Source organism: Microbacterium alkaliflavum (assembly GCF_044325405.1).
Classification (GTDB): Bacteria; Actinomycetota; Actinomycetes; order Actinomycetales; family Microbacteriaceae; genus Microbacterium; species Microbacterium alkaliflavum.
Genome location: NZ_JBIQWL010000001.1, coordinates 149,572 through 207,242, shown reverse-complemented (window position 1 = coordinate 207,242; position 57,671 = coordinate 149,572). Strand labels below are relative to the sequence as shown.

At 70.6% G+C, this 57,671-nt stretch carries 39 protein-coding genes (1 of these 39 running past the window's edge); 16 read left to right on the top strand and 23 right to left on the bottom strand.

Annotated features, from left to right (window positions below; translation table 11 throughout):
• From ACH3VR_RS00910 to ACH3VR_RS00880, 7 genes are all read right to left on the bottom strand, one after another.
• Positions 1–19,048, bottom strand: the 5' portion of a protein-coding gene (locus ACH3VR_RS00910; protein WP_396638867.1) for a Calx-beta domain-containing protein. The gene continues 13,022 nt to the left of window position 1, outside the view; the window shows 19,048 of its 32,070 coding nt (coding positions 1–19,048); it begins with the start codon at positions 19,046–19,048; its stop codon lies off the left edge, out of view.
• Between the two features lie 308 nt (positions 19,049–19,356).
• The gene (gene ccsB, locus ACH3VR_RS00905; protein WP_396638866.1) at positions 19,357–20,403 is read right to left on the bottom strand and encodes a c-type cytochrome biogenesis protein CcsB; all 1,047 of its coding nucleotides are present in this window, start codon (positions 20,401–20,403) and stop codon (positions 19,357–19,359) included.
• A gap of 45 nt (positions 20,404–20,448) precedes the next feature.
• Positions 20,449–22,173: a cytochrome c biogenesis protein ResB gene (gene resB, locus ACH3VR_RS00900; RefSeq protein WP_396638865.1), complete on the bottom strand. Its 1,725-nt coding sequence runs from the start codon at positions 22,171–22,173 to the stop codon at positions 20,449–20,451.
• Positions 22,154–22,963, bottom strand: a complete 810-nt coding sequence (locus tag ACH3VR_RS00895; RefSeq protein WP_396639633.1) for a cytochrome c biogenesis CcdA family protein — start codon at positions 22,961–22,963, stop codon at positions 22,154–22,156. The genes resB and ACH3VR_RS00895 overlap by 20 nt, the downstream gene beginning before the upstream one ends.
• 14 nt (positions 22,964–22,977) lie before the next feature.
• Complete coding sequence (locus tag ACH3VR_RS00890; protein ID WP_396638864.1) at positions 22,978–23,583, bottom strand: TlpA family protein disulfide reductase; 606 nt, start codon at positions 23,581–23,583, stop codon at positions 22,978–22,980.
• On the bottom strand, positions 23,580–24,209 hold the full coding sequence (locus ACH3VR_RS00885) for a histidine phosphatase family protein (RefSeq protein ID WP_396638863.1): 630 nt from the start codon (positions 24,207–24,209) through the stop codon (positions 23,580–23,582). The genes ACH3VR_RS00890 and ACH3VR_RS00885 overlap by 4 nt, the downstream gene beginning before the upstream one ends.
• Before the next feature lie 46 nt (positions 24,210–24,255).
• Positions 24,256–24,669: a DUF6264 family protein gene (locus ACH3VR_RS00880; protein ID WP_396638862.1), complete on the bottom strand. Its 414-nt coding sequence runs from the start codon at positions 24,667–24,669 to the stop codon at positions 24,256–24,258.
• 149 nt (positions 24,670–24,818) lie between these two features.
• Here ACH3VR_RS00880 and aspS point away from each other — a divergent pair, with 149 nt between their 5' ends.
• Positions 24,819–26,174, top strand: a complete 1,356-nt coding sequence (gene aspS / locus ACH3VR_RS00875; RefSeq protein ID WP_396638861.1) for an aspartate--tRNA(Asn) ligase — start codon at positions 24,819–24,821, stop codon at positions 26,172–26,174.
• Between the two features lie 37 nt (positions 26,175–26,211).
• Here the strand turns inward: aspS and ACH3VR_RS00870 are convergent, their stop codons facing one another.
• Positions 26,212–26,763 (bottom strand): helix-turn-helix domain-containing protein, encoded by a 552-nt coding sequence (locus ACH3VR_RS00870; RefSeq protein WP_396638860.1) that lies wholly within the window; start codon positions 26,761–26,763, stop codon positions 26,212–26,214.
• Between the two features lie 65 nt (positions 26,764–26,828).
• Between ACH3VR_RS00870 and ACH3VR_RS00865 the strand changes: the two genes are divergently transcribed.
• Both ACH3VR_RS00865 and ACH3VR_RS00860 read left to right on the top strand, forming a co-directional pair.
• Positions 26,829–28,361, top strand: coding sequence for an FAD-dependent oxidoreductase (locus ACH3VR_RS00865; protein WP_396638859.1), 1,533 nt, complete (start codon positions 26,829–26,831; stop codon positions 28,359–28,361).
• Between the two features lie 133 nt (positions 28,362–28,494).
• The gene (locus ACH3VR_RS00860; RefSeq protein ID WP_396638858.1) at positions 28,495–29,280 is read left to right on the top strand and encodes a tyrosine-protein phosphatase; all 786 of its coding nucleotides are present in this window, start codon (positions 28,495–28,497) and stop codon (positions 29,278–29,280) included.
• 132 nt (positions 29,281–29,412) lie between these two features.
• Here ACH3VR_RS00860 and ACH3VR_RS00855 read toward each other — a convergent pair whose 3' ends face one another.
• From ACH3VR_RS00855 to ACH3VR_RS00835, 5 genes are all read right to left on the bottom strand, one after another.
• Positions 29,413–29,667 carry a glutaredoxin family protein gene (locus tag ACH3VR_RS00855; RefSeq protein WP_396638857.1) on the bottom strand — a complete coding sequence of 85 codons (255 nt, stop codon included), beginning with the start codon at positions 29,665–29,667 and terminating at the stop codon, positions 29,413–29,415.
• Between the two features lie 28 nt (positions 29,668–29,695).
• On the bottom strand, positions 29,696–29,989 hold the full coding sequence (locus ACH3VR_RS00850) for a rhodanese-like domain-containing protein (protein ID WP_396638856.1): 294 nt from the start codon (positions 29,987–29,989) through the stop codon (positions 29,696–29,698).
• Positions 29,990–30,053: 64 nt separating this feature from the next.
• Positions 30,054–30,152, bottom strand: a complete 99-nt coding sequence (locus ACH3VR_RS00845; protein ID WP_003792170.1) for a 30S ribosomal protein bS22 — start codon at positions 30,150–30,152, stop codon at positions 30,054–30,056.
• A gap of 83 nt (positions 30,153–30,235) precedes the next feature.
• On the bottom strand, positions 30,236–30,427 hold the full coding sequence (locus ACH3VR_RS00840; RefSeq protein WP_165128062.1) for a helix-turn-helix domain-containing protein: 192 nt from the start codon (positions 30,425–30,427) through the stop codon (positions 30,236–30,238).
• Between the two features lie 109 nt (positions 30,428–30,536).
• Complete coding sequence (locus ACH3VR_RS00835; RefSeq protein ID WP_396638855.1) at positions 30,537–31,469, bottom strand: TetR/AcrR family transcriptional regulator; 933 nt, start codon at positions 31,467–31,469, stop codon at positions 30,537–30,539.
• Positions 31,470–31,554: 85 nt separating this feature from the next.
• On the opposite strand from ACH3VR_RS00835, the gene ACH3VR_RS00830 reads away from it, so the two are divergent.
• From ACH3VR_RS00830 to ACH3VR_RS00820, 3 genes are all read left to right on the top strand, one after another.
• On the top strand, positions 31,555–32,454 hold the full coding sequence (locus tag ACH3VR_RS00830) for an ATP-binding cassette domain-containing protein (RefSeq protein ID WP_396638854.1): 900 nt from the start codon (positions 31,555–31,557) through the stop codon (positions 32,452–32,454).
• Positions 32,451–33,251, top strand: coding sequence for an ABC transporter permease (locus ACH3VR_RS00825; protein ID WP_396638853.1), 801 nt, complete (start codon positions 32,451–32,453; stop codon positions 33,249–33,251). Before ACH3VR_RS00830 ends, ACH3VR_RS00825 begins: the two co-directional genes overlap by 4 nt.
• Positions 33,252–33,324: 73 nt before the next feature.
• A complete protein-coding gene (locus ACH3VR_RS00820; protein ID WP_396638852.1) occupies positions 33,325–33,912 on the top strand; it encodes a hypothetical protein in 588 nt (195 codons plus the stop codon).
• Positions 33,913–33,931: 19 nt separating this feature from the next.
• On the opposite strand, the gene ACH3VR_RS00815 is transcribed toward ACH3VR_RS00820, so the two are convergent.
• On the bottom strand, positions 33,932–34,348 hold the full coding sequence (locus ACH3VR_RS00815; RefSeq protein ID WP_396638851.1) for an ArsR/SmtB family transcription factor: 417 nt from the start codon (positions 34,346–34,348) through the stop codon (positions 33,932–33,934).
• A 142-nt stretch (positions 34,349–34,490) separates the two neighbouring features.
• On the opposite strand from ACH3VR_RS00815, the gene ACH3VR_RS00810 reads away from it, so the two are divergent.
• Together ACH3VR_RS00810 and ACH3VR_RS00805 are read left to right on the top strand one after the other, a co-directional pair.
• Positions 34,491–35,861 carry a TrkH family potassium uptake protein gene (locus tag ACH3VR_RS00810; RefSeq protein WP_396639632.1) on the top strand — a complete coding sequence of 457 codons (1,371 nt, stop codon included), beginning with the start codon at positions 34,491–34,493 and terminating at the stop codon, positions 35,859–35,861.
• 89 nt (positions 35,862–35,950) lie between these two features.
• Positions 35,951–36,622: a potassium channel family protein gene (locus ACH3VR_RS00805; protein WP_396638850.1), complete on the top strand. Its 672-nt coding sequence runs from the start codon at positions 35,951–35,953 to the stop codon at positions 36,620–36,622.
• 9 nt (positions 36,623–36,631) lie between these two features.
• Here ACH3VR_RS00805 and ACH3VR_RS00800 read toward each other — a convergent pair whose 3' ends face one another.
• From ACH3VR_RS00800 to proC, 3 genes are all read right to left on the bottom strand, one after another.
• Positions 36,632–37,333, bottom strand: a complete 702-nt coding sequence (locus ACH3VR_RS00800) for a potassium channel family protein (RefSeq protein WP_396638849.1) — start codon at positions 37,331–37,333, stop codon at positions 36,632–36,634.
• Positions 37,326–38,687, bottom strand: a complete 1,362-nt coding sequence (locus ACH3VR_RS00795) for a TrkH family potassium uptake protein (RefSeq protein ID WP_396638848.1) — start codon at positions 38,685–38,687, stop codon at positions 37,326–37,328. Before ACH3VR_RS00795 ends, ACH3VR_RS00800 begins: the two co-directional genes overlap by 8 nt.
• Before the next feature lie 65 nt (positions 38,688–38,752).
• A complete protein-coding gene (gene proC, locus ACH3VR_RS00790) occupies positions 38,753–39,589 on the bottom strand; it encodes a pyrroline-5-carboxylate reductase (RefSeq protein WP_396638847.1) in 837 nt (278 codons plus the stop codon).
• Between the two features lie 179 nt (positions 39,590–39,768).
• Here proC and ACH3VR_RS00785 point away from each other — a divergent pair, with 179 nt between their 5' ends.
• The 4 genes from ACH3VR_RS00785 to ACH3VR_RS00770 all read left to right on the top strand — a co-directional run bounded on the left by ACH3VR_RS00785 (position 39,769) and on the right by ACH3VR_RS00770 (position 43,125).
• A complete protein-coding gene (locus ACH3VR_RS00785; RefSeq protein WP_396638846.1) occupies positions 39,769–40,185 on the top strand; it encodes an ArsR/SmtB family transcription factor in 417 nt (138 codons plus the stop codon).
• Position 40,186: 1 nt separating this feature from the next.
• Positions 40,187–40,876 (top strand): SRPBCC domain-containing protein, encoded by a 690-nt coding sequence (locus ACH3VR_RS00780; RefSeq protein WP_396638845.1) that lies wholly within the window; start codon positions 40,187–40,189, stop codon positions 40,874–40,876.
• Positions 40,877–40,989: 113 nt separating this feature from the next.
• Positions 40,990–42,102 carry an alpha/beta fold hydrolase gene (locus tag ACH3VR_RS00775; RefSeq protein ID WP_396638844.1) on the top strand — a complete coding sequence of 371 codons (1,113 nt, stop codon included), beginning with the start codon at positions 40,990–40,992 and terminating at the stop codon, positions 42,100–42,102.
• 60 nt (positions 42,103–42,162) lie between these two features.
• On the top strand, positions 42,163–43,125 hold the full coding sequence (locus ACH3VR_RS00770; protein ID WP_396638843.1) for a cation diffusion facilitator family transporter: 963 nt from the start codon (positions 42,163–42,165) through the stop codon (positions 43,123–43,125).
• On the opposite strand, the gene ACH3VR_RS00765 is transcribed toward ACH3VR_RS00770, so the two are convergent.
• The 3 genes from ACH3VR_RS00765 to ACH3VR_RS00755 form a co-directional block, all read right to left on the bottom strand.
• Positions 43,109–43,834, bottom strand: a complete 726-nt coding sequence (locus ACH3VR_RS00765) for a DUF2306 domain-containing protein (RefSeq protein WP_396638842.1) — start codon at positions 43,832–43,834, stop codon at positions 43,109–43,111. The genes ACH3VR_RS00770 and ACH3VR_RS00765 overlap by 17 nt on opposite strands.
• Before the next feature lie 220 nt (positions 43,835–44,054).
• Positions 44,055–45,137: a WD40/YVTN/BNR-like repeat-containing protein gene (locus ACH3VR_RS00760; protein WP_396638841.1), complete on the bottom strand. Its 1,083-nt coding sequence runs from the start codon at positions 45,135–45,137 to the stop codon at positions 44,055–44,057.
• Between the two features lie 92 nt (positions 45,138–45,229).
• Positions 45,230–45,661: a nucleoside deaminase gene (locus tag ACH3VR_RS00755; protein ID WP_396639631.1), complete on the bottom strand. Its 432-nt coding sequence runs from the start codon at positions 45,659–45,661 to the stop codon at positions 45,230–45,232.
• 112 nt (positions 45,662–45,773) lie between these two features.
• On the opposite strand from ACH3VR_RS00755, the gene upp reads away from it, so the two are divergent.
• Complete coding sequence (gene upp, locus ACH3VR_RS00750) at positions 45,774–46,406, top strand: uracil phosphoribosyltransferase (protein WP_396638840.1); 633 nt, start codon at positions 45,774–45,776, stop codon at positions 46,404–46,406.
• Positions 46,407–46,664: 258 nt separating this feature from the next.
• Here upp and ACH3VR_RS00745 read toward each other — a convergent pair whose 3' ends face one another.
• Positions 46,665–50,297 carry a TM0106 family RecB-like putative nuclease gene (locus ACH3VR_RS00745; protein WP_396638839.1) on the bottom strand — a complete coding sequence of 1,211 codons (3,633 nt, stop codon included), beginning with the start codon at positions 50,295–50,297 and terminating at the stop codon, positions 46,665–46,667.
• Positions 50,298–50,392: 95 nt separating this feature from the next.
• Between ACH3VR_RS00745 and ACH3VR_RS00740 the strand changes: the two genes are divergently transcribed.
• The gene (locus ACH3VR_RS00740) at positions 50,393–52,465 is read left to right on the top strand and encodes an NAD(+) synthase (protein ID WP_396638838.1); all 2,073 of its coding nucleotides are present in this window, start codon (positions 50,393–50,395) and stop codon (positions 52,463–52,465) included.
• A 362-nt stretch (positions 52,466–52,827) separates the two neighbouring features.
• On the opposite strand, the gene ACH3VR_RS00735 is transcribed toward ACH3VR_RS00740, so the two are convergent.
• Together ACH3VR_RS00735 and ACH3VR_RS00730 are read right to left on the bottom strand one after the other, a co-directional pair.
• Positions 52,828–53,820 (bottom strand): NAD-dependent epimerase/dehydratase family protein, encoded by a 993-nt coding sequence (locus ACH3VR_RS00735; protein ID WP_396638837.1) that lies wholly within the window; start codon positions 53,818–53,820, stop codon positions 52,828–52,830.
• A 30-nt stretch (positions 53,821–53,850) separates the two neighbouring features.
• Positions 53,851–54,426, bottom strand: a complete 576-nt coding sequence (locus tag ACH3VR_RS00730; RefSeq protein WP_396638836.1) for a hypothetical protein — start codon at positions 54,424–54,426, stop codon at positions 53,851–53,853.
• Between the two features lie 214 nt (positions 54,427–54,640).
• Between ACH3VR_RS00730 and ACH3VR_RS00725 the strand changes: the two genes are divergently transcribed.
• Positions 54,641–56,116 (top strand): phytoene desaturase family protein, encoded by a 1,476-nt coding sequence (locus ACH3VR_RS00725; RefSeq protein ID WP_396638835.1) that lies wholly within the window; start codon positions 54,641–54,643, stop codon positions 56,114–56,116.
• A gap of 6 nt (positions 56,117–56,122) precedes the next feature.
• Positions 56,123–57,607, top strand: a complete 1,485-nt coding sequence (locus ACH3VR_RS00720) for a lipase maturation factor family protein (protein ID WP_396638834.1) — start codon at positions 56,123–56,125, stop codon at positions 57,605–57,607.
• Positions 57,608–57,671: the final 64 nt, after the last annotated feature.

Here is a 57,671-nt window from a genome sequence, read left to right as displayed (position 1 = left end):
TGAGCCCGGGCGAGTTCGCGCTCGACGCGTCGTTCGGCACGCTGTCGACGCGGATGTCGATGAGCGGCGAGTTGGTGGAGTTCACGACGTCGATGATGTTCGTCACCATGTTGAGGTTCGACGCGTTCAGGAGCTTCACGTCGTCCCACGTCTGCTGGAACTCGAAGATGCCGCCGCGGCCCCAGATGAGACCCGGGTCGCCGAGGCTGCCGACCTCGTTGGTCAGGAAGCGCGCCCGTGCGCCGTGATCGTAGATGATGTCGTCGACCGTGAACGTCGTGCCGGTGAGCTGGCCCGAGGTGTGCATGTTGGTGAACGGGTTGTCCTCGTAGCAGTGGCCCTGGTCGTCGCACACCTTGACGTTGACGATGTCGGTGATGTTGCCGGACGAGTCGACGGTGAGCTTCGGGTTCGGCTCGCCCAGCATGATGACGCGGACTTCCCAGAACGTCTGGCGCGTGAGTGACGTCGGGCCGCCGGTGTCGCCGCCGTTGCCGAAGTCGAGGAAGCCCTCGTCGGTGTCGGCGTCGCGGTTGAAGTCGGAGCCTGTGGCCTTCTGGTTGACGGCGACGGTGAGGTCGGCGGTGCGGATGAGCGATCCGGCGCGGCCCGTCACCTTGGCGGTCGTCTGCGCGTCGATGTTCGCGTCGGCGTCGGTGTCGCCGCCGAAGCAGTCGCAGTTGGCGAACGCGTGCGAGGTCACGTCCCACGTCTTGTACTCGGCGTTGAGCTCGGTCGCGAGCTGGCCCTCGAGCACGGCGCCGGTGTCGAGCACGACCTCCGTCATGCCGCGCACCGTCACGTAGGTGTTGGCGTCCGAGTCGGCGCCGAAGGCACCCGTGCTGGTGTCGGAGCGCGCCTCGATCGAGACGGGGTCGACGATCGCGTGGATCAGCACCGAGCGCCCGGCCACGGTGCCGGAGATCGTCGTGCGCGTGGCCGCTTGCGCCGACCACAGGTTGTAGGTCGTGCCGTTCCACTCCTTGCTCGCGCCCTCGCCGACGTGCATGTCGGTGTACGTCTCGGCGCTGCCGGCGAACGTGCCGAGGTCGGCCGTGCCCTGCGCGTAGCCGTAGACGCTGGTACGGGCCTCGGCCGTCGCCAGGCCGTTGAGCGAGCGCAGCGTGCCGGCCACGCTGGTCGTCGTCGTGTAGTCCGTGCGCGCCGTCTCGCCGCCCGATCCGCCGGCGAACAGGCCGCCCGAGTCGGAGGAGGCGAGCACGGTCGGGTCGAGCGAGCCGGTCGCCACCACCGTGAGCGCGTTCGTCGCGGTGAGCGTCGCGCCCGAGGCGATCGTCACGGTGCTGGTGAGGTGCACATCGGCCTCGGCCTTGGCGTCGTTGACCGAGATGAGGCCGCCACTGTCGTTGGACGACACCGCCTTGGCGTCGGAGTGCCCGTCGGTCTTGACCAGGATGCTGAGGGCCGTGACGTTCGCGTTGGCGCCGACGGATGCCGAGACCGTCGCGTCGGAGACGGCCCACGAGTCGGCCGTGCTGACGCTGATCGCACCGCCGCCGCCGCCGGTCGCGGAGGCCGAGACCACCTGGTCGCCGCCGATCGCGCTGAACGGGATCGCAGTGCCGATGCCGGCGAGCTTCTCGTTCTTGGGTCCGGGCCCTGCCACCGGCGAGATCGCGAAGATCAGCTGCTGGACCGTCGCGCCGGTGCTGGTGAAGTTGATGCCCTCCGTGCGGAACACGTGCGAGCCGCCGTTGAAGGTGAACCCGACGCCGTCGATCGTGGTGCCGGTGTGTGTGATCGCGATCGCCGACCCACCCGAGGTCGCCGAGAGCTGGTAGCCCGTCGCGTCGCAGCCGCCGACGGGGCATCCGACGATGTAGTAGCCGTGGCCGTCGACCAGGTTCGTGATGGGAGCCTTGTCGGCCGCCGTCAGCGAGTGGAGGTCGCTCCCGATGCCGGTCGTCGAGATCGCGATCGGGGTGACCGGGCCGGCGCTGCCGCCGCAGTCGGCTGCGAGGCCCGTGGCGTGGCACTTGGAGTCGGCGAGCTGGTAGCTCTGGCCGCTCTTGCGGATGATCCAGTAGTAGGCGCCGTTGGTGAGGCCGTTCAGCGGCGTGCCGGTCGTGAAGTAGCGCACGATCTGGCCGCTCGAGAAGCCCATGTCGTCGAAGGACTGGTTGTTGTCGTCGTCGCGGGCGAAGAAGATGTTGTCGGCGTTGCTGCCGGTCGTGGCGACCCACGAGTTCGAGCCCGAGTCCCACTGCGTGTCGACCTGGCCGGTGTTGAACGTCGCGTTCGTCGTCGGCGCGTGGTAGGTGACGTAGTCGCCGTTGTGGAAGGTGCTCGAGCTCACGACCTTGTGTGTGCCGTTGTCGACGACGCTCGCGTTGACGGAGTCGGTCAGCGTCGCCGCCCCGACCGGCCGCAGCTTGATCTTGTAGTCGTCGACCTTGTAGACCTCGTACAGCGTGTTGGCCGTGAGGCCGCCGATCGCGGTCAGCGGAGCGGTGCCGCTCACGAGCTGGTAGAGCAGCACGTCGCCGGTGCTGAGGCCGTGCTTGCGCGTGCCGAAGTCGATCGTGTCGTACGTCGTGTTGACGTTCTCGCTCGAGAACACGACGCCGAGCTGCACCGTGTCGGCGTCGACGACGATGATCGCGTACTGGCGGCCCGGCACGAGGCCCGAGACCGTCGGCTGGCCCTGCGTGTTGTACGTGACCGTGTCGCCCGTCGTCGCGTTGTGGACGGCCGGGAAGGTGATCGTGTGAGCCGTGCCGTCGACTCCGCCCACGGCGTCGAAGGTGCCGTCGGAGGTCGGGCCGAGCGGCTGGTTCGCCGCGGCCGTGAGCTCCAGGGCACCGCCGGCGATGATCGAGGCGCCGCCGGTGATGATCGCCGACGAGCTCGGGTTCATCGAGCTGCGCGCGTCGAAAGTCGAGACGTTGAGTGCGCCGCCGGTGGCGCTGTAGGTGCTCGCGTCGGCGTCGTACGAGCTGATCGACTTGGCGGAGATGCCGTTCTCGACCCGGATGATCGAGGAGGCACCGCCGAGCGTTGCCTGCACCGACGGGTGGCCCTCGGCGGTCGACGACGAGCTGCCGATCTGGATGAGGCCGCCGCCGATGTTGCGGATGCCGGCCTCGGCGCGGTCATTGCCCTGCGCGAGGATCGTCACGCTCTTGGCGCCGTTGGTGCTGTTGACGCCGTCGAAGAGGCGCACGTGCCCGAGCAGGTTCGCCTGCGTCGTGCCCGAGGCCGTCGAGGTCGGGTTGGAGTTGGGCTGGATGTTGGCCAGGAGCGCACCGCCGGTCCGCTTGTAGAACGAGTCGGCGTAGTTGCCCGACAGGGCCCGGAGCACGACGTTGCCGTTCGGGGCGGCGACGGTCGCACCCGATTCGACCTCGGCCTTGACGATCGCCTGCGCCGTCGCGTGGAGGTTCGCATTGCCGATCGCGACGGCGAGCGAGAAGGTGTCCTGCACGACCGAGGCGTCGGCCTTGTTGTCGTCGAGGAACGATGTTCCGTCGAAGTTGTGCCACGCCTCGACCGTGACGTTCTGCGCCGTGCTGCGGGCGGTGCCCGTGCCGACGATCGCCGTGCGGACGTCGGTCGAGTCGGTGGCCGTGACCGTCGCGGTGCCGGCGGCGACGAATCCGGCGAGCGAGAGCGCGCGGTACACGGCCGTCGCGACCGTGCGGGCGTCGGTGCGCACCACGATGCCGCTCGAGGCGACGAGCGTGCCTCCGACGAGGGTGCGGATGGTCGGGCCGACGACGGCACTCTGGCTGCCGACCGTGACGGCGCCGAGCGCGGCGCCGCTGAATGCGCGGCCCTCGGTGAGCGCGGTGGCCGAGACGATGCTCAGCACGTTCGCGGAGCCGATCGTGCCGGTCACGCCGTTGAACTCGGCGTTGACCGTGCCCTGGCTCTTCGCGTCGCCGCTCACGAGGCCGATGCCGATGCCGATCGAGGCGGCGAGCGAGAAGCCGTCGACCTGCGAGTCGCCGAGGGAGCGGGCGACGACATTGAGAACGCCGGTCGCGGACACCGAGGTGCCCGAGCCCACGGCCGCCTTGACGATCGGCGAGTTGATGGAGGTCGCCGTGGCACCCGAGGCGCTCGCGATGAGGGAGGCGCCGCCGAGCGAGGCACGGGCGAAGGCCGGTGCGACGACCGTCGGCTGGGCGTTCCCGACGATGGTGTTGTACGTGTACGTGGGCTTGATCGCCACACCCGCGGCATCCGTGTTGATGCGGGCGAGGACCGTGACGCCGGTGCCGCTCAGGACCCCGCCGCCGACCGTGTAGGCGCGAACGGTCGGGCGCAGGTCGGCCTTGGTCGTGATCTGGCCGGCCGAGATGGCGCCGGCGCTGAAGCCGGTCGCGTCGGCGATGGCGGTCACGACCGCCGCGGCGTCGAGGAGCACGCTGCCGCCGCCGTTCGCGTGCAGCTCGGCGCGGTCGCCGAGGTAGACGAGCACGGTCGGAGTCGCCGTCGCCGTGCCGTGGACGAGGGCGCCCGAGAACAGGAGGCCGAAGCCCGCCGCGATCGCGTTGGCGAGGACATGGGCCGTGTAGTCGGTCTTGACCGAGATGCCGCCCGCCTGCGAGGTCGTGACGCTCGCGGGGTCGGAGGAGTCCGCCGCGGAGGCTCCGTCGACGGGGCCGACCCAGCTCGCGACCGTGGTCGTGTCGGTCGTCGACATCGAGACGCCGGTGAGGCCGATGATCGAGACGCCGACGCTCGTGCTCGAGGCGACGGGAGTGCTCGACCCGCCCGCCGTCATCGAGACGGAGCCGGCAGTGACGTCGGCGCGGTCGTCGATGTGGGTCGCGATGGTGCCGCCGGTCGAGGCCTGGAGGTCGATCGCCGAGATCTGGATGGGCGAAATGGCGACGCTGGTCGCCGTCGCGTTCGCATTGGCGGTGCGGGTCGCCGTGAGCGTCGCGGCGCCGGAGCCGAGCGTGACGGTCTCGTCGAACCCGATGTACGACTCGGTCGTGCCGCCGACCGACGCGAGCGGGCCCGTCACGAGCACGTTCGCGAGCGCCGAGATGCCGATCATCTTCGCCTCGGCGTAGGCGTCGGGCGTCGCGACCGACGAGATCGAGAGCGAGCCCGCCGTGACGGTCTTGCTGCCTCCGACGTACGCCTTCGTGATGCCGAGCACCCGCGCTTCGGGCTGCAGGAGCGAGACCGACAGGCCGCCTACGGAGAGACCGCCCGCGTAGGCGTTGGCGTCGTCGTCGGAGTTCGCCGACACGGTGACCGCGCCGCTGCCGACGATCGCGCCGCCGATGGCCGCCTCGGTCGTCGCGGTGACCTCGGCGAGCGCGTAGGCCACGACCACGCCGATGATGCTGATGGCGATGATCTCGGAGGCGTCGGCCGTCGCGGTGTTGTGCGAGTTGGCGGTCGCCGAGGCGGACGTGCCGCCCGTCACCTGACCGAGGTAGCTCGCCTTCGTCGCCCCGCTGACGCGGGCGACGGGCAGCCGCACCGTGACGGTTCCGAGACCCACGGTGGGCCCGTCGGAATCGGAGGTGGCGGTGTACGTCGAGTCGCTCGTGACGGTGAACGCGCCGCTCGTGAACGCCGTGCCGCTGTCGCCGCCGGCGATCGTGTCGGCCGACACGATGCCGAGCGTCTCTGTGCCCGAGATCGTGAGGGCCCCGATGCCGACGAACGAACTCTCGGCCGCGGCATCCATCGTCGCGTCGGCGTTGATCGTGATCGAGCTGGAACCGGTGACGGCGCCGTTGAGCTTGGCGCGCACCGAGCCGCTGACCGTCGCGTTGGCCGTGACGAGACCGGCGCTGATGCCGCCGAGCGAGCCGCCGTGGACGTTCGCGTGCGCGTAGTTCTGGTGGCCGGCGGCGGTTGTGAGCTGGGCGTCGATCGAGACGGCGCCCGACAGGTTGACGCTCGCGTTCGCGCCGATCTCGGCGTCGGCGGCGCCGCCAGCCGTCGCGTCGGCCTTGACGCCCGTGCCGGCGAACCCGGCCGAGATCGTCACGACGTTCACGTCGGTCGTGGCCTGGTTGCGCGCGCGCACCTGCACCGTGAGGCTCGCGGTCTTCGTGACCGTGGACGGGATGTCGCCGTCGAACGACGCCTTCGTGTCGCCGTTGGCGGTGGCCTTGCTGATCTGCACGCTGAGGCTCACGCCGATGCCCGCACCGATGGCGGTCGTCGTGGCGCTCGACGTGTTCGCCGACGTCGCCGTCACGAGCACGGCACCGCCGGGTGCGCTGACGCTCGCGTTCGACAGGACCAGTGCGTCGGTGTCGGCGGCCGACGTGATGAGCGCTTCGGCCCAGTTGAAGGCGGCGGAGCCGATGCCGCCGATCGAGACGATGATGACGCTCGTCGTCGCGTTGTTGGCGCTCGTCGCCGAGACCGTGACGCCCGCTGCCCCCGCAGTGAGGTTGCCCTCCACGCTCGCGGTCGTGGCGCCGGCGACGAGCGCCGTGGGAACCGAGACCGCCGCACCGAAGATGGCGCCGCCGGCGCCCATCCCGGTGTTCGTGATCGCGGTGTTGGTCGAGTTCGCGGTGAACGAGATCGCGCCGCTCGAGGAGATCTGCTGGTTGTCGTTCGCGTCGGACGACGTTGCCTCGACGACGGCGGCGGCCGTGACTTGCGCGTCGGCGACGCTGACGGCGATGCCGCCGAGGCCCGCCCCCGCGACCACGACGAGGTCGGACTTGGCGTAGTTCTTGCCGATCGCGCTGACCGTCACGGACGACGAGCCGGTGACGTCACCGTCGAGGTGGGCGCGCAGCCCGCCGCCGACGTGCGCCTGGGCCGCGAAGACGGCGGCGGAGGCGAACAGCGCCGCGGCGACGTTCGCGCCGTTCGCGATGGCCTCGTTGCGCTGGTTCGCGCCCTTCATCTCCGACGTCACGTTCACGGCGCCGGAGGACGTCAGCGATGCGCCCGAGGTGACGGCGGCCGTGATGTCGGCACCGTCGGCGATCGTGGCCTGGGCGAAGGCGACGTTGACGCCGACGCCGGAGATGCCGATCACGAGCACGTGCGCGTTGGCGCGGTTCTCCGCGATCGCGTGGACGGTGACGCTCGTGGAGCCCGACACGGTGCCGCTGATGGTCGACGTCGTGTGACCGGAGACCGTGGCGATCGGGATCATGGCGGAGATCGCGGCGACGCCGATCGCGATGCCCGGCGTGTCGGCCACGACGACGTTGGTCGCCTCCGCCTCGACGAGAACGGCGCCGGACGAGCTCAGCGAGCCGCCGAGCTGGGCCTCGGTGTGGCGGGAGATGGTCGCGATGTTGACCGTGAAGCCGATCGCGGCAGCCCCCGTTGCCACGTTGACCGTCTGCGCCGCGAGCGTGGCGCGGTCGCCCAGCGCCCGGACCGTCACGGCGCCCACCGTGCCGGAGAAGGTCGCGAGGGAGGCGGCCCGCGTGAGGCCGGAGTACTCGATCACGGCGACGACGCCGCTGATGCCCACGACGATGCCGCCGACGACGCCGATCGCCCACGCCGTCGGGGTGAAGTGGTCGGTCGCCGTGACGGTCACGGCACCCATGGCAGATCCGTCGCCGATCGCCACGGCGCCGATCGTGGCCAGCGTGTCGCCCGAGATCTCGATGACCGAGATCGCCGCGCCCGCGCCGCCGGCGGCGATGGTGATGCCGACGGCGTAGCCCGCCACGGTCTTGTCGGAGTCGGCCGAGACGGTCACGCCGCCTGTCGCCCGCGGCAGTGCGGCGCCGGTGTCGATGTGGGCCTTCGCCGCGCTCGAGTCGGTGAGCACGAGGATCTGGCCCGCGACGGCGACGATGCCGACCGCACCGGTGACCGCGATGATCAGGATGTCCTCGTCGAGGTCCGCGACGACGCTCACGCCGCCCGCACCGGCCGAGACCTTCGCGCCGCTGAAGATGCCGGCATCCACGTTGCCTGCGACCGTCAGGATCGCGATGCCGGCACCGATTGCGCCCGCGCCGCCGGCGACGGCGCCCGCGAGCACGAAGACGTCCACGTCTTCGCGTGCCGCGACGGACACTCCGCCGAGTTGCGCGTGGACGGTGCCGTAGATGGCCGAGCTGACGCCCGCCTGCGGGGCCGGCTGCGTGAACTGGTTGCGCGTCGGGGTCGTGCCCGAGTACGAGCCGTTGACCGAGGTGTCGGATGCCGCGGCCCCGCTCGAGACGCGGAAGCGGTAGTCGTTGTCGGCGTTCGCCCACCGCAGGGTGTCGACGTTCGGGTTCGATCCGGCGGAGCCGATCGCGACCTTGGCCCGGTAGTGGTGGCCCGCGAAGGTGACGTAGTCGCCCTGCGCGTACGCGCCGCCGAGGACGAAGGCATCGGACTGGTCCTGCGGGGCGCCGTCGAGCGCCGACTTCCAGCCGTCCTTGACCGCGTACCAGTCGCTGTTGTTCTCCGGGTTCGCCTGGCCCGACGTGATGTCATCGGTCGCCTGGTACTTCACGCCGTTGAACGTGACGTAGTCGCCCTTGCTGTACGCGGCGCCCGAGTTCCAGGCCGGGGCCGGCGCGTCGCTGCCGTTGCCCGAGGCGACCTGGTCGGCCTGGTGCTGGCCGTCGGTCCCGCCGTCGCCGTCGGTCGCCGTCTGCGGCTGGTCCTGCTCCCACTTCGTGGCGTCGGTGCCGGGCTGCACGCCGGTGCTGCTGACCTGAGCGATCCAGGTCTGGCCGCCGAAGGTCACGACATCGCCCGCCGCGTAGGACTGCGTGTTGTTCCATGCGCCGCGGTTCGGCCCGTGCGAGTCGGTCGAGTACGAGGCCGTCGGAGCGGTGCCGATCGACCAGACCGAGACGGCGCCGGCCGCGCCGACGAACCCGCCGCCGATCGAGACGGCGTACGACTGCACGTTCTTGATGCCGAGCGCGTTCACGTCGACGTCGCCCATGGCCCAGATGTCGGTGCCGACAGCGAGGTAGGCGTTGACCGTGATCGACGCGACGCCGATGTCGATGCCTCCCGAGGCTCCGACGAAGCCGCCGGCGACGCCGCCCGCGAACGTGATGGAGTCGAACTTGTCGGTCGCCGTGACCGAGACGCCCTGCGCGTTGTTCACGCCCGCCACGATCGTGTCGTCGGCGGTCGTGAGCGTGCCCTTGTCGTCGCGGTTCACCGTCGTGCCGAGGTCGATGTAGGCCCTCGTCGTCACGGTGAAGATGTTCACCCCGACGTTCGCCGTGACGCCGACGAAGCCGGCGCCGACGCCCGCGACGAGGCCGAAGAGCTTCTCGGACGACTGCGCCTGGACGACGAGTCCGCGCAGCACCGCGGTCGGGAAGCCGCCGTTCGCGATGGTGCCGGCCGAGACGCCGGACAGCCCGCCGCCCTGCGCCTTGACGATGACGGTGTTGGTCTGGCCGAGGTACGCCTTCGTCGTCTTGTCGATGATCGCGACGCCGACGCCGACGCCGACGCCGACGTAACCGGCCGCGATCGAGGCGGTGACGAGGATGAGCTTCGAGGTCGAGTTCGCGAAGACGCCGATGTTGTTGTCGGCCCGGAGCGTCACGTCGTTGCCCGTGAAGGCGTTGGTGAACTCCTTGATGACCGAGACGCCCACCGTGCCCGCGACGCCCACGGTGCCGCCGCCGGCGGCGGCGTTGACCGAGATGACGGAGTCGGTCGAGTCGGCGTGGATCTCGATGTTGTTGCGGGCGTTGACGACGGCGTTGTCCGAGATCGACGCGTCGGTGTGGAGCTCGACGACCCGGACGGCGACGGAGGCGCCGACGCCTGCCGTGCCGCCGATGGCGATGGATGCCGCGATCCCGAGGGTGCGGAAGCTGTTCAGGGCCGAGACGAGCACCGACTGGCTGCCGTCGGCCGAGCCGCTGTTCGCGGCGCAGGCCGTGTCGCCGTCGGCGCAGTTGATCTTCGCACCGTCGCCGATCGTGGCAGTCGTGTGCACCGTCACCACGGCGATCGAGCCGGAGAGGCTCACGGCCGCCGTGCCCGCGCCGCCCGCGGCGATGCCGATCGAGCCGAGGTAGTCGCTGTTGGACGCGGCGACGGCGACGCCGCCGAATCCGGCGCGCACCGGCGGAGTGATCGCCTGAGGACCGACCTCCGACGCCGGGCTCGCGGGGAGCATGCCCGAGGGGACGAGGCTTTGCGAGCGTCCGCTGCCGGTCGACGTGAAGTTGATCGGGGTGCCACGCGCGATGTCGGCCGGGGTGTTGCAGTCTTCCTTCTTGCCCGTCGCCTCGCACTTCGTGCGCACGAGCTGCACGTGGCTCAGGTCGACGTTCGCGAGGGGGTTCGTCGTGAAGAAGTAGTAGGTGGCGCCGTCGACGAGGCCGCCGATCGGGGTGCCGCCGCCTGCGCTGTAGATGACGGGGTCTCCGTTGTGGAGCGTCATCGGGGTGGTGCCGTCGTCTTCGAACAGCACGTAGGGAAGGACGAGGTAGTCTCCGGCGACGCTCACGGCGCGCTCTGCCGTGAACCGCGGGGAGACGTCGGACGAGACGCCGGGCTCGGTCGTCGGGACGAACCGCTGGTTCTCGCCCATGATCGCGCCGCCGGGCAGCGTCAGGCCCGTCACGAGGAAGCCGGGGGCGCACGAGAACTCGTCGGATCCCGGCGTGAGCGGGGGCCCGCGCTTGAGGCAGAGCTGGATCGCCGTGGCCGACACGGGGATGACGAAGTAGGTGGCACCGTCGGTGAGGCCGCCGATCGGCGCGCCGCCGCCGGCGTCGTAGACGACCTGCTGCCCCGACTTGAAGCCGTGGTTGTAGCCGAGGTTGATCGTCGCGCCGTCGGCCTGGAGGCCCTTGCCGTCGAACGGGCTCTGCGGGCCCGGGAACGGCACGGGCCAGCCGCCCTGCGTGCCGCGCGGGTCGAAGCGCGTGTCGGTGCCGCTCGTGGCGTAGCTGCCGGCGTTGACCGTCGAGTGCGAGATGTGGGTCGGCAGCGCGAGGGCCGTCACCCGGGCATTCGCGCCGATGGTCGCGCTGGTCGTCTTGGTGACGACGGGCACGGCGACGCCGGCCCCCACGGCAGCCGTGCCCGCGACCGAGATGTTGCCCGCGATCGTGAAGAGCGTGAGCGCCGAGTCCGCCGAGACGATGACGTTGCCGCCGGCGCGCAGGTCCGCGGAGGAGCCGACCGTCGCGGTCGTCGTGATCGTGATGACGGGCACCGTGACGTTGACGTTCACAGCGGCCGTGCCGCCGCCGCCACCGCCGACGGAGATGGACTTGAGGTCGTCGGTCGAGCTCGCCTGCACGACGATGTCGCCGTTGGCGCGCACCTGCGACGAGGAGCCGATCGAGGCGGCCGTCGTCGTGTTGACGACGGGGACGTCGACGCCGACGCCGACGCCGGCCGTGCCGCCGACGGCGAGCACGCCCGCGAGCGACAGCGAGGTGAGCTTGTCGGATGCCTGCACGACGACGTCCTGCGTGAGGGTCGGACCGGAGTTCGTGCACGAGACGCCGACGCAGTTGACCCGCACGGAGTCGCCGATCTCGGCCGTGGTGTTGTCGGTGAGCACCGTGACGGTGACCGAGCCGCCGACACCGGCCGACTGACCGCCCGCGCCGCCGACGGCGAGCAGGATGTAGTCGCCGGTCTGCTCGGCGTGCACCGTGAGGTCGTCGCGCGCCCGGATGTCGGCGCTGTCCTCGATGCGGGCCGTGACGGTGTTCGTGCGGACGACGACGGTGACGGATGCCCCGACCCCGGCGCCGCTCGTCGACACCGCGAGGTTGCCGCTCGACAGGGCCGCTTCGGTCGTCTTGGTCGCGTGCACCGTGATGTCGTCGAGCGCGTCGACGAGCGAGGCGCCGATCTCGGCGAGGGTCTGCGGCGTCGATCCGCCCTGGTTGGCGACGACGACGAGCACGGCGCCGCTCGCGGCGACCGACCCGGTGCTCGCAGCGCCCGCGACGGCGAGGACGAACCAGTCCTCCGCGGAGATCGCCTCGACGTCGACCGATCCGCCCGCGCGCACCGAGGCGCTGTCGCCGATCCAGGCGCGGACGTCGGAGTTGGACACCTCGACGACGACCGTGATGCCGACACCTGCCGAGCTCTTGCTGAGGGCGAGCGTGCCGCCCACGTCGACGACCTCGATGCTGTCCTCGGCCCTGACCGTGACGTCCTGGCCCGAGCCGCCGACGCCGCCGACCTGGTTCACCAGCGCGCCGTCGCCGATCCACGAGCGGGTCGAGAAGTTCAGGATGTTGACGCTGAACGCACCCGTCACGGCTGCTCCGCCGTTGCTCGCGGCACCCGCGATCGCGACGTTGGTCAGCGAGAGCCAGTCGATCTTGCCGTCGAGGGGCTTGGGCACCTTGGGCACGAGCGGGACGAGCGTGCTCTTCGAGGTGACCTCGACCGCGCCCGTGGCGTCCACCGAGGTGGGGCTGCCGACGGACGAGTCGATCCAGGCCTTCGTGTTCACCTCGAGGTAGTTGACGAGGAACGCGCCGCCGATGGCGGAGCCGGAGTCGGTCGACAGGGCGCCCGAGATGGCGAGGTTCTGCAGTCCGATCGACTGGCCGGCCGTGACGGCGACGCCGCCCGCCCGTGCCTCGAGGTCGGCACCGGCTCCGACGCTCGCCTCGGTCGTCAGCAGCAGGATCTGCACCGCGGCACTGCCCGCGACCGACGTGCTCTTGCCACCGCCGGCCGCGAACGACCAGACGATGAAGTCGTTGCGCGCGCCGTCGGGGAGCGTGGCCGCGACCGTGACCCCCGTCTGGCCCGTCACGTGGGCGCCCGCGCCGATCGTCGCGGTGTTGTGGGCGTCCTGCACGTTGAGGCCGATCGTGGCGCCCACCTTCGTGCCGCTCGAGTCGAGGTCGATGGCCGACCCGACGCCGAACGCGTACGCCTCGAGGAGGAGCGTCGAGCGCACCGTCACGGCTCCCGTCGTCGCGGTGACGTGCACGCCCGTGATGCGTGCCGTCGAGGTGGCGACGAGCCAGTTCACGGCGACCGCGGCGGCGACGGCGGTCGTGCTGCTGCCCTGAGAGCCCGACGTGCCCGACTGGCCGGACTGCGCGTCGTTCGCGCCGTTGGCGCCGTTCGAGCCGTTCGTGCCGCCGTTCGAGGTCGGCATGCCGGAGGTCGAGCCCTTCGTGCCCTGCGTGTTCGGGTTGTTCGACCCGTTGACCTGCTCCGTCGACTTCGAGTCGCCGCTCGAGTCGGACTCCTCGGCGCCCTTCGCGCTCGCGACGGAGCGGGCCTCCGTGCGGCCCTCCGACGTGGCGAGCACATCGACCGACGTGCCCTGCGTGTCGCGGGCGATCTCGGCGAGCGTGTCCCAGCCGACGACGACGTTGATCGCGAGGTCGATGCCCACCGCGGTGCTCTTGCCGGCGGCATCCGCCTTGCCCTCGGTCTTGGCCCAGAGGATGTGGGTCGCGGCGACCGAGACGGCCCCGGTGCCGACGTAGGCGGAGCCGGTGCCCAGGCGCGCCGTGACGTCGTCGTCGACGCTGACGACGAGTGCGACGACGGGAGTGACGGCCGTGCCGCCCTCCGTGCCGCCTTCGGCCTTCGTGCTGAGGTCGCGGAAGCCGATCGCGGTGATCGCGAGGCCCGTGCCGCCGGTGAGGGAGGCGCCGTTGTCGACCTCGGCGCGCACGTCGCTGCCGTCGATGACCTGGAGGGAGAAGGATGCTCCGACCCCGGTCGCCGAGCCGACCTCGGCGCGGCTCGTGGCGTTCGCGGCGTCGCGCTCGTTGCTGTGCGCCGTGACCGTCGCTGCCGCGGAAGTGAGGGTGACGACCGCACCCGCCGTGACGACGGCCTCGGTCGTGTTGTCCAGGATGTTGATCGCGAGGGCGCCCGCGACGCCGACGCTCGTGGCCTTGCTCGCACCGGCGCGAGCGGTCGAGGTGACCTCGTGCTCGAAGAGCCGGAAGAGGTCGTCGGTCGCGGGCGACGCCGGGAACTGGTCGCCGGCAGGCAGCGGGTCCGCCACGACCTGCAGGATCCACTGGTGCTGGTCGTTGCGCTTGTAGAACCCGACGACGTTGGAGCCGTCCGCCTCGGTCAGCTGGAACCAGCTGTCCTCTTCGATCTCGTCCTTCGGAAGCTCCGACTTCTCGTTCACCGTGAACTTCGTGACGAAGACCCAGTTGCCGCTGTCGCGCTTCCAGACGCTGCCGGCCGGGTGCCCGTCCTTCTCGGCGTTGAGCACGTAGTACTGGCCGTCCGTCGCGCTGCCGGGCAGCTCGTCGACGGTGCCCGTGAGGCTCACGTTGGTGTCGACGTTCCAGTTCGACCCGTCGAACTTGTAGAGGCCGTCGTCGCCGCCCGTGCCGCCGTTCGTCTTGACGAAGTACAGGTCGTTCTTCGAGGGTCCCGGAAGCTGCTTGCCCGACTCGACGATCTGCCACGTCGTGCCGTCCCAACGGCGCACGACGTCGTTCTCGTCGCCCTGCAGCATGCCCGCGATGACGATGAGCCCGGTCGCCGTGATCGTCGTCACGCCGGTCTTGGCGCGCACCACGACGTCGATCTTCTGAACCACGACGCCGGCTCCGACCCCCACGGAGCCGTCCGTCGCGGAATCCCCTGCGGCGTCGGCCGAGGCATCCGTGTCGCCCCGGGCCTCGAGTGTCACGACCCCGCCCGCGTGCACCGTGATGCCGTCGGCGAAGAACGCGCGCACGGTGCTCGCGACGACGTTGATCGCGATGGCGCCGGCGATCGAGACGCTGCTGCCGCCGTCGTCGTTGGACGCGGCCTTGGGTGTCGAGGAGGTCGACGAGCCGCCGCCGGCGTTCTGCTGCTTGCTTTCGTTCGCCCTTCCGAGGTTGGCGTCGGCCTTCTGGTTGACGTCCTTGCCGCCGCCGCTCTTGCCCTCCGACGGGTCGGCGCCCTTCGTGGCGGCTTCGGCCTTCGTCAGGGCGCCGACGCGCTGGTGGGCGGTGAACGAGACGGCGCCGGTCGCGTCGATGCTGCGAGCCGAAGCGGCTTCGGCGACGATGTCGTCGAGAACGGCCAGGGCGAGCGAGACGCCGATTCCGGCGGTGCTTCCGGCGACGGTCGACCCCTTGGCGGTCGTGGTCGCGGAGACGTTCTGGGTGGCGGAGGCGGTGATGCTCGAGGCGGTGAGCGTCGTGCTGCTGCCGCCGAGCGAGGCTTGCGTGTGGATGGAGGCGACGACGATGGCGACTGCCGGGACGATCGTGACGGTGCCCGAAGCGCCTCCGGCTTCGGCTTCCGTCGTGAGCGTCACATCGTGCGTGGCCGTGATGGACAGTGCTCCGGCTCCCGTCAGCGGGGGGCCGCGGGTCGGGTCGAGCACCTGCGAGACGCCGGCGTAGACGCGGTGCGTCGGCAGGTTGAGGGCGAGGGATGCTCCGAGCCCGACTGTCGCGTCGCCGGACTGCGTCGCCTTGGCCGAGGCCTTGTCGGTGCTCTTCGAGCCCGCCGTCATGCTGACCGCTCCCCCGCCGACGATCGCGACGCCCGGCACGGGGCCGCCGATCGGACCGGGGAGCTGGCTGCCCTCGACGGCCGCCCGCGTGTCCTCTTCGACGAGGTTGAGGGCGAAGGCGCCCGCGACGCCGATCGTGCCGCTCGCATCGGTCGCGCCCGCCTCGGCGGTCGCCTCGAAGGTGTGCGTGTCGTCGGCGGCGACGGGCTTCACGGTCGCGCTGAGGGTGAGACCGGATGCCTGCAGCGCCGCGCCGACGCCCACCCCGGCCTGGTTGATGAGCCGCACCTTGTTGACGGCGAGCGCCGCGCCGACGCCGACCGTGCTGGAGTTGGTGGCGGTGCCCTTCGCGGTGGCAGAGGCATCCGTGTTGTTGTGCGTCGTGAACGAGGCCGTGCCGGTCGTGACGAGCGACGCGCCGTCGCTGAGCATCGCGACGGTGACGGAGCGCACGAGGTTGAATGCGATGGCAGCGGCGACGCTGACGCTCGTGCCGTCCTCGTTCTGCGCCTTCGGAGTCGTCGACCCGCCGCCCGCTCCGCCGCTGGTGCGACCCGCGGCGTTGCCGAGCTTGTCGTTCGACTTCGTGTTGGCGTCCTTGCCCGTCGAGTCCTTGCCGGATCCGCCGTCTTCGCCGGGTGCGCCGGCCGAGCTCGCCTCGGCGGTGGTCTTCGTCGTCGACACGCCGTCGGCGGTGAGGGCGACGGCGCCGCCCGCGGTGACGGGGCGATCGATCGTCGACGACGATTCGTGGTCTGCCGAGGTGAGCGCGAAGGCGATCGCGGCGCCGAGCGTCGAGCCAGCCGCCGCCGAGGTCGCGCCGGTCGCCGACGTCGTCGCCTTGGCGACCTGGTCGGCGGTCATCGTGATGGCGCCTCCGATCGTGAGCGCAGCGCCCGTGAGGATGCCGGCGATCGTCGAGACGTTGTGGATCGCGATGCTCGCGACACCCGTGAGCGAGGCGTTCGTGCCGCCGTCGGCGCCGCCCGTGGTCGTCGTGGTCGCGTCGTCGGCACCCGTTGCCGTCGCGGTGAGCGAGGCGATGCCCGTCGGCGCGGCGCCGGCGGCGATGCCGGCTTCGACCGTCGTCGTGATGAGGCTCAGCGCGACCGAGGCGCCCGCTCCGACGGCCGCGCCGCCGGTCTGCTTGGCCGACGCGTTCGCCGTGCTCTTGTGGCTGCCGCGCGCGTTGACGGTGACGGCACTGTCGCCGTACGATCCCGTGCCGCGCAGCTGCGCCGAGGTGCGGGCATCCTTCTTCACGAGGGCGAAGGACCCGGCGATCGAGACCGAGCCGCTGCTCTTCTTGCCCGACTCCGCCGTCGCGGTGTACTGCGAGTCACCGGTGGCCGGATCGGCCGCGCTGGCCGTGAAGCCGGCCGCGGCGTCGATCGTCGCGTTCTGCGCGAAGGCCTCCGTCAGCAGGTCGGCGATGATGATGCCGACGCCGATCGCGAGGCCGAGGCCCGAGGAGCCGCCCGAGCCGTCGGTCGTGCCGCCGTCGCCGTCGGCGGTGACGGTGTTCTTCGCGTTCGCCGTGACGGTCTGCGCGCCGGTCGTGGTGACGGTCGCACCCGTGATGTGGGCCTTCGTGTCGTTGTCGAGCACGGCGACGGAGATCGCGCCGGCGACGTCGATCGGTCCGTCGCTCGTGGAAGCCTGGCCGTTGCCGCGGTTCGCGCTGTTCGCGCCCTTGTTGTTCTGGGTCGCACCGCCCTTGCCCGCCTTGGCCGTCGCATTGATGGTCGAGACCTGGTTCGCGAGGATCGAGACGGATGCCGCCGTCGACCCCGTCGCATTCGTCGAGTCGATCGCGGCCTCGGTGTTCTGCTGCAGGTAGACGACCGAGACGCCCGCGCCGCTCGCGGCGTCCTTCGCGTCTCCCGTCGCGCTGAGGGTCGCGGTGTTGGATGCCGCGATCCCGAGCGCCCCGCCGATGACGGCCCGCGCGGTGTCGGTCACCTTGCCGACGACGTCCGACCAGACCGTGAGGATCGCGACCGCGGCGTCGTAGTTGTTCGGCCCCGACTGCTGCTTGGAGGCGTCGGCCGCCGGGACCGCGCTCGCCGTGACGGTCGAGGTCGCCGTGATCGTCGCGGCACCCGTGACGTCGAGCAGGGCCGAGTCGCTGATCGTCGCCGTCGCGGCCGAGTGGATGATCGCGGCGTCGCCGTACTGCTTGTTCATCGTGAACGGTCCGACCACGGAGTTCGCGGTCGCCGTGAACGCACCGGTCGCATGGATCTGCGAGGCCCCGCGCACGTCGACCGTCGCGGTCGAGTTCACGAGCACGGCGTACGCCGTGAGGGCAGAGGTGTCGGGCGAAACGCTCGCGTCGGCCGTCAGGGTGACGTCGCCGGCGTTGATCGTGCTGCCGTCGACGATCACCTCCGCGGTCGCGTCGTGGTCGAAGCAGTCGCCGAGATCGAAGTCGGTCGTGCAGTCGGAGAGGGTCAGCGGGATGCCGTCGGTGTTGCTCTGCGCCGCGTTCAGCGTCACCGAGCCCGCCGTGATCGTCGCGCCCTGCACGAGGATCCGCTCGAACGCGGCGATGAACGCCGCGAGCCCGATGTTGATCGAGCCCATGACCGTGAGCTTGTCCTCGCCGTCGCCGCCCGTGATGTTCAGCGTCGTGCCGCCCGCCGTCGGGGCCGAGAAGCTCGTCGTCTCGAACGTCGGGCTGGCGCTGAGGCTGCGCAGGCGCAGCAGGAGGGCGTTGCCCGGGTCGACCTCGAGCACCGCGTCGTCGTCGCCGCCGCTGAGCGCGAACGTCACGTTCCCGCCGCTGCCGGTGTTCGTGATGGGCTCGATGCCCGAGTAGACGACGGTCGTCCGTCCGAGCGCGAGCGTGCCCGACGACCCGTCGACGGGGCTCGAGGAGAACCCGCTCGGGCCGTTCCTGGTCACGAGGGTGTCGAAGCCGGGCGCACCGTCGAAGCCGATCGTGATGCCGGGGTCGGTGCCGTTGAAGTCGATCGTGAACGTGTCGTCGCCGTTCGTGCCCGTGACGCGGATCTCCGAGATCTCGGCGAGCGAGCGGGTGACCCCCTGGAACGTCACGGTGCCGTCGCCGTTGAAGACCAGGGTCGCCGATGTGCCGCCCATCGCGAGGATCCACGGGGCGGGCGCGGCCGGTGCCGTCGCGGCGGCGGGGTCGGTCGTGGCGGCCGGGTCGGTCGTGGCGGCCGGGTCGGTGGTGACGGCGGGGTCGGTGACCGCGGGATCGACCGCTGCGGGCGCCGGGTCGGTGGCCGCAGGCGCCGGATCGGCCGGGGCGGGAGCCGGGTCGGCGGGCGCCGGGGCCGGGTCCGCGGGAGCCGGGGCCGGCGCGGGGTCGGCCGGCGCGGGCGCCGGGTCGGCGGGAGCCGGATCGGCGGGCGGTGCATCGGCGGCGGGCGCCGCGGGCTGGCTCGCGTTCGGATCCGCGGCCGGGTCGGTCGTGACGTCGAACGGACGCACGTTCAGGACCGCCGGTTCGCCGACGATCTCGTCGCGGGTGGCGGTGTCGGCGGCGCCTTCGGTGGTAACGGGCGGAACCGCCGTCTGATCTGGGCTTGCCGAGGCGGGTGCGACCGTCGGAGGGATCACGACGATCCCCAGCGAGGCCGGCGCGCTCAGGCCGATGCCGAGCGTGATGGCGGTCGTGAGGGCGAGCGCACGGAAGGACGCGCTCATCGAGCGCCTTCCCACTTCGTCCCCAGTCATGCCGTGCGCCTGTCCCCTTGTCGGACACCAGCGCCAGCGTTCTCACCCGCACACACGCGAACAACCACGTGGGCTCCCCCGAACCCCGGCGTTTCCCCAGTAGCTCGTCATGAACACCCCAGACGAGCTTTGAAACCATCCGCTGGGCACGGTAGCCCCGCCCCGAAAGCCCCGTCAAGACATGTTCTGAAAATCCGTCGCTGAAGCGCGCATAACGGATTCGGCATGCATCCCGGCGGAAGGGGAATGCGCCGCGGGATTCCGCGGTTGTCGGCCGGTCAGCTCAGGCCGCTGTAGACGTGCAGACCCTTGAAGAACATGTTCACGATCGTGAAGTTGAACATGACCGCGGAGAAGCCGATGATCGACAGCCAGGCCGATCGGCTGCCGCGCCAGCCCCGCGTCGCGCGTGCGTGGATGTACCCCGCGTAAAGGACCCAGATCACGAAGGTCCAGACTTCCTTCGTGTCGAACCCCCAGTAGCGGCCCCACGCGTCGTTGGCCCAGATCGAGCCTGCGATGAGCGTGAACGTCCAGAAGATGAAGCCGATGATGGCGAAGCGGTAGGCCAGCGACTCGAGCGCATCGGAGCCCGGCAGGGTGCGCAGGAACCGCGCGCCCTGCTTCGCGGCTCCGGCCTCGGCGGCTGCGACTCGGCGTTCGCGCCGGGCCTGCATGAGCTGCAGGACGGAGAGGCCGAAGGCGAGGGCGAACAGGGCCGTTGCGAGCGATGCGACGAAGACGTGGATGACGAGCCAGATCGACTTGAGCGGATCGGCGAGGGGCGTGATCTGCACGTAGAACGCGAGCGTCGAGGCTCCGAGCAGCAGTACGACCATGCCCGTGATGAGCGCGCCGAGGAACCGCAGGTCGTAGCGGAAAAGCACCACGAGGTAGACGGCGACGATGAGGAGCGTGCCGGTGAGCGCGAACTCGTACATGTTCGACCACGGGACGCGCCCCGCGGCGATGCCGCGGGTGAGCGCGCCGCCGAGGTGGAAGAGGAAGGCGAGCACGGTGAGCGACGTGCCGATGCGGGCCCAGAGGAGCCGCTGACGCTTGCCGACGGGAGCCTCGAGAGCTGCTTCGGCGGCCGCCTGCTGCGACTTCATGACGGCGACGTCGTCGCGCGCCGATGCCCCGTCGGCGACCGCGGCGCCGACGCCGACGAGCTCTCGCTCGCGCGCGGCATCCTGCGCATCCGCGGCCTGCACGCCGCGCCGCGAGAGGTCCACCGTGTACGCGATGAAGGCGAGCGCGTAGACCGCGATCGCCGTCCACACGAGCAGCACGGACACCGAGTCGAGCGACAGCGTTTCAGCCATGACTTCCAGTCTACTTCGCGGGCCTCAGCGCCCTTTTTCGGGAGCTCAGGGGGTCTTGAGCGCGGCGTCGAGGGCGTCGCCGTGCTTCTGCGCGAGCTGGTCGACGGCGCCGGCGAGCGTCGGGTCCTCGCCGCGGGCGAGGCCCGCGTACTCGATGCGCAGCGTGTGCCCGGCGGGCGCGACCTTGATCCACATGCGGCGCCGGGGCACGAAGAGCGCTGTGATCAGCCCCGCGAGCGCGAGGATCGCGAACCCGAGCACCCAGGGTGCGGCGACGTCGCGGTGGACCGACAGCGACACGAAGCGCTGGACGGATGCCGCATACCCGGACGAGCCCGCAGGCGACTCGTTCGCGAGCGTGATCGTGCCGAGGCCGTTGGGGAGGTCCGCGGTCTCGCCCGGCGCGAGCTCGATGGAGTCGACGCCCGTCTTTCCGCCCGTCAGCTGCTCCATGCCCGTGGGGTCGAGCGTGTAGACCGAGCGGGGCGTGCCGTCGTCGATGCCGAGGTCGCCCGCGTACACGTTGAGCGTCATCACGGGGTTGATGAGGGCGGGGTACGCGGAGGTGAACGCACCCGACGTCATCTTGACCTGCGTCGGGTAGAAGAAGCCCACCATCCCGAGCTGCTCCGGCAGTCCGTCGGGCACCTTGACGACGCCGAGCGAGGTCATGTTTGTGTCCTGCGGCAGGAACGGCACCGACTCGTCGTAGACGACGTCGCCGGCGGCATTGCGGATCGTGATGTGCGGCGCGTAGCCGTTGCCCATGAGGTAGACGCGGTCGCCGGCGATCGTCAGCGGGTGGTTGACGCGCACCTCGCCGGTCTGGGCGCTGCCGCCGCCGAGCTGCGTCGTGAGGTGCGCGACGAAGTCGCCGGCCTGCCCGGAGCCCTGCTCCCCCTCGGGCACGTAGTTGATCGAGAACTTGTCGAGGGTCAGCGAGTAGGGCGTCAGGCGGTCCTCGTCGACGAAGCGGCCCGGGTTGAACGACGAGTAGTCGAGCATCGTGTTGACGAACGTGCGGCCCTCGATGATGACCGTCTGCCCCGTGTAGGTCAGGCCTCCGCCGATGCCGACGGCGAGCAGCACGCCGACGAGCGCGCTGTGGAACACGAGGTTTCCGGTCTCGCGGAGATAGCCGCGCTCGGCCGAGACGGAGAGCGTCTTTCCCGTGTCGTAGCGCTCGACCCGGTAGCCGGCCTTCTTGAGCTGCTGCGCGGCGAGGTCGATGGCCCGGGATGCCGCGGCCGCGGCATCCGTCTCATCTGTGGGCGAGAGCTCGACGATGGTCTCGCGGTGGTCGTCGAGGCGGGACAGGCGCGCCGGCGTGCGGGGCGGCCGCGCGCGCAGCGCCTTCCAGTGGTGCTTCGTGCGCGGGATGACGCAGCCGATGAGCGAGACGAACAGCAGGATGTAGATCGCCGAGAACCAGGCCGACGTGTAGACGTCGAACAGCTGCATCTTGTCGAGGATCGGCGCGAGGTCGGGGTTGTCGGTGAAGTACTGCGTGACGCCGTTCGGGTCGGCGCTGCGCTGCGGCACGATCGAGCCGGGCACCGCCGCGATGGCGAGGAGAAGCAGCAGCACGAGGGCTGTGCGCATGCTCGTGAGCTGACGCCAGCCCCAGCGCAGCCAGCCGATCGGACCGAGCTTGGGCGAGACGACCTCGTCGGAGACGCCGTCGGCGTGGTCGGACGGGCGCAGCGGATCGCTCACGCTCGCATCCACCTGCGCTGAGCCTGTCGAAGCGTCAGAGCGGGAGCGGGACACTCGAGAACACCCCCTGGAGGCTGGCCATGATGGCGCTCCACACACCGGTCACCATGAGCACGCCGAGGGCGATGAGCAGCACGCCGCCGATGATGTTGACGGCGCGGATGTGGCGGCGCAGGAACGCGACGGAACGGGTCGCCCACCCGAATCCGAGAGTCAGGAGCACGAACGGGATGCCGAGCCCCAGCGAGTACGCGAGCCCGAGCAGCGCGGCACGACCCGGGTCGCCGAGATTCCACGAGACGGAGAGGATCGCGGCGAGGGTCGGTCCGATGCAGGGCGTCCAGCCGATGCCCAGGGCGATGCCGAGCAGCGGCGCGCCGATGAGCCCGACGTTGCTCTGCACGTGCGGGTGCACCGTCTTCTGCGCGAAGCCGAAGACGCCGATGAAGACGAGCCCGAGGACGATCACGACGACTCCGAGGATGCGCGTGATGACCTCGTTGTAAGCGAGGAAGAACTGGCCGAGCGTGCCGCCGAGGATCGTGACGGCCATGAACACGACGGTGAACCCGGCGATGAACAGGAGAACGCCGAACAGGAGGCGCGACTTCGTCGGCGCCTCGACGGCGACCGTCGGAGAATCCGCGCTCTGTCGGAGAGATCCGGCCGAATCCTCCGACGACGCCTGGATCGTCCGACGTTCCGCGCGGGGCCGGGGCTGCACGGCTCCTCCGATGAAGCCGAGGTAGCCGGGTACGAGCGGCAGGACGCACGGCGAGAGGAACGACAGGAGCCCTGCGAGCAGGGCGATGGGCAGCGCCACCCAGAGGGCGCCCGCAGCCATGACCGCCTCGATGCTCACGAGGTCTCCGCGAGCGCGTCGCGCACGAGCGTCTCGAGGATCGAGGCATCCAGCAGCTGCCCGATGATGCGCGCCGCGACGCGGCCCTCCTTGTCGAGCACGAGCGTCGTGGGTGTGGCGTTGATCGGCGTCCGCTCGGCGAAGGCGAGCTTGATGGCACCGTCCTGGGCAGCGAGCAGGCTCGGGTAGCTCACCGAGTACTTGTCGGCGAACGCGGAGGCCGCCTCGGCCGAGTCGCTCGTGTTGACGCCGAGGAACGAGACGCCCTGGCCGTCGAAGCTCGAGGCGGCCTCCTCGAGCCGCGGCGCCTCGGCACGGCACGGGCCGCACGCGGCGTACCAGAAGTTCACGACGAGCACATCGCCGGCGTAGTCGGTGCTGCTGACGGTCTGCCCCGAGTCGGTCGATCCCGTGAACGAGACCGGCTCGCCGCGGTCGGCGGCCGCGATCTCGACGACCCGCGAGTCGCCCGCGATGAAGCCCTTGTTGTCGCCCGCGCGGTACTGCTCGGCGAGCGGGTCGCTGCTGCACGCGGCAAGTCCCCCGACGAGGGCCAGGACGGCGAGAGCGGATGCCGCGGCGCGGCCGAACGGGCGGGTCATACGGCTCCCACATCGATGGCGCCCGCGGTGGACGCGGGCTCTGCATAGCCGACCTCGACCCAGCGGTCGTCGCGCAGGTCGAGGCTCGTGACGCTCGACAGAGCGCACCTGCGGCGGCGCGGATCGTGACGGGAGGGCAGGCCCATCACGTGGAGGTGCGTGACCCAGATCGGCAGCTGGTGCGAGACGATGACGACGTCGCCCGTCTCGACCGAGTTCCAGGCATCCCGCATCGCGGCATCCATGCGGGCGATGACCTGCGCGTACGGCTCGCCCCAGCTGGGGACGGCGGGCTCCCTGAGGTGACGCCAGTTGCCGGGGTTGAGGAGCGCGCGGCTCATCCGCCGCCCCTCGAAGACGTTGGTGGGCTCGATGACGCGCTCGTCGACGACGGGCTCGAGCCCGAACCTGGCCGCGAAAGGGGCCGCCGATTCGCGCGTGCGCTGCAGCGGCGAGCACACCAGACCCGTGACGGGACGCGTGAGCCGCCCCACGTAGTCGGCCGCCTGCTGCGCCATGTGGTGGCCGTCGGCGCTCAGACCGTAGCCGGGGAGCCGCCCGTACAGCACACGGCGAGGATTGTCGACCTCCCCATGACGCACGAGATGAAGGCGATCGGCGGGCACCCGTCCAGTCTACGGCGGCGCGTTCTGTGGACGCGCTGAGCGCGGGTCAGGCCGACGGAACCCCCGCGGACGTCACGAAGAACGCGATCACGAGCACCAACGTCACGCCGACGGCGCCCAGCAGCGGGATGTAGAAGGCGATCTTGCGCTTCACCATGAAGACGATCGAGACGATCGCGGCGGCGACGAGCACGGCCCAGGGCACCAGGGTGCCGATGAGCCAGCCGGCCGTGATGAGCTCGGTGCTGCAGTCGCGCACACCGCAGGGATCGGACGCCATGATGAGGAAGAGCCCCGCGAACGAGGCGATCGCCGTGTAGACGACGAGCCCGACGAGGAAGACGATCGTCAGCACGACGTCCCACACCTGCACGGGCTGCCGCGGCGGCTTCGAGGGTGGCACCGCACCGTAGGCGGGCGGCTGGGCGGCGTATCCGGGATAGGGCGGCGGCGTCGTCACGGCCACATCATAGGGATGCCGCGGCATCCGTGTCAGTCGTCAGCCGAACTCGGCCTCTTCGCAGGCCACCCCGAGGAATCCCAGGTGACGGGAACCTGCGCGGACGTGAAGAAGGGCTCTGAATCGGCTCGAAGATAGGATGGTCGATCGTGAGTGAACGCGTTCTCGTCCAGCAGCTGCAGGGTCTTGCCGACGGTCCGGTGACCGTCTCCGGATGGGTCGAGACCGTCCGCGATCAGAAGAAGGTGCAGTTCGTCATCCTTCGCGACGAGACGGGCGCCGTGCAGCTGGTCAACCCGGCGACTCGTCCGGCCGACCCTTCAGCTGCTGAGCCTGTCGAAGCACAGGATGCCGCTGCCCTCGCGTTGACCGACACGATCTCCAACCTCTCGACGGGCACGTTCCTGACGGTGCAGGGCGACCTCAAGCACGACGAGCGCGTCAAGCTCGGCGGCGTCGAGATCAAGATCGGCACGCTCGACATCGCGGCGGCGGCGCTCCCCGAGACGCCCATCGCGGCCGACTCGGGCCTCGACAAGCGCATGGACTGGCGCTTCCTCGACCTGCGCCAGCGTCGCAACAACCTCATCTTCCGCGTGCAGACGACGCTCGAGCACGCGTTCCGCTCGTACTGGATCGAGCGCGACTACATCGAGGTGCACTCCCCCAAGCTCATGGCCTCTGCCTCCGAGTCCAACGCCGAGCTGTTCGAGGTCCCCTACTTCGAGGAGAAGACGGCGTACCTCGCCCAGTCGCCGCAGTTCTTCAAGCAGATGGCCCAGGTCGCCGGCTTCGGCAAGATCTTCGAGATCGCGCCCGCGTTCCGCGCCGACCCCTCCTTCACGAGCCGCCACGCGACGGAGTTCACGTCGGTCGACGCGGAGATCAGCTGGATCGACTCGCACCTCGACGTGGCCGCCATGCAGGAGGAGCTGCTGCACACGGCTTTCCAGGCCGTCAAGCACAAGCACGGCGACGAGATCGAGGAGCTCTTCGGCATCGAGGTGCAGGTGCCCCGCATCCCGTTCCCGCGCATCCCGCTCGCCGAGGCGCGCGAGATCGTGAAGGCGCGGGGCTACGACATCCCCCGCACCGACGGCGACCTCGACCCCGAGGGCGAGCGCCAGATCTCGGCCCACGTGCTCGAGACCTACGGTCACGAGTTCGTCTTCATCACCGACTACCACCCCGAGATCCGCGCGTTCTATCACATGCGCGACGAAGAGACGGGGCTCACCAAGAGCTACGACCTCCTCTTCAAGGGCGTCGAGATCACGACGGGCGCGCAGCGCGAGCACCGCGTCGACGTGCTCATGGAGCAGGCCAAGGAGAAGGGTCTCCTGCCGGAGCACCTCGACTTCTACTTCGACTTCTTCCGTTACGGCGCCCCGCCCCACGGCGGGTTCGGCATGGGCCTCGCGCGCGTGCTCATGCTGCTGCTCGGGCAGGACTCGATCCGCGAGGTCACCTACCTCTTCCGCGGCCCGACGCGCCTCGCGCCGTAGGAACCATCGTCACGGGGCCCCGTGAGCGCATCGGCGCTCACGGGGTCCCGTGCGTGTGCATGCGCTCCCCGGACGCGCTGAAGATGCTCAGCACCTCGGCGGGCCCGTCGACGGTGGCGCTCAGGCTGTGCGGCAGTCGCGTGTCGAACTCGGCCGCCTCGCCGCGCTCGATGATGTGGGCGTGGTCGTCGAGCACGAGGCGCAGCCGGCCGCTCAGGACGTACAGCCACTCGTAGCCGTCGTGCACGCGCGGCTCGGGCGCCTCGGCCGCCGCAGGGAAGGTCACCTTGTAGGCCTGCACCGGCGAGTGGTCGAGAGTCAGCGGGGCGATCACCATGCCCTCGCGCCGCTGCACCGCGCGATGGACGCGAGGGTCGGCCGGAGCCTCGGGCAGCAGGTCGTCGATCCGGATGCCGAGCTGCCGTGTGAGCGGCAGCAGGAGCTCGAGCGACGCCTGGCGCTTGCCGGCCTCGAGGCGTGAGAGCGTGCTCGGCGACATCCCCGCGCGGGTCGCGAGGTCGTCGAGCGTCCAGCCGCGGTCCTTACGCGCCGCCCGCAGCCGCGGTCCGACCTGATCCAGTGCGTCCATGCCTCCATCTTGCCATTTCCGCAAAGTCATTTGCCATCTTGTGAGCGTGCCATCACGCTGGAGTCATGGAGAACGATTGGGATGCCGTCATCATCGGCGGCGGCGTGGCGGGCCTGAGCGCTGCGCAGATGCTCGGGCGGTCGAGACGCCGCACGCTCGTCATCGACGGCGGGATGCCGCGCAACAGGTTCGCTTCGCACATGCACGGCGTGCTCGGGCATGACGGCACGCCGCCGACCGGGCTTCTGGCCACTGGTCGGGATGAGTGCCGTGCATACGGCGTCGAGTTCGCCGCCGGCGCCGTGGCGGCCCTCGTCGACGAGGGCGACCGCCTGCGGGTGACCCGCGACGACGGGTCGGTCGACACCGCGCGCGCCGTCGTCATCGCGACCGGCATCCGCGACGAGCTCCCCGACGTGCCCGGTCTGCGCGAGCAGTGGGGCCGGACCGTCCTGCACTGCCCGTACTGCCACGGCTGGGAGGTGGCCGGGCGCCGCCTCGCGGTGCTCGCGACCCCGGCGGCGGGCCTTCACCAGGTCGAGCTCGTTCGCCAGCTCTCGGATGACGTCACGGTGTTCACGACCGCGCCGGTCGACGAGTCGGCGGCCGCGCGGCTCACGGCCCGCGACATCCGGATCGTCACCGCGCGCGTCCTCGCCGCGCACGGTCGTGATGGCGCCCTGGCGATCACGACGGAGGGCGGCGAGGAGTTCGTCGTCGACGCATTGTTCACCGGCGGAGAGCCCTCGATCGACCTCGGCTTCGCCGCCGGCGTCGAGCTCGTACGTGCCGACGACCCGGGCGCCCCCCTGGTCGCCGATCTGCGCGGCGCCACGAGCCACCCCCGGGTCTTCGCCGCCGGGAATGTCACCGCGCCGTACGGCAATGTCCCACTGTCGATGGGCTCCGGATCGATGGCGGGCGCGGGCGTGAACGCGATGCTCGTCGCGGAGGATTTCGCGCGAGCGGTCGAAGACCGCACGGCGGCGCGCAATGCCGCGTGGGAGGAGCGCTATGCCACCGAGGAGCGCTTCTGGTCGGGCCGGGTCAACGCGACGATGGCGGCGGTCGCAGCCGGACTCGAACCGGGCACGGCGCTCGACGTCGGCTCGGGCGAGGGCGGAGACGCCGTGTGGCTCGCCGAGCGGGGCTGGCGGGCCACAGGGGTGGACGTCTCGGCGACCGCCGTGCGCCGGGCGGCCGCACTTGCCGAGTCTCGCGGCGTCGACGCGGACTTCCGGGTGGGCGACGGCGCGGCATCCGTTCCCGGCGAATTCGATCTCGTGCTCGCAAGCTTCCTGCACTCGTGGGAGGCGGACTTCCCGCGCCTGCGCCTGCTGCGCGACGCCGCCGACCGCGTGGCTCCGGGCGGGCGCCTGCTGATCGTGTCGCATGCCGCGGCGCCGCCGTGGGCGCGCGAGCTGCCGGAGCACGCGCCGGTCATGCGCACGCCGGACGAGGAGCTCGCACTCCTCGCCCTCGACGAGAGCGAATGGCAGCCGGAGATCGTGGAGATCCGCCGACGCGAGGCCACCGCGCCCGACGGCGCAGCCGCGCACCTCGACGACGGCGTGCTGCTCCTGCGTCGCATCGGCTGAGCGCCCGCCCTCGGCCCGCAAGCGTGCGCCATCTCGGCTCGCTGGGACGACACGCCGCTGCGCGACGCGTCCGAGACCACGTGCGTCATAGGAGCCGAGATGCGGGACGGGTCGAGCCGCCTAGGGTGGGGGCGTGACGACGATCGACGGACTCCACAACTTCCGCGACACGGGCGGCATCGCCCTCGAGGGCGGCGGCGCGGTGCGCTCGGGCGTGCTCTACCGCTCCGACGCGCTCGGAGCACTGACCCCCGCCGGTGTCGACGCGTTCGCCGAGACGCCGATCGGCGTCGTGGTCGACTTCCGCACGCCGGAGGAGCGGCAGATGTCGCCCGACCGGCTCCCGGCCTCGCGCCCCGTGCAGCTCGTCGAGCTTCCCCTCCTCGAGGGCGCGATCGGGCAGCTCGCAGGCGACGCCGTGCAATCGGCATCCCGAGACACCGCCGCCCTGACCGCCGCGATGGAACAGCTCCCCACTCTCGGCGATCTGTATCTCGGGATGCTGCAGCACGGCGCCGAGGTCTTCGCGGCGACCGCTCGGCTCGTCGCGGCGAGCCGCGAGGACACGCCGACCGCGGTGCTCGTGCACTGCACGGCCGGAAAGGACCGGACGGGCGTCGCGACCGCCCTGCTCCTGCGCGCCGCGGGTGCCGACCGCGCCGCCGTCATCACCGACTACGCCTCGTCGGCCGGCAACCTCGACGGCGCGTGGTCGGAGGGCATGTACGCGATGCTGACGCAGTTCGGCATCCCGCTCACCCCCGCGCTGCAGACCCTCGTCGCAGGCTCCCCCGCGTCGGAGATCGAGCGCGCCCTCGACTGGATCGAGTCCGAGCACGGCGAGGCCGCCGCGTACCTGCAGTCGGGCGGCCTGACCGACGACGAGCTCTCGGCGCTGCGCACCCGCCTCGCGGGCTGACCCCCGGCATCCCACTCCCGCAACGATCGGATGCCTCGACGCTGAGCCTCCACTGGAGTGCCGAGAGCGCGGGTGGCACCCACGTGCTCGGCAGGCCGGTGGAGGCTCACGGATCCACGGCCGTGCCAGGGGTCAGGAGGTGGCGGCGAGCAGGGCTTCGCGCAGGCGGTCGGGCGAGACGCGCCAGTGCGCGTGCAGGCGGTCGTCGATGAGCACGACCGGGATCTTCTCCCACCACAGCTCGTAGAGCGCGGGGTCGTCGGCGATCGAGCGCTCCTCGACCTCGACCGAGTCCTCGGGCAGGTCGGCGACGACGCTCTCGACGATCTCCCGCGCCACATCGCAGAGGTGGCAGTCGGGCTTGCCGATCAGGGTGAGGGTCGTCACGTCTCCATGGTACGAGCGCGGCCGGGGCTCAGCGCTCGATCGGATACCCCGCGGCCGCCCACTCGCCCGTTCCGCCCTCGACGTTGGTCGCGTCGTAGCCGCGCGCCTCGAGCGCCTGCACGACGCGCGCCGAGCGCCCGCCGACCTGGCAGATGACGTCGAAGGCGCCGTCGGGCAGCTCGTCGAGGTGATCGCCGATCGTGGACATGGGCAGGTTGACGGCGCCGGGCACGTGGCCCGCGGCGAACTCGTCGGCCTCGCGCACGTCGATGAGCGGCACGTCGGTGCGGGCGCGGAGTTCGTGGACGGTGATGGTCTGCATGATTCCTCTGGTCGGTCCAACACGAAGCGCCCGTCCGAGGACAGGCGCTTGGTGTTCTGGCCGCTTACTTCTTGTTGCGGCGCTGGTGGCGAGTCTTGCGAAGCAGCTTGCGGTGCTTCTTCTTCGCCATGCGCTTGCGGCGCTTCTTGATGACAGAACCCACGGAAAACCTCACTAGATCGGGGTCTGGACGCGGTGCGAATCGCGCCCGGGAACGGGCAAAACGGAAAAATGCCTCGTATGAGTCTAGCCGACGTCGGCGACTGGACGTTGCAGGGCCTCGGTGACGGCGGATTCGGGCACGCGATAGCTGCGTCCGAACCGCACAGCGGGAAGCTCTCCGGCGTGCACGAGGCGGTACACCGTCATCTTCGAGACGCGCATCAGTTCGGCGACCTCCGCGACCGTGAGGAACCGCACGTCGGGCAGCTCAGCCATGGATCCCTCGTCTCCCCAGCGCATCTCGAGTCGATGCTGAGCCGATCTTAGATCCCGCGTGCGACGCGTGTAAACCGCTGTTGCCCGTGTGATTCCTGGGACGGATGCTTCACAAATCGCTTCGCGTCCGCCGCAGCCGTTCCGCGGCCTCGCGTGCGGTCTGCCGCTCGTGGCGGCGCGCGTCGCGCAGGGCCCGTTCCGCGTCGCGCACGCCGCGCTGCGCCTCGCGGAGCTTCTTGTCGGCCGCGAGCTCGGCATCCGGCGCGGCCGGCCACATCTGACCCTCTTCGTGCGCGGCGCCCTGCTCGAGCGACCCGATGTAGGCCGCGATGCCGTCGAGGCTGCGCGCGACGGCGAAGGCGAAGGGGTCGGACTCGTCGAGGAACACGCCCGCGTCGATCGCGGCCCGCAGCTGCGGGTAGGCATCGGCGGTCACGAGCTCGCGGTAGAGCGCGTCCTCGCGGCGCGCGATGTCGCCGGTCTCCTGGCCGGTCTCCCGCTGCACGCGCGTATAGCCGGCGATCACGCGGCCCGTCCAGTACGCGTGACCCGTGATGAGCAGCACGACCGAGAGGCGCTCGTCGTACGACAGCGGCGTCGCGCCGAGGGCGCTGAGCCCCACATCCATCCAGGCGGCGCTGTTCGGAGTCGTCGGCGAGCCGTTGATCGGCACGTCGAGCACCCAGGGATGCCGCAGATAATTCGTGACGAACTCGCGGTACAGCAGCTCGAGCCGGCCGCGCCACGTGTCGGGCTCGAGGATCGACGCGGGCGGCAGCCCCGTTGCCTCCTCCTGCATGAGCAGCACGAGGTCGTCCTTCGCGCTGACGTAGCGGTAGAGCGACATCGGCGTGTAGCCCAGGCGCGACGCGACGGCGGCCATCGAGACGGCGGCCAGCCCCTCGGAATCCGCGATCTCGACCGCGGCCTCGACGATGCGCTCGACGCTCATCTCGCGCTTCGGTCCGCGCTGTGGATCGGCCGCGATCCCCCACGCCAGCGCGATGCCGCGCGGGAGGTCGAGTTCGCCCGGTCCGCTCATCCCGTCAGTCTAGGACTGTTTATCACGTAAACAGTGTGTTACCGTCATAAACAGTTTCGGACGTACACAGAAGAAAGGATGCTCCATGGATGCCGCCATCTCCGTCCGCGGCCTGCGCAAGGCCTTCGGACGCCAGACGGTCCTCGACACGATCGACCTCGAAGTCGGCCGCGGCGAGATCTTCGCTCTGCTCGGGCCGAACGGCGCGGGCAAGACCACGACCATCTCGGTGCTCACGACGCTGCAGCGACCAGATGCGGGGTCGGCGCTCGTCGCGGGATTCGACGTCGTCTCCTCCCCCGACGAGGTCAAGCGCCGCATCGCCTTGACGGGTCAATCGGCCGCCGTCGACGATGTGCTCACCGGCACGGAGAACCTCGTCATGCTCGGCCGGCTGTCCGGCCTCACGCCTCGCGCGGCCCGCGCGAAGGCCGAAGAGCTGCTGAACCGCTTCGGCCTGACCGATGCCGCGACCAAGCGCGTCCGCTCGTATTCGGGCGGCATGCGCCGGCGTCTCGACCTGGCCCTCAGCTTCGTGGTGACACCTCAGGTGCTCTTCCTCGACGAGCCGACGACGGGGCTCGACACCAAGAGCCGGCGCGAGTTGTGGGATGTCATCCGCACCCTCGCCGACTCCGGCACGACGGTCTTCCTCACGACGCAGTACCTCGAGGAGGCCGACCACCTGGCGGATCGCGTCGCGGTGCTCGACGACGGCCGGATCGTCGCCGACGACACTCCGGCGGCACTCAAGGCGCGGATCGGCGGAGATGTCGTCGAACTGCGCGACCGCCACGACACGCTGCTGCGCGAGGTCGCCACCGACGGCTCGGTGTCGGGACTGCGGCGAGCGCTCGACGTGCTCGACGAGTCCGGGGCCGAGGGCATCGTCACGCTTCGTCGCCCGAGCCTCGACGACGTCTTCCTCTCACTCACCGGCGGATCGGCATCGGCATCCGCCCTGTCCCTGGAGAAGTCCGCATGACCACGCTCACGGCACCCGCCTCGCTCGCCCGGCCCCGCCTCACGGGGCTGACGGCGGAATCCGTCTTCGTCCGGCGGAGCCTCACGCACTCGCTCCGCGACGGGGAGTCGCTCTCCATGGCGATCATGCTCCCCGTCATGCTCATGCTGCTGTTCACGTGGGTGTTCGGCAACGCGATCGACCCGTCGGGAGGCTACGTCGACTACGTCGTGCCGGGCATCATCCTGCTGTGCGCCGGCTTCGGCGCGGCCTCGACGGCCGTCTACGTCGCGCGGGACATGTCGCTCGGCATCATCGACCGGTTCCGCACGATGCCGCTGCGCTCGAGCGCCGTCCTCACGGGCCACGTCGTCGCGAGCCTCGTGCGCAACCTGCTCGCGACCGCGGTCGTCATCGGGGTCGCGCTGCTCGTCGGCTTCCGCCCGACCGCGGACTTCTGGGGATGGACGGCGGCGATCGGCATGATCGCGCTCTACATCCTGGCGATCACCTACCTGTTCGCCTCGATCGGCCTCGCCGCGAATAGCCCGGAGGCGGCGAGCGGGTACGGGTTCATCATCCTGTTCGTCCCGTACCTGTCGAGCGCGTTCGTGCCCGTCGAGACCATGCCCGACTGGCTCCAGTGGATCGCCGAGAACCAGCCCATCACTCCGATCATCGAGACCATCCGGGGGCTGCTGATGGGGACGCCGCTCGGGAACGAGCCCGTGTGGGCGCTGTTCTGGTGCGTCTTGATCCTCGGCGTCTCGTTCGCGTGGGGTGCGTGGCTGTTCCGCAGGAAGGCGGGGCGGCGGTGAAAGCCCGAACATTCCCAGCGGATTCATAGCCCGCTCTGCGCGGGCGCAAGGGGCCGGGGGCTCCACTGTCAGCATGGACGACGAGACTCGTCAGCCGGCAGCGGAGCCGGCCGGCCCACAGCACCCCACGACCCCGTATCCGACGGCCGCGAACCCCGCGGAGGCCTACCCCGCCCCGCCCGCCGCGCCCGGGCCGTATCCGGCGGGTGCCTATCCGGCAGGCCCCTACCCCCAGGGGCCTTCCCCGCAGGGGCCTTCCCCGCAGGGGGCTTACCCGCAGGGGCCTTACCCGCAGACCGGTTACCCCGCGTATCCCGCGGCACCGGCCGACCCCCGGTACCCCGAGCACCAGCCTCCGCCCGCCAGGAACTCGCATGTCGGCGTGATCATCGCCTCGATCGTCGGCGGTGTGCTGCTGCTCGGCTTGACCTTCGCGGGAGGAGCAGCCGTCGGCTGGTGGGTCGGCTCGCACCACGCGGCATCGACCTACATGGTCGGGCCCGGCTGGCAGGACGGACAGGTTCCTCCGGGGTGGATGCACGATCAGGACCGCAACGGCAACGGCCGGGGCAATGGGAACGGCAACGGGAACGGGAACGGGAACGGCAACGGCAACCGCGACGACCAGCGCGAAGTCCCTACCCCGGAGCCGACTCCCTGAGTCCTGATCCCCCGCCGACTCAGCGGCCGGGGAGCTTCTTCAGTGCGCTGGCGACGGCGTGCTTCGCGGATGCCGCGGCACGGCCGACGACCTCGGCGGCGTGCGCCGCGGAGTCGGGCAGCGCGACGGTCGCGGGCACGGCGTACTCGTCCTCCGGCTCGTCGTCGACGAGGAACGGCACGAGCCAGTCGTCGACCTCATCGAGGGGCGCGGCCGAGAGGCTGTAGTAGCGGTGCTGGCCCTCCTCGCGCACCGAGACGAGCGACGCTTCGCGCAGCACCTTGAGGTGCTTCGAGACGGTGGGCTGGCTCACTCCGAGCTCGTGCACGATGTGCGTCACGCTCGTGCCTCTCTGACCATCGGCGGACCGGGACAGCAGAAGCTGAAGGATCTCGCGCCGTGTGCCGTCTGCGATCACGTCGAAGATGTCCGCCATGTCGACAGACTAGCCGCGCGCCCCGGGAAGTACTATGACTGGGGTTTCCGCGAGCGAAGGGTGGCGAACCATGGCGGCGGATCCCGTCAGCCCGTTCTCCAGGTTCGGGCTCCGGAGCTTCTTCGAGCGGCTCTGGGACGACATGCGCGCGCTCACGACCTCCTCGCCCGCCCGCTTCGCGGTGCTGGTGTTCGCGGCCCTCATCCTGCTCTTCACCGCGCTGCTGTCGCTTCCCGCGGCGGCCGCCTCGGGTGAACGCACGCCGCTGGCCGACGCACTGTTCACCGCCGTCTCGACGATCTGCGTCACGGGCCTGTCGACCGTCGACATGGGCACGTACTGGTCGCCGTTCGGCCAGGTGATCATCTACATCGGCGTCAACGTCGGTGCCCTCGGAGTCCTGACGCTCGCGTCGATCCTGGGCCTGATCATCTCCAAGCGCCTCGGACTGCGCGCCAAGCTCATCGCCGCCGGCGACACGAACCCCATGCGCGCCCATGGCGGGCCCGTCAACGAGGGGCAGACGGTGCGCCTCGGGGAGGTCGGCCTGCTGCTGCGGACCGTTGCGCTGTCGACCCTCATCATCGAGGCCGGGCTCGCGATCCTCATGTACCCGTCGATCCTGATCGCCGGCGTCGATCCGCTCGTCGCGCTGTGGGAGGCGCCGTACTACGCCGCGATGTCGTTCACGAACACCGGCTTCACGCCCAACGCCGGCGGGCTCGAGCCGTTCGCGACCGACTACTTCTTCCTGACCGTGATGATGACGGGCGTGTTCCTGGGCTCGATCGGCTTCCCCGTCATCCTCGCGCTGTGGCGCAGCCAGTGGCACATCCGGCGCTGGTCGCTGCACGTCAAGCTCACGCTCATCACGACGACGCTCCTGTTCTTCCTGGGCGCGGCGGCGTTCCTGACTCTCGAGTACGACAACCCGCTCACGTTCGGGAGCATGAACGCATGGGACACCGTGTTCCAGTCGTTCTTCCTCTCGGCCATGACGCGATCGGGCGGTTTCTCCGTGGTCGACGTGGGCGACCTCAACGGCTCCTCGCTCGTCGTCGGCTCGATGCTGATGTTCGTCGGCGGCGGCTCCGCCTCGACGGCGGGCGGCATCAAGGTCACGACGCTCGCGGTGCTCGCCCTCGCGGTCTGGTCGGAGGCGAAGGGCCGCCAGTCGGTGCAGGCCTTCGGCCGCCGCATCCCGAGCGACGTCCAGCGCGTCGCGCTGTCGGTCGTGGCGTGGGGTGCGACGATCGTCGCCCTCTCCACCATCGTCATCACGCACCTCACGCGCGCACACGTCGAGGACGTGCTCTTTGACGTCATCTCGGGCTTCGCGACGGTGGGCCTGTCGACGGGACTCACGGCCCAGCTTCCCGACCCTGCGATCTACGTCATGGCCGGAACGATGTTCATGGGACGCGTTGGTACAGTGACTCTCGCCGCCGCCGTGGCCGCGACATCCCGTTCGCAGCTGTACTCGCTGCCCGTGGAAAGGCCGATCGTTGGTTAGGACCCATCACCACACGTCGGTCCTCGCCGCCGCCGTGGCCGCGACATCCCGATCGCAGCTCTCCCCGCTGCCGGTGGAAAGGCTGATTCTTGGTTGAGCAGATCCGCGGCGACGCGCCCGTCCTCGTCATCGGGCTCGGCCGGTTCGGCGCCGCATGCGCGGGCGAGCTCGACCGCCTCGACCGCGACGTGCTCGCGATCGACGAGAACCTCGAGCTCGTGCAGAAGTGGTCCGAGCGCGTGACCCACGCCGTGCAGGCAGACGCCAAGAACATCGACGCGCTCAAGCAGATCGGCGCGCAGGACTTCCAGGTCGCCGTCGTGGCGGTCGGGTCCTCGATCGAGGCATCCGTCCTCATCACCGCCAACCTCGTCGACCTCAAGGTGCCGCAGATCTGGGCGAAGGCGGTCTCGCAGTCGCACGGCAAGATCCTCGCCCGCGTCGGCGCGAACCACGTCATCTACCCCGAGCGCGAGGCGGGCGAGCGCGTCGCGCACCTCGTGAGCGGGCGGATGCTCGACTTCATCCGGTTCGACGACGACTTCGTGCTCGCCAAGATGTACCCGCCGAAGTTCATCCGCGGGGTCGGTCTCAACGAGTCGGGCGTGCGCTCGAAGTACAACGTCACGGTCGTCGGTGTGAAGAGCCCCGGCAAGCCCTTCCGCTATGCGGAGGCCAACACCGTCGTGACGAACCACGACCTCATCATCGTGTCGGGGACGAACTCCGACATCGAGCGCTTCGCCTCGCTCGACCGCTGACCCCTGCCCTCAGCGCAGCTGCGCGAAGGCCTCGACCCGGTCGGACGCACCCACGATGATCGCGGTGTCGCCATCGGCGAGCACCGTCTCGTTGTCGGCGTTCTGCCACTCGCTGTCTGGCCGGCGGAACGCCGTCACGGTGATCCCGTGCTGCTGGCGGATCGTCGTCTGGCCCAGCGGCACGCCCTGGATGCTCGCGGGGGCGGCGATCTTCGCGAGCGAGTACCCGGGTTCGATCTCGAGGTAGTCCATCGCCGCTCCCCGCACGAGATGCGCGACTCTGCGGCCCATGTCCTTCTCGGGGTTGATGACGTGGTGGACGCCCAACTGCTCGAGGATGAGCGCGTGGCGATCGCTGACGGCCTTGGCCCAGATGACGGGGATCTTCATCCCCAGCAGCACCGAACAGGTGAGGATCGACGCCTGGACGTCGTCGCCGATCGCGACGACGACACGGTCGAACTCGTCGACCGCGAGCTGTCGCAGCGATTCCTCCTTGGTCGAGTCAGCCCGCACGACCTGCGTCAGCTCGCCGTTGTGCGCCTGCACGAGCTCCTGATCGGAGTCGATGCCGAGCACTTCGGTGCCGGAGGCCATGAGCTCCAGAGCGAGCGAGCTGCCGAAGCGGCCGAGGCCGATGACCGCGACGGAGTCGGCCTCTGCGATGCGGCGCGACGTGTCGCCGAAGAGCGCGAATCGTGATCTAGCCAATGGCGGGCCTTTCCTCGGGGAATTCGTAGAGGATGCGTCGGTCGCGGAGCGCGAACGCGGTGCCGATCGTCAGGGGTCCGAGCCGGCCCACGAACATGAGCAGCGAAAGGATCAGCTCGGCGGGCCAGGGCAGCCCGTAGGTGATCCCGGTCGTCAAGCCGACGGTGCCGAACGCCGACACGGCCTCGAAGAGGACTTTGTCGAACGGGAGGTCGGTGATGAGCATGAGCGCGATGACCGATGCCATGACGAAGGCGATCGACAGGAGGACGACCGATATGGCCTGCCGATGGACGGCCCTCGAGAGCCGCTTGCCGAAGATGTGGACGGATGCCTCGCCCCGCAGCTCCGTCAGCAGGATGAAGAAAAGCACGGCGAACGTCGTGACCTTGATGCCGCCTGCGGTTCCCGCGGGACCGCCGCCGATGTACATCAAGACGTCCATCCCGACCCATGTCTCGTCGTGCAGCTGTCCGATGTCGACGGAGTTGAACCCCGCCGTGCGCGTCTGCACGGACTGGAAGAACCCGATCAGGATGCGCGCGGCAGGGTCGTAGTGACCGAGCGTCCGCGGGTTCGACCACTCGAGCACCGTGATGTAGAGCGTTCCGGCGATCAGAAGCACGATCGAGACCGAGAGCACGAGGCGGGTGTTCATCGTCCAGCGCAGCGGATGGCGGAACTCGCGCCGCAGCTGCATCAGGACGGGGAATCCGAGACCGCCGACGATGATCGCGGCGCAGATCGGCAGGCAGATGAACGGATCGGCGGCGAAGCCGATGAGGTTGTCGCTGAAGAGGGCGAACCCGGCGTTGTTGAACGAGGAGACGGCGTGGAACAGCCCGAGCCACACCGCCTCTCCGACGCCGTAGCCGTACCCCCACAGGAAGCGCATGAACAGCAACAGGGCTGTCGCAGCCTCGACGATCAGGGAGATCAGCAGGATGTTGCGGGCCAGGCCCCGCACATCGCTGAACTCGATGACGTTCGCCTCGGTCACGGCATTGAGCCGCCCGGCCACGCTCAGCTTGCGGGCCAGCAGGAGCCCGATCGAGGCGGCGGAGATCATGATGCCGAGACCGCCGATCTGGATCAGGGCGAGGATGATGACCTGGCCGAAGAACGACCAGTGCGTCGCCGTATCGACGACGGTGAGCCCCGTGACGCACACCGCGGACGTCGCCGTGAAGAGCGCGTCGAAGAAGTCGGTGACCTCGCCCGACCGCGATGAGACGGGGAGCATGAGCACTGCGGTGCCGAGAGCGACGGCGATCGCGAACGCGGCGACGACTCGGCGCGCCGGCCGTGGACGGCGCACGCGCGCGCGAGCAGGTGTGCGCGCGGGTGTGCCCATGGTGGGGACTCTAGTGGCAGCGTGAGGCGGGACGCCGTTGGACTCCGCTCCCAGTCTGGGGTCGCCTACGTTCCCTGCGCGAGCTCCTTGGCGCGGGCCAGCGCGGCATCCGTCGCCTCGGCGAACAGCCCCGCCAGGTGCGCTCCCTGCAGAACTCCGATCGCGCGCTCGGTCGTGCCCTTGGGGCTGGTGACACGGCGACGGAGCTCGGCGGGCTCTTCGCCCGACGCCTCGAGCAGGGCGGCGGCGCCGATGAAGGTCTGCTCCGCCATGAGCCGCGCCTGCTGCTCGGTGAAGCCCTTGCCGACGGCCGCCTCGGTGAGCTCCTCGATGAGGAGGTAGACGTAGGCGGGACCTGAGCCCGAGATCGTCGACAGCGCGTCGATCTGATCCTCCGGCACCTCGACGACCGTGCCGACCGTCTCGAACAGGCGGCGGACGACGGCGACGTCGGCGGCCGTCGCGGCCGAGCCGGCGGCGAGTCCTGTCACGGCCTTGCCGACGAGCGCCGGGGTGTTCGGCATGGAGCGGAGCACGGGGATGCCCGCGCCGAGGATCGCCTCGAAGGTGGCGATCGTGACACCCGCCGCAAGGCTCACCACGACCGTCCCGGGACGCAGGCTCGGTGCGATCTCACGCAGCAGGTCGGGCACCATGGCCGGCTTGACGCCGACGAGCACGATGTCGGCGGCGGCTGCGGCATCCGCATTTCCCGTCGGCTGCTGCTCGAGGGCGATCGAGTTCACGCCCGAGAGGCCGTCGAGGTCCTCCGCTTTCGCCGCCGTGCGGTTGGTGGCCGTGATACCGCCCGCAGCGAGGCCGGAGCGGACGAGGCCCTGGAGGATGGCACCGCCCATCGAGCCGGCGCCGAGGATCGCGATGGGAGGCAGAGTGTCGGGCATGAGGGCCATCCTACGAGGGGCCTGCGACCGGCCGGTCGTGCCGGATCACGGCCGTCCGTGTCAGGAGTCGCCGATCAGCGCCGCTCTGACGGCGTGTCGTCGCAGCCAGCCGAGTTGCGGCACACTTCCGTCGATAATTCACGCTTGACTTATATAAGCCGTCGCGCAATCATTGAGTCATGCACGCGCTCGACATCCTGGGCGATCCGGTCCGCCGGCGCATCATCGAGCTGCTCGCCGACGGCGAGCGCAGCGCCGGCGCGATCGGCGAAGTCGTGCAGCGCGAGTTCGGCATCTCGCAGCCCGCCGTGTCGCAGCACCTGCGCGTGCTGCGCGACGCGGGTTTCGCGACGGTCCGCGCCGACGGCACACGGCGGCTCTATGCCGTCGATCCCGCGCCGCTTCAGGCCGCCGACGCCTGGTTCGATCCGTTCCGCAGGTTCTGGCAGCCCAAGCTCGACGCGCTCGGCACCGAGCTCGCGCGCGCGCGACGTGCGCGGCGCCTCGCCGCGGAGGCGGAGGAGGAACCCGAGCCAGACCCCACGACGGATGCCGAGGCATCCCCCGAACCGACCGAAACGACAGAGGAGACCTGACATGGTTGACGTCAACGCCCAGATCGAAGCCGTCGAGCGCGGTGTCGAGACGACCGAGCGCGATGGCGAGGCCGTGCGCGTGCAGCGGCTCGCGCAGGAGTACCCGAGCGACCTCGCGGATGTCTGGGACGCCGTGACGACCGACCGCGTCGCCCGGTGGTTCCTGCCGATCAGCGGCGACCTCCGCCTCGGCGGCAGGTACCAGCTCGAAGGCAATGCCGGCGGCGAAGTGCTCGCGTGCGATCCGCCGGCGGACGGCGAGGCGTCGTATCGCGCGACGTGGGAGTTCGGCGGCGGCGTCACGTGGATCACAGTGCGGCTCACGGCGCTCTCGCCGGAACGCACGCGGCTCGAGCTCGAGCATGTGGCGGCGGTCTCCGACGTGCCCGACGGGATGTGGGAGCAGTTCGGCCCGTCCGCGACCGGCATCGGCTGGGATTCCGGATTGCTCGGACTGGCACTCCACCTCGGCTCCGCAGCCGACGGCCCGTCGCCCGAGGAGGGACAGGCATGGATGCTGTCCGACGAGGGGCGCCTGTTCACCCATCGCTCGGCGGAGGAATGGGCGAAGGCGCACGTCGCCGACGGAGCCGACCAGGCCACCGCCGCGCGGGCCGCTGCTGCGACGGCCGCCGCGTACCTCGGTGAGGTGCCGCACGAGATGTCCGAACCGGGCGCGCCGGAGGCGTGAGGAGAGCATCCGGCGTCGACATGAAAGTCGATTCACATCGGTGGAGGCGAGGGCTATAGTCGAGGTGGCGGGGGCCGCCGGAGCCCTCCGCGGCGAGACCCGAAGGACGCTCCATGACTCTCCTCGACGGCATCACTGCCCGCATCATCGACACCTCCCGGTTGAGCGTGAACGTCCTCGAACGCGCCGGCGACGACGCGGCGACACCGCCCGACCGCACGGTCGTCTTCGTCCACGGGAACGGCTCGTCCTCACTGTTCTGGCAGGAGGTCATGCAGGATCTGCCGCACGATCTCCGGGCCATCGCCATCGACCTGCGCGGCTACGGCGGCACGGAGCACTCCCCCATCGACGCGACGCGCGGCGTGCGCGACTTCAGCGACGACGTCCACGAGACGCTCGAGGCTCTCGGCATCCCGACGGCCCACCTCGTGGGCTGGTCCATGGGCGGGGGTGTCGTGATGCAGTACGCCCTCGACCACCCCGCGCTGAGCCTCACACTCGAGTCACCCGTCTCGCCGTACGGGTTCGGCGGCACGCGCCGCGACGGCACCCGACTCACCGACGACGACGCCGGCACGGGTGGCGGCACCGGGAACGCCGACTTCGTCGAGCGCCTCACGGCGCATGACACGAGTGAGGATGCGCCCACCTCGCCGCGCAACGTCTTCCGCTCCGGCTATGTCGCCCCCGGCTATACGACCGAGCACGAGGACATCTGGGTCGAGTCGATCCTGTCCACGTCCACCGCCACAGGGAACTATCCGGGCGACTCCGTGCCCAGCGAGAACTGGCCCGGTTTCGCGGCCGGCACGGTCGGCGTGCTCAACACGATGGCGCCGAAGTATTTCGATGTGTCGGGCATCGTCGACCTCGAGCCCAAGCCTCCGATCCTGTGGATCCACGGCAACCTCGACGCGATCGTGTCGGACGCCTCGTTCTACGACTACAATCACCTCGGTTCGCTCGGCATCATCCCCGGTTGGCCCGGGGAGGACGTCGCGCCCGCGCAGGAGATGGTGTCGCAGACCCGCGACGTGCTGGAGGAGTACGCGGCGCGCGGCGGCGAGTTCACCGAGGTCGCGCTCGAGGACGTCGGGCACTCCGCACACCTCGAGCGTCCCGCCGAATTCCGGCACGCCCTCCTGCAGATCATCGGCTACGTGGGGCACCCGTCCCACCCGGCTCCGCCCACCGAGGCGATCATCCTGCGTTCCGCCGACTGACTCCGTCCTACCCGTCAACCCCGTCCGGTCCGGGCTCGCCGGATCAATAGACTCGTCGCCATGAGTGCATCCGGCGGCGGACGGGCCATCATCGCGGCGTTCCTGGCGAACATGGGCATCGCCCTGGCGAAGTTCGTCGCCTGGATCGTCTCGGGATCGTCATCGATGCTCGCGGAGGCCATACACTCGGTCGCCGACTCGGGCAACCAGCTGCTGCTGCTGTTCGGCGGGCGACAGTCGCGCCGCAAGGCCGATGAGGAGCATCCCTTCGGCTACGGGCGCGAGCGCTACGTCTACGCGTTCGTCGTCTCGATCATCCTGTTCTCGGTCGGCGGCCTCTTCTCGATCTATGAGGGCGTCGAGAAGCTGACGCATCCGCACGAGCTCGAGAACGTGTGGGTGCCCCTTACGGTGCTGGTCATCTCGATCGGCCTCGAGTCGTTCTCCCTGCGCACCGCCGTCAAGGAGAGCAACCACGTGCGCACGAGGGGCCAGTCGTGGGTGTCGTTCGTGCGCCACGCGAAGGCTCCCGAGCTGCCCGTCGTGCTGCTGGAAGACGTCGCGGCCCTCACGGGCCTCATGTTCGCGCTGTTCGGCGTGGGCCTCACTGCGATCACGGGCAACTCCGTCTTCGACGCCGTCGGCACGCTCATGATCGGCACGCTGCTCGTGCTCGTCGCGATCGTGCTCGGGATCGAGACCAAGAGCCTCCTCGTCGGCGAAGGTGCGACGCGGGCCGACCGCGACCGCATCGTCGCGGCGATCGAGGACGGCCCCGAGACCGAGAAGATCATCCACATCCGCACGCTCTACCTCGGACCCGACGAGCTGCTCGTCGCGGCGAAGCTCGGCTTCGCGTCGAACCTGACGCTCGGCGACGTCGCCGCCGACATCGACCGCATCGAGACGCGTGTGCGCGAGGCGGTGCCGATCGCACGCGTCATCTACTTCGAGCCCGACATCCTGAAGCCCTCGGGCACCCCGACGCCCACCGAGCAGATCGTGCTCAAGTCCGAGGACTGACGATCCGGTACGCCGGCAGCCCCCGCCGCCGGATGAGCCACTCCGCGACGACGAGGTTCGGCAACCAGCACAGGAACGGAACGACGGCATAGGCGTTCGCGAAGGCGGTGTCGAAGTCGCCTCCGGGCAGTTGGACGACGATGAGCAGCGGGAGCCAGAGGCGCAGCGTCACGGCTGCGTAGGTGAGCGCGAAGTTGCGGATCATCCACGCCTGATGCTGGGCGACGTCGTGTCGACGGATGCTGCGATACGCCCGCCACGCCGTGACCAGCCACAGTAGGCCGAGTGCGCCGAAGCCGAAGAGCCCGACGAGCCCGGCCTCGCCGAACGGAGCGATGACGATGCCCGCGACGCCGCCCAGCGCGACACCTGCGAGGTAGACGCGGCCGGTCCAGCGGTGCACGCGCGGCCGGCGCTCGCGGAGGCCGCGCCAGAACTGCAGCGGTCCGAGGAGCAGCGCGACGGCAGCGCCGGAGATGTGGGCGTACAGCGCCGCCTGCACGAACACGGGCTGCGACGCGTAGTGGTCGGCGAGGCCGACGCCGTCCCCGCCCAGCTGCGCGAGCGACGCCGTGAAGTACGGGACGGCGGAGAAGGCGACGATGGCGAGCGCCGTCAGCGTGACGGCGAACCAGCCGACCCGGCCCGCGGCGCGGGAGCGGCCGGCCACGGCAGGCGGGGCGGGTGGGGCGACGAGTCGATCGGTCACGCGACGACGGTAAGACTCGCGGTGCACCCCGAGGCAGACGGCAGACCCCCGAACCTGTCGGGGGTTGGCCCGAAAACGCGCTCACCCGCGGCAACTCGCGGGTGAGGCATCCCACCACCCGCACAATGCCGCGGGTGAACCGAACGCGACCGCGCTCACCCGCGGCATCTTGCGGGTGTGGCACGCCCACACCCGCACGGTGCCGCGGGCGAACCGCGCGTCAGCTCCCCGGTGCCGGGGTCGTCCAGATCCCGCGGCCGTGCGTCGCCGCCACGAGAACTCCGTTGGGGTCGACGAGTATCTGGCTGACCACGACGTTCGGAAGGTTGGTGCCGAGCCTGCTCCAGGTGCCGCCGTTGTCAGCGGAGGTGTAGACGCCGATGTCGGAGGCGGCGATCAGCGCCCCGCCGTTCAGGACGATGTCGTTGGCGGGGATGTCCGGCAGGTTCCCGGAGATGTCGGTCCAGGAGGATCCTCCCGTCGTCGTCTGGTACACGTGACCGACGCCGGGATCGTCCGGACCGATGATCCAGTGCCGGGAGTAGCCGGACAGCGACAGGTAGGCGTGCGTCGGATCGGCCGTGTCGATCTTGATGCCGGTGATGTAGCGGTTGGGAAGGCCTGCGTCCGGGCAGGCCGCACTGCCGGTGCATTCCTGGGCCGTCGCGTGCCAGGTGCCGCCGCTGTTGCTCAGCATGACGAGGCCGGCCGCGAATCCAGCGCCGCTCGGGAAGCTCGGGTTGCAGGGGCCGCACCACGCGGCGGCGATGTACTGCGTGTCGCCGACCGTGACCCCATCGAGCGCCGTCACCTGGGAGGCTGCGTTCCCACCCAGGGCCGTCCGGACGTCGAACACGCTCTGCCAGTCCGTTGCCGCGCCGGTGTTGGCCGTGGTGCCGGCGACGCCCGCATTCGAGTTCCAGACGAACGCGCCGCCCGCCACGAGATGACGGGAGTCGGTCCGGTCCATGACGATCGGAGCGATGAAGCGCGGATCGGGATCGGAGGGCGCGATGAAGTGCCAATTGGCTCCGCCGTCGGTCGACTTGAGCGCCGTCAGATCCGTGTACTCGGTGATCACGTTCTGGGAGTTGTCCGGGTCGACGAGGGTGTAGCCGCCATCGCCGCCGAACACCTGGACCGAACTGACGTCGATCGGCTGACCGAGGTCGTCGAGCACCGTCCCGGTGGTGGGGAAGACCTTGTTGCTCCCGTTGTCCTGCAGACCTCCGTAAATGGTCGAATCGCCGCTCCCCTGCGCCGCGTAGTACTGCAGGGCGTTCAGATGCGCGTTGAGGTTCACCCAGTCGCCGGCCTGGTGATCGGTCAGCGACCGCGCGTTGAGTCGAGGACCCGTGGAACGATCGACACGCGCCGCGAGGAGGAGCGGCCGCCTCAGCGCAGCGGGTCGAAGAACGCGCGCAACAGGGCGGATGCCTCCTCTTCGCGCACCCCCGCGACGACCTCGGCGCGATAGGGCAGCCGGCGATCGCGGACGACGTCGTACATCGAGCCGGCGGCCCCCGCCTTGTCGTCCCACGCCCCGAACACGAGGCGCGAAACGCGCGACTGAAGCAGCGCACCCGCGCACATCAGGCACGGCTCGAGGGTCACGACGAGCGTGCACCCCTCGAGGTTCCACGAGCCGAGGGATGCCGCGGCCGCACGCAGCGCGACGACCTCGGCGTGCGCCGTGGGATCGCCCGTGACCTCGCGCAGGTTGCGCCCCTCGCCGATGACCGCGCCCGCGGCATCCCGCACCACTGCGCCGACCGGCACGTCGCCGGCGGCCGCCGCCTCCGCCGCGAGCGCGAGCGCGCGATCCATCGCGGCGAGATCGGCAGGATCGGCGAGCACCTCTCAAGACTACGAGGGCGGCCGCGGCACGCGGTGGCAGCTCGCCCCTGGCGGGCCGGGTCCGAGCCACTAGCCTGGGCGTATGCGCCTGCACGTCGCCGATCACCCCCTCATCACGCACAAGCTGACGGTGCTGCGCGACGCGCGCACGCCGTCTCCGGTCTTCCGCCAGCTGGCGGAGGAGCTCGTGACGCTGCTCGCCTACGAGGCGACGCGCAACGTGCGGGTCTCGCCCATCGAGATCGAGACGCCCGTGACGCGCACGACCGGGGTCAAGATCAGCGAGCCGCGCCCGCTCGTCGTGCCGATCCTCCGCGCGGGGCTCGGGATGCTGGAGGGCATGGTCAAGCTCATCCCGACCGCCGAGGTGGGCTTCCTCGGCATGGTGCGCAACGAGGAGACGCTCGAGCCGTCGACCTACGCCGAGCGACTCCCCGTCGACCTCAGCGACCGTCAGTGCTTCGTGCTCGACCCCATGCTCGCGACGGGCGGCTCGCTCGGCGCCGCGATCGAGTTCCTCTTCCAGCGCGGCGCACAGGACGTCACGGCGATCTGCCTGCTCGGCGCCCCCGAGGGCGTCGCGGCGATCGAGCGGCAGGTGGAAGGTCGCGACGTGACGCTCGTGCTCGGGGCGCTCGACGAGCGGCTCAACGACAAGGGCTACATCGTGCCCGGCCTCGGCGACGCCGGCGACCGCCTCTACGGCACCGTCTGAACCTGACGTCCGGACCCGGCACGCAGGGCCTCCGACCCCGCGACCGAACGCTGAGCCTTCACCGGACTGCCGAGACCGTGGGTGCCACCCGCGCTCTCGGCGGCCAGATGGAGGCTCGCTCTTCGCGCTCGGGCAGAAATGTGGTGCGGCACCCGCCCCTCGCCGAACGGGTACCGCACCTGCGTCGTGATGACGCTCAGCAAGGCTAACCGGACAGGCGAATTTCCCTCACGGGGTTGACATCCGAGAAGCGCCCCATTATTGGCCTTCGTCGATGAGCCGGGCGAAACCGCTCAGCCGGGCGACTCCCTCGGGCGTGCGCGGCAGATCGTCGAGGAGCCCCGGCGCATACACGAGATAGGCCGTGTGCATGGCTCGCGAGATCGCGACGTTGATGCGGTTGCGCAGCAGCAGGAACTCCAGCCCGCGCGGCGCATCGCGCCCCGATGACGCAGCCAGCGACACGATGGCGACGACGGCTTCCTTGCCCTGGAATCGGTCGACCGTCCCGACCGGCACGTCCGCGAAACCGGCCGCCGCGAGCGCGCGCTCGACCTCGACCTGCTGCGCGTTGTAGGGCGTGACGACGATGATGTCGCCCTGGTCGAGGGGGCGCGGCGCGAGCATGCTCACATCGCCCTCGTCGTCGGTCTCGGTGCCCGTCCACGACCTGCCGACGAGCGAGCGGACGAGGCCCACGACGACTTCGGCCTCCTCGGGCGAGCACGTGGCGTTCCCGTGGTGCACGACCGCCATCGCATGGAGCCCGGGCTCGACGCCTGCGAGCACGCGCCGGCCGGCCGAGGGATGCGAGGCGAGTTCGCCGCGGTACGACAGGCGCGACACCGGTGCCGCGACGGCGGGGTGCATGCGCCATGTCGTGCCGAGGAAGTACCCGAACTCAGGCGGGATCACGTCGGCGCCGTCCACCACCCAGCCGAGCGCCGAGGTGTCGACGGGCTCGGGATGCGTCCCCTGGCTCACCTGCGGAAGCTGCTGCGGATCGCCGAGGAGCAGCAGCCGGGGCGCGGCGAGCGACACGGCGATGGTCGAGGCGAGCGAGAACTGCCCGGCCTCGTCGATCACGAGGAGGTCGAGGCTGCCGCGCGGCACCCGACCTTCGTGGCTGAAGTCCCACGCGGTCCCGCCGAGCACGAAGCCGCCGGACTGCTCCGCGACGAAGCCTGCGACGCCGTTCTTGGCGATGACCGTGAAGGATGCGCCGGCCGAGGAGTCCTTGGGCGCCTTCGCGACCTGCTCACGGGCGACGCCGGCCGCCACGATCCGGTCGAGCATGTTCTCGATGACGTTGTGCGACTGCGCGACGACGCCGACCTTGAAACCGTGATCCCGCACGAGGCGGGCGATGACGTGCGAGCCGACGTAGGTCTTGCCGGTTCCTGGCGGGCCCTGCACGGCGAGGTAGCTGCGATCGAGGTCGAGGAGCGACCGGACGATCGCCTCGACGTCGTCGCCGTGCGAGGGGGCGAGGGCGCCCGATCGCGTGCGCGGGGGTCGGCGGCGGAGGATGTCGGTCGCGGGATCGGCCGGAAGTTCAGGCGACGCGGCGATGACTCGGTCTGCCCACGCGTCGATCGCGGACTGCTGATTGCCCGCGGCGGGCGGGGCCTGGGGCGTCAGTGCGAGGGGGAACTCGGCCCACGTGACTCCGTCGACCGCCGACTCCTGCACGAGTGCGCCGTCGTCGAGCACTTCGACGACGGTGACCGACCGATACGAATGGATCCAGCGAGGCGACGCCTCGAACGGATACGGCGCCGGCAGCTCGTACATCGCGAACGGGTTGCCACCCTCGCTGAGCCGCGTGCCGGGGGCGAGCTCGCCGCGCAGCTCGACGAGCCGGCGCTCTCCCCCGCGACCGCCCTCGGGGAAATGCCAGTCCTCGACGACGCGGCAGCGCGCGGGATCGATCACGACGACGTCGCGCGCGTCCTCCCACACCGACACCGGCTCCCGCACGCGGAGGAAATGCGTTGCCCAGAAGGTCTTCGCCTCGCGGGGGTAGTAGTCGATCGCCGCAGATCCGAGCCGCAGCGCCATGCCGTCGGGATCGTCGTCGGGCAGGTCGCCGGCGAGCGCCGCGAGCGCGAGCGCGCGCGGTGAGGGCTCGTACGCCGCCTCGGCGGGTTCGGGGTTCGGCGACGGCAGCAGCTTCGCCTCGCGGGCGCGTTCGACGAGCCAGTCGCGGAGGCGCCTCGTCGAGACGCAGTCGTAGCGGTTGTAGTCGGCGAGGTCGTCGAGGATGATCCGCGCCTCGTCGACGGCGCCGTCGTCGTCGAGCGCGCGCGCCTGCACGTACCTGACGATCGAGTCGTCGCCCTTCTGCACGTCGCTGGTGCGCACGTCGGCCCCCATGTAGAGGGGTTCGAGCTTCTTGATCGAGTACGACCGCGACCCGACGCGCAGCGCGCGTCGCACGATCGGGTACAGATCGACGAAGACGCCGTCGCGCAACAACCGGTCGACGTCGCCCTCGCGCGTGCCGTGACGCGCCGCCATCGCCAGGAGGTGCGTCGGCTCGTACGGCGCGTAGTGGTAGATGTGCATGCCGGGATGCTGCATCCGCCGCAGGTTGACGATGTCGATGAACGTCTCGAGCGCCGCACGCTCCTCGGCGAACGAGTGCGCCCACAGCGCCGTGTACTGCTCGTCGAGGTCGGTGAACCCGAAGAGGTAGTCGATGCCCCACTGCGCGGGGGTGCCGGGAGGCGGCGTCTCGGTGTACAGCGGGTCGCCCTCGAAGTCGAAGAAGAGGTCGCCGAGGTCGGGCCGCGGCATCGCCGCGAGGGCCTTGGGGTGCACGACCTCATAGGTGGGGACAGGGACGGGGGCGGTCAGCGTGGCTACCGCGCCGGGGCTCGACTCCTCGACAGGCTCGGGGACGGGGCGGGACGCGCCGGGAACGGGAGGCGAGCCGGCCAGGACCGCGGCGGGTCCCGGCAGTCCGACGCCGGCCGGGCTCGCGAGCTGCAGTCGCGCCTGCGTGCGCAGCATCGCGAACGCGTCGGGGTTCATGTGCGCGGGAGGCGCGGAGGCGACCGCGAGCTCGTCGATCGTCTCGATGCCCGCTGCACGCAGCCGGTCGCGCTGGATGGGCCGCACGCCCGCGACCAGCAGCAGATCGCGATGCGCGACGACCTCTGCGTCGCACGTCGCGCAGCGCCCGCACGCGACGACGGCGAGCTCGCCACCGCCGTCGCCCCACGCGATGGCCTCGCCGGCGGCGCCGAGGTCGAGGCGTCGGTCGGCGACGAGCGCGCGAAGTCTCTCGCGGCGCAGTTCGAAGACGGGCAGCAGGTCGTCGACCTCGTGCACGCTCACCGATCCGTCGCCGAGGAGGAGCTCGACGGTGTCGGCGCGCGGCACGCCGAGGCGGTCGAGCTGCACGACGTATGCCGCGAGCTGCATGAGCGCCGTGACGCGGGCGCGACGCGCGAGCTTCGTGTCCTGCACGAGCCACCTGCCCGCCTGCTCTGAACCTGTCGAAGGTTCCCGCACGAGGAAGTCGGCGAAGCCGACGAAGTCATGCGTCGCGAATGCCGCCTGGTAGACGACGTCTGCGTCGGACGCGAGAGCCGCGTTCGTCCGGGCGACCGCTTCGGCGAGGGCCGCAGCATCCCCCGATCTGGTCTCGGGGATCTCGACGACGCCGTCGCCGAACTCGTCGCGGTACCGCGCGAGCACCCTGCGCTCATGCTCCCCGCCGAGCAGCCCCGCGCGCACGAGCGTCGCGTCTTCGGGCTCCTCGACCGGCGCGACGCGCCCCAGCCGTGCGTCGATGGCGCGCAGCCACGCGAACTCGCATTCGGCGGCCGCCTTCAGGTCGCTCGCGCTCCAGACGATCCGGCCTTCGTCTTCGATGTACCGCATGTTCCCCTCTCTCGCCCCTCGACCCTAGCCGCGGCCCCCGACACCCCCGTCCCGGCCCGCGCCGCGGTGTCGGGCTCTCCTGACAGACTGGGCACATGAGCCTCCCGTTCGAGAGCGCGTACCGTCACGGCTTCGCCCGGATCGCCGCGTGCACGATCCCCCTGAAGCTCGCCGATCCGGCCGCGAACGCCGAGACCGTGCTCGCGACGGCCCGCGAATGCGATGCCGACGGCACGGCTGTCGCCGTCTTCCCCGAGCTGTGCCTGACGGGCTACTCGATCGACGACCTCGTCATGCAGGACGTCGTGCTCGACGCCGTCGTCGCGGCCGTCGAGCACCTGGTCGAGGCATCCGAGGATCTCCTGCCCATCCTCGTCGTCGGTGCGCCGCTGCGCCACCGCAACCGCCTCTACAACTGCGCCGTCGTGATCCACCGCGGCGAGCTCCTCGGCGTCGTCCCGAAGTCGTACCTTCCCACGTACCGCGAGTTCTACGAGCGGCGCTGGTACGCCCCCGGCGACGATCAGGCCGGGCAGGACATCCGGGTCGGCGGGCTCGAGGCGCCGTTCGGCCCCGACCTCCTGTTCGAATCGCTCGACGTGGACGGTCTCGTCGTGCACGTCGAGGTGTGCGAAGACGTGTGGGTCCCGGTGCCGCCGTCGTCGACCGCGGCGCTCGCGGGCGCGACGGTGCTGCTCAACCTCTCCGGCAGTCCCATCACGATCGCGCGGGCCGAGGACCGGAAGGACCTCTGCCAATCGCAGTCGCTGCGCTGCCTCGCCGCCTACGCGTACGCGGCAGCGGGCATGGGCGAGTCGACCAACGACCTCTCGTGGGACGGCCAGACCATGATCTACGAGGGCGGCGCGCTCCTCGACGAGACCGAGCGCTTCCCCGACGGCCCGCGGCGCAGCGTCGCCGACATCGACCTCGACCGCCTCAGACAGGACCGCATCCGCCAGGGCACGTTCGACGACAACCGCCGCACGCTCGACCCGTACTTCCGGGTCGTCCACTTCGAACTCGACCCGCCGGCCGCCGACATCGGCCTCAAGCGCCCGCTCGACCGCTTCCCCTTCGTGCCCGACGACCCTGCCCGCCTCGCGCAGGACTGCTACGAAGCCTTCAACATCCAGGTGTCGGGGCTCATTCAGCGCATGCGCGCGATCGGCGATCCGAAACCCGTCATCGGCGTCAGCGGAGGCCTCGACTCGACGCACGCGCTCCTCGTCGTCGCGCGCGCGATGGACCGCATGGACCGTCCGCGCAGCGACATCCTCGCCTACACGATGCCCGGCTTCGCAACGAGCGAGCACACGAAGTCGAACGCGATCGCCCTCGCCGAGACGATCGGCGCGTCGATCGAGACGATCGACATCCGCCCCGCCGCGACCGAGATGCTCGAGCGCATCAAGCATCCCTTCGCCGAGGGCGAGCCAGTGCACGACATCACGTTCGAGAACGTGCAGGCGGGCCTGCGCACCGACTACCTCTTCCGCCTCGCCAACCAGAACGGCGGCATGGTCATCGGCACGTCCGACCTGTCCGAGCTCGCGCTCGGCTGGTCGACGTACGGCGTCGGCGACCAGATGAGCCACTACGCCGTCAACGCGGGGGTTCCGAAGACCCTCATCCAGCACGTCATCCGCTGGGTCATCGCGCAGGAGGGGCACGAGGGCGGCTCGACCGACCTCAGCGAGCGCGCCCGCGATGTGCTGCAGTCGGTGCTCGACACGGAGATCAGTCCCGAGCTCGTGCCGGCGGGCCAGGACGGCAAGATGCAGTCGACCGAGGACCGCATCGGCCCGTACGCGCTGCACGACTTCGCCCTGTTCTGGATCCTGCGCTACGGCATGCGTCCGTCGAAGATCGCCTTCGTCGCGGAGAAGGCCTGGAAGGACCAGGATGCCGGGGCCTGGCCGCCCGGCTTCCCCGACGACGACCGCTACGCCTATGACCTGCCGACGATCGCGAAATGGCTGCAGGTCTTCTTCAAGCGCTACTTCTCCTTCGCCCAGTTCAAGCGCTCGGCGATCCCGAACGGGCCCAAGGTCTCACCGGCCGGGTCGCTGTCGCCGCGCGGCGACTGGCGTGCGCCGTCCGACGGCAACGCCGACGCGTGGCTCGCCGAGCTGAGGGCGGCGCTGCCGGAGCTCGTCGAACGCTGAGCCCCGCCGGCCGGCTTCGGTTCGCGCCGCGGCGTCGCACCGCCCAGTGGGCGCAAAACGTCGCATCCCGCCCGCCACGCGACCGAACGCGCCCACCGAAACCCCGCGCGCCGCGGCGTCGCGCCGTCCAGTGGGCGCAAAACGTCGCATCCTGCCCACGATGCGGCCGAAGGCGCCCACCGAAACCGAGGCCGCACGCGCCCGCGCTGAGCGGGCGCAAGACGTCGCATCCCGCCCACCGCGCGACCGAACGCGCCCACCGAAAACCCCCAAGCCTGGCGCCGGATCACCCAGTGGGCGCAGAACGTCGCATCCCGCCCATCAGGCGACCGAACGCGCCCACCGAAACCCGCGAAGGCGCGCTAGCGTCGCCCGTAGCCGAAGGCGATCAGCGACTCCGCGGCGTCGACCACGCTCTCCTCGAGCGGGCGGCGCGTCCAGCCGAGCTCGTCCATGGCCCGCGCCGACGACACCCTCACAGGCTGGTCGAGCAGCGGCAGCGCGAGACGCAGCGAGCCGTTGAGCGGCGATCCGGCCCGGATGATCCAGGACGGAAGCTCGCCGAGCGGCACGCGGTAGCCGCGCGACCGGTACTCGGCGTCCAGGATCCGTGCGAGCTCCACGAGCCACACCGAGTCGCCGGAGATGAGGTAGCGCCCGGAGGCATCCGGCTGCTCCAGGGCGAGCCGCTGGGCAGTCGCCACATCGCGCACGTCGACGATCGAGAAACCGATGTGAGGCAGCGCCGGCACCGAGCGGGCCAGCAGCTGATCGATGACGTCCATCGAGACGTTCGTGCCGGTCCGCTGCAGCGGACCGAGGATCAGCCCCGGGCACAGCGCCACGAGCTCGAGTCCCGACTCGTCCGCGATCCGCCACGCCTCTCGTTCCGCGAGGGTCTTGGAGGCGTCGTAGGGGTCGCACTTCTCGACCACCGACCAATCGGCCTCGGTGCGCACCCGTCCGTCGCGACGATCCTGTCCGCCGACGACGGCAGACGTCGACGACGTCAGCACGACTCTGCGCACCCCCGCGGCCGCCGCCGCGCCGACCACCCGGCGCGTCCCGTCGACAGCAGGACGGATCACGTCGTCGGGATGCCGCGGCCGCGACTTCGGCGCTGGGGAAGCGACGTGGAGGACGGCCTCCATCCCCTCCACGGCTTCCGACCAGCCGTCGTCGGAGTCCAGCGTCGCGCCCACGACATCGAACCGGCGGCCGGCGTCATCGGCGATCGCGCGCAGGTAGCCCACGTCGGCGCGCGACGGGTCGCGCACCGTGGCGCGCACGTCGTAGCCGCTCCTGAGGAGCTCGGCGATCACGTGACCGGCGACGAAGCCCGTCGCTCCGGTCACGAGGACAGGCATCGGCACGAAACCCGGGGGTCAGGCCTCGTTCTCGTAGGCGAGCGTGATGATCCAGCCGTCGCGTGAGAGGTCGAGCAGCGAGTAGTGCACGGGGCGGTCGGGGATCCAGCCCTTGCTCTTCGACGGATCGAGTCGCACGTACTCGGGCTTCATGCGCACGCCGCGGCCGTCGGCCTCCCGCACGGCCTGCACGCGGGTCCAGTGGGCGAGCAGCGACTCGAGGTTGCCCTCGTCGAAGAGGTGCGAATGGCGGCGCATCTCGGAGAGGGTCGCATCGTCGGGGTGCGCATCGCGCAGGTCGAGGCCGAGCCTGACGCCCTTCTCGGCGATCGCCGCGACGGTCGCGGCGCGGAAGCTCGCCGTGCGGATCTCGAACGGCACCTCTTCGTCGCCCACCTCGGCGAACAGCTGGGTGTGGAAGCCGAACTGCGCGGGCGCCTCGCGCTGGATGCGCACGGCCTTCTCCTCGACGCCGAGCTTCGCCGACACGAGCTGCCGTGCGAGGACGCGCTTGCGATCGTGCTCGGGGAGCTTCGGGTCCCAGCCGAGGCGGGCTCCGATGCCGGTGGGAGTGTCGAGAAGCACGGATTCCATCGATAGACCTCTTCCTGCGGGGCGGGCCGCCGCTCTCATCCTGTCGCATCCCGCCGCGGCCTGCATGCACGGCACGGCGGGGCGCGGCATCCCTCCCCGTCGAGCACGACGGGGATCGCGGCGTCCCTCCCCCGTCGCCCCACGGCGGGGCGCGGCGTCCCTCCCGCCGTCAACCCCCGGGCGGACCCGCGAGCCGCGGTGGAAGACTGAGCCCATGGCCAGACGCGCGACCGTCGTGGGCAGCGGGCCGAACGGACTCGCCGCCGCGGTCGCACTCGCGCGCGCCGGGTACGAGGTGCGGGTGCTCGAGGCGTCGAGCACGATCGGCGGCGGCACGCGCACGGCAGAGCTGACGCTGCCCGGATTCCGGCACGACGTCGGCTCGGCGGTGCACCCCGCGGCGCTGAGCTCGCCGTTCTTCCGCGCCTTCGGTCTGCGCGAACGCATCGAGTGGATCGTGCCGGAGGTCTCGTTCGCGCAGCCGCTCGACCCCTTGTCGACGGGCGATCCGCGCGCGGCGATCGCGTGGCACGACCTGGATCGCACGGCCGAGGGACTGGGACGGGATGCCTCGACCTGGCGAGCCGTCGTCCGCCCGCTCACCCGCCACCTCGACGCCGTGGTCGACTTCACCGGCCATCAGCTGCTGAGGATGCCGCGCCACCCCGTCACGACGATCCGCTTCGGGCTGCGCGCGCTCCAGCTCGGCACTGCCCTCGCGAACCTGACGTGGCGGACCCAGGAGGGTGCGGCCCTGTTCGCGGGCGTCGTCGCCCACGCCAACCGGTCGCTGCCCGATGTCGGAGCGGCGGCATCCGCCCTCTTCCTCATCGCGCACGCGCACGCGAGAGACGGCTGGGCGTACCCGCGCGGGGGTGCCCAGGCGATCGCCGACGAACTCGTCGCCGACCTGCAGACGCACGGCGGCGTCGTCGAGCCCGACACGTTCGTCGGATCGCTCGACCGGCTGGACTGGGGCGACCCCGACACGGGCGATCTGCTGCTGCTCGACACCTCGCCGCGGCTCGCGCTCACGCATCCCGATATCCCGGTGCGGTACGCGCGCGCAATCCGCCGCTACCGGTACGGGCAGGCCGCGGCGAAGGTCGACTACGCGCTCGACGGTCCCGTCCCGTGGGCGCACCCCGATGTCGCCGCATCACCCACCGTGCATCTCGGCGGCACGCGCGAAGAGGTCGAGGCGAGCGAGAACGCCGTCGCGGCGGGTCGCATGAGCGATCGGCCGTACGTGCTGACGGTGCAGCCCTCGGTGCTCGACGACACGCGAGCCCCCGCCGGGAAGCAGACGCTGTGGGCGTATGTGCACGTGCCTTCGGGGTCGACGCTCGATCCCACCGAGCTCGTCACCCGGCAGGTCGAGCGCTTCGCGCCCGGGTTCCGCGACCGCATCCTCGCCTCGGCGGCCATGCCCGCCGCCGAACGCGCGGCGTTCAACCCGTCCGACATCGGCGGCGACATCCTCGGCGGCGCGTTCACGTTCGCCCAGGCGTTCCGCAGGCCCGTGCTGTCGACGACCCCGTGGCGCACGCCGATGCGCGGCGTCTACCTTGCCTCTGCGTCCACTCCCCCCGGCCCGGGCGTGAGCGGGATGGCCGGCTGGTACGCCGCACGCCAGGCCCTGAGCGACTTCGCAGGGGTCCCCATCGAGCTGGACGACCTCTTCGGGTGATCGGCGATGGACGGATTCGCCGCGGTCGACTTCGAGTTCGCTCGGCAGGTGCTGCAAAGGGGCATCGGCGCCCTCTACGTCATCGCGTTCCTCTCGACGCTGAACCAGTTCCGGCCGCTCCTCGGTGAGAACGGCATGCTCCCGGCTCCGGAGCTGCTCGCGTGGGCGTCCACCTCGAAGGCGAGGAGGCGGATGCTCCGCCCGACCCTGTTCCTGCGCTGGGGCTACACCGACCGGCGGCTCGCCGCGCTGTGCTGGGCGGGCATCGTCGTGGGCGCGACGCTCGTCGCGGGACTCCCCCAGCTCGCACCGCCCTGGGTGCCGATGCTGTGCTTCCTCGCGCTCTGGCTCGGGTACATGTCGGTCGTGTCGATCGGCCAGACGTTCTACGGTTTCGGCTGGGAGATGCTGCTGCTGGAGGCCGGCTTCCTCGCCGCTTTCCTGGGCTCGAACGACCAGCCGCCGCCGACGGGCGTGATCGTCCTGTTCTGGTGGCTCGTCTTCCGGCTGGAGTTCGGCGCCGGGATGATCAAGATCCGGGGCGGCCAGGAGTGGCGCGACCTGACCGCGCTCACCTACCACCACGAGACGCAGCCGATGCCGGGGCCGCTGAGCCGGCAGGCGCACCTCCTCCCCCGTTGGTTCCACAAGGGCGAGGTGCTCGGCAACCACTTCGCCCAGCTCGTCGTGCCGTGGTTCATCTTCACGCCGATCCTCGGGCTCTGGGTGCCCGGGCCCTGGCCGGCGATCGTCGGCGCGGTCGCGGCATCCCTCGTCATCGCGACCCAGCTGTGGCTCGTCCTGACGGGCAACTTCGCATGGCTGAACTGGGCGACGATCGTCATCGCCTTCTCGGCGATCGGGCTGCCCGGGATCGGGGCGCCATCGTCGGCGCCCGTCTCCGATCTGCCGCGGGTGGTCGACGGGATGCCGACGTACTGGGCGCTCGCGACGAGCCTCGTGGTCCTGCTCTACGTCGCGATCAGCTGGCCGGCCGCTCGAAACCTCGCCGCCCGGCGTCAGCTCATGAATGCGAGCTTCAACCGGTGGCAGCTCGCGAACGCGTACGGCGCGTTCGGCACCGTCACGAGGAGACGCGTCGAGTACGTCGTGGAGGGCACGGAGTCGGACGACCCCGACGACGTCGACTGGCGCGAGTACGACTTCAAGGGCAAGCCGGGCGCCGTGCACCGCATCCCGCGGCAGTGGGCGCCGTACCATCTGCGCCTCGATTGGCTCATGTGGTTCCTGCCGCTCGGACGATCCCTCGATGACTGGTTCACGGCGTTCCTCCTGAAGCTGCTCGAAGCGGATGCCGCGACCCTGCGTCTGCTCGCCCGCGATCCGTTCGACGGGCGCCGCCCCCGAGCCGTGCGCGTGATCTCGTACCGCTACCGCTTCTCGACGCACGACGAGTTCCGCCGCACGAAGGCGAGGTGGGTGCGCGACGACCGTCGCGTGCTCGTGCGGCCGCTGCGCCTGCGCCGCTGAGGGCGCGGCCCGGCGCCTGGACCGTGAGCCTCCACCGGACCGCCGAGCACGCGGGTGCCACCCG

Coding starts and splice junctions, on each gene's coding strand:
- ccsB (WP_396638866.1), bottom strand. CDS start 20,403: ATGGCTGAAACGCTGTCGCTCGACTCGGTGTCCGTGCTGCTCGTGTGG.
- ACH3VR_RS00895 (WP_396639633.1), bottom strand. CDS start 22,963: ATGGCTGCGGGCGCCCTCTGGGTGGCGCTGCCCATCGCCCTGCTCGCA.
- ACH3VR_RS00890 (WP_396638864.1), bottom strand. CDS start 23,583: ATGACCCGCCCGTTCGGCCGCGCCGCGGCATCCGCTCTCGCCGTCCTG.
- ACH3VR_RS00870 (WP_396638860.1), bottom strand. CDS start 26,763: ATGGACGCACTGGATCAGGTCGGACCGCGGCTGCGGGCGGCGCGTAAG.
- ACH3VR_RS00865 (WP_396638859.1), top strand. CDS start 26,829: ATGGAGAACGATTGGGATGCCGTCATCATCGGCGGCGGCGTGGCGGGC.
- ACH3VR_RS00850 (WP_396638856.1), bottom strand. CDS start 29,989: ATGCAGACCATCACCGTCCACGAACTCCGCGCCCGCACCGACGTGCCG.
- ACH3VR_RS00840 (WP_165128062.1), bottom strand. CDS start 30,427: ATGGCTGAGCTGCCCGACGTGCGGTTCCTCACGGTCGCGGAGGTCGCC.
- ACH3VR_RS00835 (WP_396638855.1), bottom strand. CDS start 31,469: ATGAGCGGACCGGGCGAACTCGACCTCCCGCGCGGCATCGCGCTGGCG.
- ACH3VR_RS00830 (WP_396638854.1), top strand. CDS start 31,555: ATGGATGCCGCCATCTCCGTCCGCGGCCTGCGCAAGGCCTTCGGACGC.
- ACH3VR_RS00825 (WP_396638853.1), top strand. CDS start 32,451: ATGACCACGCTCACGGCACCCGCCTCGCTCGCCCGGCCCCGCCTCACG.
- ACH3VR_RS00820 (WP_396638852.1), top strand. CDS start 33,325: ATGGACGACGAGACTCGTCAGCCGGCAGCGGAGCCGGCCGGCCCACAG.
- ACH3VR_RS00815 (WP_396638851.1), bottom strand. CDS start 34,348: ATGGCGGACATCTTCGACGTGATCGCAGACGGCACACGGCGCGAGATC.
- ACH3VR_RS00810 (WP_396639632.1), top strand. CDS start 34,491: ATGCGCGCGCTCACGACCTCCTCGCCCGCCCGCTTCGCGGTGCTGGTG.
- ACH3VR_RS00795 (WP_396638848.1), bottom strand. CDS start 38,687: ATGGGCACACCCGCGCGCACACCTGCTCGCGCGCGCGTGCGCCGTCCA.
- proC (WP_396638847.1), bottom strand. CDS start 39,589: ATGCCCGACACTCTGCCTCCCATCGCGATCCTCGGCGCCGGCTCGATG.
- ACH3VR_RS00785 (WP_396638846.1), top strand. CDS start 39,769: ATGCACGCGCTCGACATCCTGGGCGATCCGGTCCGCCGGCGCATCATC.
- ACH3VR_RS00780 (WP_396638845.1), top strand. CDS start 40,187: ATGGTTGACGTCAACGCCCAGATCGAAGCCGTCGAGCGCGGTGTCGAG.
- ACH3VR_RS00775 (WP_396638844.1), top strand. CDS start 40,990: ATGACTCTCCTCGACGGCATCACTGCCCGCATCATCGACACCTCCCGG.
- ACH3VR_RS00770 (WP_396638843.1), top strand. CDS start 42,163: ATGAGTGCATCCGGCGGCGGACGGGCCATCATCGCGGCGTTCCTGGCG.
- ACH3VR_RS00755 (WP_396639631.1), bottom strand. CDS start 45,661: ATGGATCGCGCGCTCGCGCTCGCGGCGGAGGCGGCGGCCGCCGGCGAC.
- upp (WP_396638840.1), top strand. CDS start 45,774: ATGCGCCTGCACGTCGCCGATCACCCCCTCATCACGCACAAGCTGACG.
- ACH3VR_RS00745 (WP_396638839.1), bottom strand. CDS start 50,297: ATGCGGTACATCGAAGACGAAGGCCGGATCGTCTGGAGCGCGAGCGAC.
- ACH3VR_RS00740 (WP_396638838.1), top strand. CDS start 50,393: ATGAGCCTCCCGTTCGAGAGCGCGTACCGTCACGGCTTCGCCCGGATC.
- ACH3VR_RS00730 (WP_396638836.1), bottom strand. CDS start 54,426: ATGGAATCCGTGCTTCTCGACACTCCCACCGGCATCGGAGCCCGCCTC.
- ACH3VR_RS00725 (WP_396638835.1), top strand. CDS start 54,641: ATGGCCAGACGCGCGACCGTCGTGGGCAGCGGGCCGAACGGACTCGCC.
- ACH3VR_RS00720 (WP_396638834.1), top strand. CDS start 56,123: ATGGACGGATTCGCCGCGGTCGACTTCGAGTTCGCTCGGCAGGTGCTG.